The sequence below is a fragment of the Kitasatospora sp. NPDC023120 genome (assembly GCF_055560835.1).
Genome location: NZ_JBVHHY010000022.1, coordinates 56,831 through 111,413, shown reverse-complemented (window position 1 = coordinate 111,413; position 54,583 = coordinate 56,831). Strand labels below are relative to the sequence as shown.

The 54,583-nt window shown below is 74.5% G+C and carries 54 protein-coding genes and 3 pseudogenes (2 of these 57 cut by a window edge); 35 read left to right on the top strand and 22 right to left on the bottom strand.

Annotation, left to right across the window (positions count from 1 at the left end; translation table 11 throughout):
• Positions 1-1,961, top strand: partial view of an MMPL family transporter gene (locus ACZ3TI_RS29360; RefSeq protein ID WP_465731386.1) — the 3' portion only. It extends 136 nt beyond the left edge of the window; 1,961 of the gene's 2,097 nt are visible here — the last part of the coding sequence; its start codon lies beyond the left edge, outside the window; it ends in the stop codon at positions 1,959-1,961.
• A 98-nt stretch (positions 1,962-2,059) separates the two neighbouring features.
• Here ACZ3TI_RS29360 and ACZ3TI_RS29355 read toward each other — a convergent pair whose 3' ends face one another.
• Positions 2,060-2,275: a hypothetical protein gene (locus tag ACZ3TI_RS29355; RefSeq protein WP_465731384.1), complete on the bottom strand. Its 216-nt coding sequence runs from the start codon at positions 2,273-2,275 to the stop codon at positions 2,060-2,062.
• Between the two features lie 471 nt (positions 2,276-2,746).
• Here ACZ3TI_RS29355 and ACZ3TI_RS29350 point away from each other — a divergent pair, with 471 nt between their 5' ends.
• Positions 2,747-4,132 (top strand): amino acid permease, encoded by a 1,386-nt coding sequence (locus ACZ3TI_RS29350; protein ID WP_465731382.1) that lies wholly within the window; start codon positions 2,747-2,749, stop codon positions 4,130-4,132.
• A 221-nt stretch (positions 4,133-4,353) separates the two neighbouring features.
• Complete coding sequence (locus ACZ3TI_RS29345; protein ID WP_465731380.1) at positions 4,354-5,001, top strand: HNH endonuclease family protein; 648 nt, start codon at positions 4,354-4,356, stop codon at positions 4,999-5,001.
• Between the two features lie 220 nt (positions 5,002-5,221).
• Here ACZ3TI_RS29345 and ACZ3TI_RS29340 read toward each other — a convergent pair whose 3' ends face one another.
• Positions 5,222-5,572, bottom strand: a complete 351-nt coding sequence (locus tag ACZ3TI_RS29340) for an ArsR/SmtB family transcription factor (protein ID WP_465731483.1) — start codon at positions 5,570-5,572, stop codon at positions 5,222-5,224.
• A gap of 315 nt (positions 5,573-5,887) precedes the next feature.
• On the opposite strand from ACZ3TI_RS29340, the gene ACZ3TI_RS29335 reads away from it, so the two are divergent.
• From ACZ3TI_RS29335 to ACZ3TI_RS29310, 6 genes and pseudogenes are all read left to right on the top strand, one after another.
• Complete coding sequence (locus ACZ3TI_RS29335) at positions 5,888-6,076, top strand: YegP family protein (RefSeq protein WP_465731378.1); 189 nt, start codon at positions 5,888-5,890, stop codon at positions 6,074-6,076.
• 124 nt (positions 6,077-6,200) lie between these two features.
• Complete coding sequence (locus tag ACZ3TI_RS29330; RefSeq protein WP_465731376.1) at positions 6,201-7,481, top strand: glycosyltransferase family 4 protein; 1,281 nt, start codon at positions 6,201-6,203, stop codon at positions 7,479-7,481.
• Positions 7,478-8,611, top strand: a pseudogene (locus ACZ3TI_RS29325) (glycosyltransferase); the annotation flags it as partial. The gene ACZ3TI_RS29330 and the pseudogene ACZ3TI_RS29325, both read left to right, overlap by 4 nt.
• Before the next feature lie 99 nt (positions 8,612-8,710).
• Positions 8,711-9,595, top strand: coding sequence for an SGNH/GDSL hydrolase family protein (locus ACZ3TI_RS29320; protein WP_465731481.1), 885 nt, complete (start codon positions 8,711-8,713; stop codon positions 9,593-9,595).
• Positions 9,596-9,707: 112 nt separating this feature from the next.
• Positions 9,708-10,850, top strand: a complete 1,143-nt coding sequence (locus ACZ3TI_RS29315) for an NUDIX hydrolase (RefSeq protein WP_465731374.1) — start codon at positions 9,708-9,710, stop codon at positions 10,848-10,850.
• A gap of 78 nt (positions 10,851-10,928) precedes the next feature.
• A complete protein-coding gene (locus ACZ3TI_RS29310) occupies positions 10,929-11,369 on the top strand; it encodes a DUF6188 family protein (RefSeq protein ID WP_465731372.1) in 441 nt (146 codons plus the stop codon).
• 35 nt (positions 11,370-11,404) lie between these two features.
• Here the strand turns inward: ACZ3TI_RS29310 and ACZ3TI_RS29305 are convergent, their stop codons facing one another.
• The 6 genes from ACZ3TI_RS29305 to ACZ3TI_RS29280 all read right to left on the bottom strand — a co-directional run bounded on the left by ACZ3TI_RS29305 (position 11,405) and on the right by ACZ3TI_RS29280 (position 16,887).
• The gene (locus tag ACZ3TI_RS29305) at positions 11,405-11,779 is read right to left on the bottom strand and encodes a hypothetical protein (RefSeq protein ID WP_465731371.1); all 375 of its coding nucleotides are present in this window, start codon (positions 11,777-11,779) and stop codon (positions 11,405-11,407) included.
• A 67-nt stretch (positions 11,780-11,846) separates the two neighbouring features.
• Positions 11,847-12,242 carry a roadblock/LC7 domain-containing protein gene (locus ACZ3TI_RS29300; protein WP_465731370.1) on the bottom strand — a complete coding sequence of 132 codons (396 nt, stop codon included), beginning with the start codon at positions 12,240-12,242 and terminating at the stop codon, positions 11,847-11,849.
• Positions 12,243-12,324: 82 nt separating this feature from the next.
• Positions 12,325-13,413: a hypothetical protein gene (locus ACZ3TI_RS29295; RefSeq protein ID WP_465731368.1), complete on the bottom strand. Its 1,089-nt coding sequence runs from the start codon at positions 13,411-13,413 to the stop codon at positions 12,325-12,327.
• A gap of 145 nt (positions 13,414-13,558) precedes the next feature.
• On the bottom strand, positions 13,559-13,942 hold the full coding sequence (locus ACZ3TI_RS29290; RefSeq protein WP_465731366.1) for a hypothetical protein: 384 nt from the start codon (positions 13,940-13,942) through the stop codon (positions 13,559-13,561).
• 611 nt (positions 13,943-14,553) lie between these two features.
• Positions 14,554-15,561 carry an MsnO8 family LLM class oxidoreductase gene (locus ACZ3TI_RS29285; protein WP_465731479.1) on the bottom strand — a complete coding sequence of 336 codons (1,008 nt, stop codon included), beginning with the start codon at positions 15,559-15,561 and terminating at the stop codon, positions 14,554-14,556.
• A gap of 135 nt (positions 15,562-15,696) precedes the next feature.
• The gene (locus ACZ3TI_RS29280) at positions 15,697-16,887 is read right to left on the bottom strand and encodes a peptidoglycan-binding protein (RefSeq protein ID WP_465731364.1); all 1,191 of its coding nucleotides are present in this window, start codon (positions 16,885-16,887) and stop codon (positions 15,697-15,699) included.
• A gap of 358 nt (positions 16,888-17,245) precedes the next feature.
• On the opposite strand from ACZ3TI_RS29280, the gene ACZ3TI_RS29275 reads away from it, so the two are divergent.
• Both ACZ3TI_RS29275 and ACZ3TI_RS29270 read left to right on the top strand, forming a co-directional pair.
• Entirely contained in the window at positions 17,246-18,565 is a 1,320-nt protein-coding gene (locus tag ACZ3TI_RS29275) for a hypothetical protein (RefSeq protein WP_465731362.1), read from the top strand.
• Positions 18,566-18,732: 167 nt separating this feature from the next.
• A complete protein-coding gene (locus ACZ3TI_RS29270) occupies positions 18,733-19,827 on the top strand; it encodes a hypothetical protein (protein WP_465731360.1) in 1,095 nt (364 codons plus the stop codon).
• A 3-nt stretch (positions 19,828-19,830) separates the two neighbouring features.
• On the opposite strand, the gene ACZ3TI_RS29265 is transcribed toward ACZ3TI_RS29270, so the two are convergent.
• On the bottom strand, positions 19,831-20,478 hold the full coding sequence (locus tag ACZ3TI_RS29265; protein ID WP_465731357.1) for a response regulator transcription factor: 648 nt from the start codon (positions 20,476-20,478) through the stop codon (positions 19,831-19,833).
• Positions 20,463-21,722 (bottom strand): sensor histidine kinase, encoded by a 1,260-nt coding sequence (locus ACZ3TI_RS29260; protein ID WP_465731477.1) that lies wholly within the window; start codon positions 21,720-21,722, stop codon positions 20,463-20,465. The genes ACZ3TI_RS29265 and ACZ3TI_RS29260 overlap by 16 nt, the downstream gene beginning before the upstream one ends.
• 256 nt (positions 21,723-21,978) lie before the next feature.
• Here ACZ3TI_RS29260 and ACZ3TI_RS29255 point away from each other — a divergent pair.
• The 9 genes and pseudogenes from ACZ3TI_RS29255 to ACZ3TI_RS29215 all read left to right on the top strand — a co-directional run.
• Positions 21,979-23,577: pseudogene (locus tag ACZ3TI_RS29255) on the top strand (AMP-binding protein); the annotation flags it as partial.
• Positions 23,578-23,604: 27 nt separating this feature from the next.
• Positions 23,605-24,006, top strand: a complete 402-nt coding sequence (locus ACZ3TI_RS29250; protein WP_465731475.1) for an acyl-CoA thioesterase — start codon at positions 23,605-23,607, stop codon at positions 24,004-24,006.
• Positions 24,003-26,372, top strand: a complete 2,370-nt coding sequence (locus ACZ3TI_RS29245) for an oxidoreductase (protein ID WP_465731355.1) — start codon at positions 24,003-24,005, stop codon at positions 26,370-26,372. Before ACZ3TI_RS29250 ends, ACZ3TI_RS29245 begins: the two co-directional genes overlap by 4 nt.
• Before the next feature lie 9 nt (positions 26,373-26,381).
• Complete coding sequence (locus tag ACZ3TI_RS29240; RefSeq protein WP_465731353.1) at positions 26,382-27,350, top strand: carbon-nitrogen hydrolase family protein; 969 nt, start codon at positions 26,382-26,384, stop codon at positions 27,348-27,350.
• Positions 27,347-28,540: a cupin domain-containing protein gene (locus tag ACZ3TI_RS29235; protein ID WP_465731351.1), complete on the top strand. Its 1,194-nt coding sequence runs from the start codon at positions 27,347-27,349 to the stop codon at positions 28,538-28,540. Before ACZ3TI_RS29240 ends, ACZ3TI_RS29235 begins: the two co-directional genes overlap by 4 nt.
• Positions 28,541-28,569: 29 nt before the next feature.
• A complete protein-coding gene (locus ACZ3TI_RS29230) occupies positions 28,570-29,463 on the top strand; it encodes a fumarylacetoacetate hydrolase family protein (RefSeq protein ID WP_465731349.1) in 894 nt (297 codons plus the stop codon).
• A 55-nt stretch (positions 29,464-29,518) separates the two neighbouring features.
• Positions 29,519-30,277, top strand: a complete 759-nt coding sequence (locus ACZ3TI_RS29225; protein ID WP_465731347.1) for a maleate cis-trans isomerase family protein — start codon at positions 29,519-29,521, stop codon at positions 30,275-30,277.
• Between the two features lie 136 nt (positions 30,278-30,413).
• Positions 30,414-31,328 (top strand): PaaX family transcriptional regulator, encoded by a 915-nt coding sequence (locus tag ACZ3TI_RS29220; protein ID WP_465731345.1) that lies wholly within the window; start codon positions 30,414-30,416, stop codon positions 31,326-31,328.
• Positions 31,325-32,944, top strand: a complete 1,620-nt coding sequence (locus ACZ3TI_RS29215) for an amidohydrolase (RefSeq protein WP_465731343.1) — start codon at positions 31,325-31,327, stop codon at positions 32,942-32,944. Before ACZ3TI_RS29220 ends, ACZ3TI_RS29215 begins: the two co-directional genes overlap by 4 nt.
• 7 nt (positions 32,945-32,951) lie before the next feature.
• Here ACZ3TI_RS29215 and ACZ3TI_RS29210 read toward each other — a convergent pair whose 3' ends face one another.
• Both ACZ3TI_RS29210 and ACZ3TI_RS29205 read right to left on the bottom strand, forming a co-directional pair.
• Positions 32,952-33,470 (bottom strand): universal stress protein, encoded by a 519-nt coding sequence (locus ACZ3TI_RS29210; protein ID WP_465731341.1) that lies wholly within the window; start codon positions 33,468-33,470, stop codon positions 32,952-32,954.
• Between the two features lie 105 nt (positions 33,471-33,575).
• Positions 33,576-34,184, bottom strand: a complete 609-nt coding sequence (locus ACZ3TI_RS29205; protein WP_465731339.1) for a hypothetical protein — start codon at positions 34,182-34,184, stop codon at positions 33,576-33,578.
• 128 nt (positions 34,185-34,312) lie between these two features.
• Here ACZ3TI_RS29205 and ACZ3TI_RS29200 point away from each other — a divergent pair, with 128 nt between their 5' ends.
• From ACZ3TI_RS29200 to ACZ3TI_RS29190, 3 genes are all read left to right on the top strand, one after another.
• Complete coding sequence (locus ACZ3TI_RS29200) at positions 34,313-34,954, top strand: alpha-ketoglutarate-dependent dioxygenase AlkB (RefSeq protein WP_465731337.1); 642 nt, start codon at positions 34,313-34,315, stop codon at positions 34,952-34,954.
• A 104-nt stretch (positions 34,955-35,058) separates the two neighbouring features.
• Positions 35,059-35,946 carry a VOC family protein gene (locus ACZ3TI_RS29195; protein WP_465731335.1) on the top strand — a complete coding sequence of 296 codons (888 nt, stop codon included), beginning with the start codon at positions 35,059-35,061 and terminating at the stop codon, positions 35,944-35,946.
• Between the two features lies 1 nt (position 35,947).
• Entirely contained in the window at positions 35,948-36,286 is a 339-nt protein-coding gene (locus tag ACZ3TI_RS29190) for a TfoX/Sxy family protein (protein ID WP_465731333.1), read from the top strand.
• A 15-nt stretch (positions 36,287-36,301) separates the two neighbouring features.
• On the opposite strand, the gene ACZ3TI_RS29185 is transcribed toward ACZ3TI_RS29190, so the two are convergent.
• Positions 36,302-36,469, bottom strand: a complete 168-nt coding sequence (locus ACZ3TI_RS29185) for a hypothetical protein (protein WP_465731331.1) — start codon at positions 36,467-36,469, stop codon at positions 36,302-36,304.
• Between ACZ3TI_RS29185 and ACZ3TI_RS29180 the strand changes: the two genes are divergently transcribed.
• The gene (locus ACZ3TI_RS29180) at positions 36,407-36,931 is read left to right on the top strand and encodes an IclR family transcriptional regulator (RefSeq protein WP_465731473.1); all 525 of its coding nucleotides are present in this window, start codon (positions 36,407-36,409) and stop codon (positions 36,929-36,931) included. The genes ACZ3TI_RS29185 and ACZ3TI_RS29180 overlap by 63 nt on opposite strands.
• Positions 36,932-37,035: 104 nt before the next feature.
• Here ACZ3TI_RS29180 and ACZ3TI_RS29175 read toward each other — a convergent pair whose 3' ends face one another.
• The gene (locus ACZ3TI_RS29175; protein ID WP_465731329.1) at positions 37,036-37,521 is read right to left on the bottom strand and encodes an Lrp/AsnC family transcriptional regulator; all 486 of its coding nucleotides are present in this window, start codon (positions 37,519-37,521) and stop codon (positions 37,036-37,038) included.
• A 111-nt stretch (positions 37,522-37,632) separates the two neighbouring features.
• Here ACZ3TI_RS29175 and ACZ3TI_RS29170 point away from each other — a divergent pair, with 111 nt between their 5' ends.
• The 3 genes from ACZ3TI_RS29170 to ACZ3TI_RS29160 all read left to right on the top strand — a co-directional run bounded on the left by ACZ3TI_RS29170 (position 37,633) and on the right by ACZ3TI_RS29160 (position 40,321).
• Positions 37,633-38,541 (top strand): NAD-dependent epimerase/dehydratase family protein, encoded by a 909-nt coding sequence (locus tag ACZ3TI_RS29170; RefSeq protein ID WP_465731327.1) that lies wholly within the window; start codon positions 37,633-37,635, stop codon positions 38,539-38,541.
• Positions 38,538-39,431 carry an aldo/keto reductase gene (locus ACZ3TI_RS29165; RefSeq protein WP_465731325.1) on the top strand — a complete coding sequence of 298 codons (894 nt, stop codon included), beginning with the start codon at positions 38,538-38,540 and terminating at the stop codon, positions 39,429-39,431. Before ACZ3TI_RS29170 ends, ACZ3TI_RS29165 begins: the two co-directional genes overlap by 4 nt.
• A gap of 179 nt (positions 39,432-39,610) precedes the next feature.
• Positions 39,611-40,321 carry an alpha/beta hydrolase gene (locus tag ACZ3TI_RS29160; RefSeq protein ID WP_465731323.1) on the top strand — a complete coding sequence of 237 codons (711 nt, stop codon included), beginning with the start codon at positions 39,611-39,613 and terminating at the stop codon, positions 40,319-40,321.
• Positions 40,322-40,362: 41 nt separating this feature from the next.
• Here the strand turns inward: ACZ3TI_RS29160 and ACZ3TI_RS29155 are convergent, their stop codons facing one another.
• From ACZ3TI_RS29155 to ACZ3TI_RS29145, 3 genes are all read right to left on the bottom strand, one after another.
• Entirely contained in the window at positions 40,363-40,905 is a 543-nt protein-coding gene (locus ACZ3TI_RS29155) for a universal stress protein (RefSeq protein ID WP_465731321.1), read from the bottom strand.
• 172 nt (positions 40,906-41,077) lie between these two features.
• Positions 41,078-41,749 (bottom strand): TetR/AcrR family transcriptional regulator, encoded by a 672-nt coding sequence (locus ACZ3TI_RS29150; protein WP_465731319.1) that lies wholly within the window; start codon positions 41,747-41,749, stop codon positions 41,078-41,080.
• A 189-nt stretch (positions 41,750-41,938) separates the two neighbouring features.
• Entirely contained in the window at positions 41,939-42,271 is a 333-nt protein-coding gene (locus ACZ3TI_RS29145) for a ribonuclease domain-containing protein (protein ID WP_465731471.1), read from the bottom strand.
• A 320-nt stretch (positions 42,272-42,591) separates the two neighbouring features.
• Between ACZ3TI_RS29145 and ACZ3TI_RS29140 the strand changes: the two genes are divergently transcribed.
• Positions 42,592-44,172, top strand: coding sequence for a carboxyl transferase domain-containing protein (locus ACZ3TI_RS29140; protein ID WP_465731317.1), 1,581 nt, complete (start codon positions 42,592-42,594; stop codon positions 44,170-44,172).
• 488 nt (positions 44,173-44,660) lie between these two features.
• A complete protein-coding gene (locus ACZ3TI_RS29135) occupies positions 44,661-45,035 on the top strand; it encodes an aggregation-promoting factor C-terminal-like domain-containing protein (protein ID WP_465731314.1) in 375 nt (124 codons plus the stop codon).
• Between the two features lie 154 nt (positions 45,036-45,189).
• On the opposite strand, the gene ACZ3TI_RS29130 is transcribed toward ACZ3TI_RS29135, so the two are convergent.
• On the bottom strand, positions 45,190-45,648 hold the full coding sequence (locus tag ACZ3TI_RS29130) for an HD domain-containing protein (protein ID WP_465731312.1): 459 nt from the start codon (positions 45,646-45,648) through the stop codon (positions 45,190-45,192).
• 214 nt (positions 45,649-45,862) lie between these two features.
• Here ACZ3TI_RS29130 and ACZ3TI_RS29125 point away from each other — a divergent pair, with 214 nt between their 5' ends.
• Positions 45,863-46,789 carry an AEC family transporter gene (locus ACZ3TI_RS29125; protein WP_465731310.1) on the top strand — a complete coding sequence of 309 codons (927 nt, stop codon included), beginning with the start codon at positions 45,863-45,865 and terminating at the stop codon, positions 46,787-46,789.
• A 20-nt stretch (positions 46,790-46,809) separates the two neighbouring features.
• Here ACZ3TI_RS29125 and ACZ3TI_RS29120 read toward each other — a convergent pair whose 3' ends face one another.
• The gene (locus ACZ3TI_RS29120; RefSeq protein WP_465731469.1) at positions 46,810-47,253 is read right to left on the bottom strand and encodes a MarR family winged helix-turn-helix transcriptional regulator; all 444 of its coding nucleotides are present in this window, start codon (positions 47,251-47,253) and stop codon (positions 46,810-46,812) included.
• A gap of 162 nt (positions 47,254-47,415) precedes the next feature.
• Here ACZ3TI_RS29120 and ACZ3TI_RS29115 point away from each other — a divergent pair, with 162 nt between their 5' ends.
• A complete protein-coding gene (locus ACZ3TI_RS29115) occupies positions 47,416-48,276 on the top strand; it encodes an alpha/beta fold hydrolase (protein ID WP_465731308.1) in 861 nt (286 codons plus the stop codon).
• 678 nt (positions 48,277-48,954) lie between these two features.
• On the opposite strand, the gene ACZ3TI_RS29110 is transcribed toward ACZ3TI_RS29115, so the two are convergent.
• A complete protein-coding gene (locus ACZ3TI_RS29110) occupies positions 48,955-49,218 on the bottom strand; it encodes a dsRBD fold-containing protein (protein ID WP_350524766.1) in 264 nt (87 codons plus the stop codon).
• Positions 49,219-49,534: 316 nt separating this feature from the next.
• On the opposite strand from ACZ3TI_RS29110, the pseudogene ACZ3TI_RS29105 reads away from it, so the two are divergent.
• Positions 49,535-50,374: pseudogene (locus tag ACZ3TI_RS29105) on the top strand (DMT family transporter); the annotation flags it as partial.
• Positions 50,375-50,595: 221 nt separating this feature from the next.
• A complete protein-coding gene (locus tag ACZ3TI_RS29100; RefSeq protein WP_465731305.1) occupies positions 50,596-51,276 on the top strand; it encodes a DUF6629 family protein in 681 nt (226 codons plus the stop codon).
• A 33-nt stretch (positions 51,277-51,309) separates the two neighbouring features.
• Here ACZ3TI_RS29100 and ACZ3TI_RS29095 read toward each other — a convergent pair whose 3' ends face one another.
• Together ACZ3TI_RS29095 and ACZ3TI_RS29090 are read right to left on the bottom strand one after the other, a co-directional pair.
• On the bottom strand, positions 51,310-52,689 hold the full coding sequence (locus tag ACZ3TI_RS29095; RefSeq protein WP_465731303.1) for an MFS transporter: 1,380 nt from the start codon (positions 52,687-52,689) through the stop codon (positions 51,310-51,312).
• Positions 52,686-53,300, bottom strand: coding sequence for an ArsR/SmtB family transcription factor (locus ACZ3TI_RS29090; RefSeq protein ID WP_465731301.1), 615 nt, complete (start codon positions 53,298-53,300; stop codon positions 52,686-52,688). Before ACZ3TI_RS29090 ends, ACZ3TI_RS29095 begins: the two co-directional genes overlap by 4 nt.
• A 285-nt stretch (positions 53,301-53,585) precedes the next feature.
• Between ACZ3TI_RS29090 and ACZ3TI_RS29085 the strand changes: the two genes are divergently transcribed.
• A complete protein-coding gene (locus ACZ3TI_RS29085) occupies positions 53,586-54,341 on the top strand; it encodes a histidine kinase (RefSeq protein WP_465731299.1) in 756 nt (251 codons plus the stop codon).
• A gap of 219 nt (positions 54,342-54,560) precedes the next feature.
• Positions 54,561-54,583: the beginning of a DNA polymerase/3'-5' exonuclease PolX gene (gene polX, locus ACZ3TI_RS29080; RefSeq protein ID WP_465731297.1), read on the top strand. The gene runs 1,735 nt beyond the window's last position; the window shows 23 of its 1,758 coding nt (coding positions 1-23); its start codon is at positions 54,561-54,563; its stop codon lies off the right edge, out of view.

Sequence of the window (54,583 nt, the reverse complement as noted above, 5' to 3'; positions counted from 1 at the left end):
CGTCCAGCTGGCTGCCCGGCAACGCCGAGTCGACCCGGGTGCTCGACGAGCAGCGGGCCTTCCGACCGGTGGACACCGCCCAGGCCGTCGTGGTGTACCAGCGGACCGGCGGCATCACCCCCGCCGACCAGGCCGAGGCCACCCGTGAGGCCGCCGGGTTCGCCGCCGTGCCGCACGTCGTCGGGCCGGTGGTCGGCCCGGTGCTCTCCGCCGACGGCCAGGCGATGCAGACCATCGTGCCGATCGACATCGGCACCAACGGCTGGAAGGACCTGAAACCCGCCGTCGACCGGCTGCGCAGCACGGCCACCGCCAACAGCAACGGCATGACCACCCATGTGACCGGCCCCGGCGGGATCGCCGCCGACCAGGCCGAGGCCTTCGCGGGCATCGACAGCTCACTGCTCGCCGCCACCGTCAGCGTGGTGATCATCCTGCTGCTGCTCACCTACCGCAGCCCGGTGCTGTGGATCCTGCCGCTGGTCTCGGCGGCCGGCGCGCTGACCGTCTCCCAGGCGTTCATCTACCTCTTCGCCGAGCACGCCGGACTGACCGTCAACGCGCAGAGCGCCGGCATCCTGATCGTCCTGGTGCTCGGCGCGGGAACGGACTACGCCCTGCTGATCACCGCCCGCTACCGGGAGGAGCTGCGCCGCCACCGGGACCGGCACGAGGCGATGGCCTTCGCCCTGCACCGGGCCGGGCCCGCCATCCTCGCCTCCTCGGCGACGGTGATCGCGTCCATGCTCTGCCTGCTGATCGCCGAGATGAACTCCACCAGCGGCCTCGGCCCGGTCTGCGCGATCGGCGTGCTGGTCGCCCTCGTGGCCATGCTCACCCTACTGCCCGCGCTGCTGGTGATCGTCGGGCGCTGGGTGTTCTGGCCGGTCAAGCCCGGGTACGACACTCCGGAGCCGACCAGGACCGGCCGCTGGGCGCACATCGGGGCGTGGATCGGCCGGCGCCCGCGCAAGGTGTGGGCGGGGACGGCGCTGGCGCTCGCGGCCTGCTGCATCGGGCTGGTCTCGCTCGACGCGAACGGCCTCAGCACCGCCGGGAGCTTCACCGGCAAACCGGACTCGGTGGTCGGGCAGCAGGTGCTGCAGCAGCACTTCCCGGGCGGCACGGGCGCGCCGCTCACCGTCATCTCCACCGCCGCCGGCGCCCCCGCCGTCCAGGAGGCCGCCCGGACGACCACCGGGGTGGCCGCGACCACGCCACCGGTCGTCCACAACGGGCAGGCGATGTTCCAGGCCACCCTCACCGACCCGCCGGACAGCCAGGCCGCCAAGGACACCGTCGACCGGGTACGGACCGCCGTGCACGCCGTACCGGGCGCGGACGCCAAGGTCGGCGGCAGCACCGCCGTGGTGCTGGACGCGGGGCGCGCCGCCGGGAACGACAACCGGGCGATCATCCCGCTGGTCCTCGGCGTGGTGCTGCTGATCCTGGCCGTGCTGCTGCGGGCCGTCACCGCGCCGCTGGTGCTGATCGCGACCGTGGTGCTGTCGTACGCGGCGACGCTCGGGATCAGCGCGTTCTTCTTCGCGCACGTCTTCCACTTTGAGGGTCAGGACAACGCGTTCCCGCTGTTCGTCTTCGTCTTCCTGGTCGCGCTGGGGATCGACTACAACATCTTCCTGATGACCCGGGTGCGGGAGGAGTCCGCCCAGCACGGCACCCGGCAGGGGGCGCTGACCGGGCTGTCCGCCACCGGCGGGGTGATCACCTCGGCCGGGCTGATCCTGGCCAGCACCTTCGCCGTGCTCGGCACCCTGCCGATCGTGGGCTTCGCCGAGATCGGCTTCACGGTGGCCCTCGGCGTGCTGATCGACACCCTGGTGGTGCGCTCGGTCCTGGTCACCGCGCTCACCATGGACCTCGACCGGCACATGTGGTGGCCGGGGTGGCTGTCCCGTCGCGCCCCGGTCGCGGAGATGTCGCTGAGCAGACAGCCGTGACCGGCTGACGGCGGGCGGACAGCCTGAGCCGGACGGCGGGCGGACAGCCGTGAGCCCGGGGGCCGACGGACGGCCTCCGGGCTCGGGGTGGGGAGGGGTCAGCAGTCGCAGTCGCTCTCGCTGTGCTCGGAGAAGTTGAACCACTTGGCGTGCGGGCCGAACAGGCCGACGCCCGCCGAGCCGGACTCCAGCTTCAGGCCGGACGACTGACTCGGCGCGTGGCCATACGCCATCGCCGAGGTCGGGACCGCCGCCACGGCACCGGCCACGGCGACGATCACGGCGAGCTTGCGGATGTTCCCACGAAGCGACATCTGATGTCCTCTTGATTCGTCTCTGGTCCTCAACCCTCGCCCCCGAACGGTCAGTTCGACTGCGCGGCGGACTGGGGTGCGCCCCACCGGGGAGGCGCCGCGCCAAGGTTGGCACACGAACGCGCAGATCAGGGCGCACGCCACAACCGGACTGACGCATTCGCGTGAGGCAACTCCCCCGGCCGGACGAACGCCCCTCGGCCGGCCGGTCACGTGTGGAGCAGTCCGCCGGACGTCAGCCGGACGAGTGCCCGTCCGGCTGCCGTACGACCGTAAGACTTTCGGTGAGACACCCGGCGAACTGAACAAATCCCGTCGATTTGGTGCAGGGTGTCGCCCGGTCCGAGCATGAACGGTCGCTCCACACGCTCCACGCGCTCCGAGCGCGCTCTCTAACGAACGCGCTCCACCGAACGCGCGAGGGAGCAGGAGCAGGACCAGGAGCAGGACCACGAAAGGCGCACCACCCTCATGCAGACCAGCCCCGCCGCACCCCGGCAGGCGACCCGACCGAGCGGCCCGGAGACCCCGGCGCCGGACGGCCCGACGACACCGAAGACGACCGGCCGCTTCGGGCTGGCGACCGCCACCGCCCTGGTGATGGGCAACATCATCGGCGGCGGCATCTTCATGATCCCGGCCGCCGTGGCCCCGTACGGAACGGTCAGCCTGGTCGCCTTCGCGGTGCTCACCGTCGGCGCGATCGCGCTGGCCCTGGTCTTCGGGCAGCTGGCCCGGCGCAACCCGCGCACCGGCGGGCCGTACGTCTACGCCCGCGAGGCCTTCGGGGACTTCGCCGGCTTCCTGTCCGCCTGGTCGTACTGGATCACCACCTGGGTGAGCAATGCCGCGCTCGCCGTGGCCGCCGTCGGGTACCTCGACGTGCTGCTGCCCGTGGGGCACTCCACCGCGTTCAGCATCACCGCCGCGCTGGCCCTGCAGTGGCTGCCCGCGCTGGCGAACCTGGCCGGGACGCGGTACGTCGGGGCGGTCCAACTCGTCTCCACCGTCCTGAAGTTCGTCCCGCTGCTGCTGGTGTCGGTGGGCGGCCTGTTCTTCTTCGACCCGAAGAACCTCGGCCCCTTCGACGGGAACGGCCAGGGCTGGGCGGGCGGCATGACCGCCGCCGCGGCGATCCTGCTGTTCAGCTACCTGGGTGTGGAGTCCGCCGCGATGAGCGCGGGCAAGGTCCGCGACCCGGAGCGCAACGTCGGCCGGGCCAGCGTGCTGGGCACCACGGGTGCGGCGGTGGTCTACCTGCTGGGCACCGTCGCGGTCTTCGGCAGCGTCGCGCACGAGCGGCTCGTGCACTCCACCGCGCCCTTCTCGGACGCCGTGGACGCCATGTTCGGCGGCTCCTGGGGCGGCACGGCGATCGCCGTCGCCGCGCTGGTCTCGATGACCGGTGCCCTCAACGGCTGGACCCTGCTGGCCGCCCAGGCGCCGTACGCGGCCGCCAAGGACGGCCTCTTCCCGGCCGCCTTCGGGAAGGAGCGGCGCGGTGTGCCGGTCTTCGGCGTGGTGGTGAGCGTCGCCCTGGCCTCGGCGCTGACCGTCCTCAACTTCGCCAGCGGCGCGAAGGGCGCGTTCGACATCCTGGTGCTGGTCACCACCTTCACCGCCACCGTCCCGTACCTGCTCTCCACCGCCGCCCAGCTGTACTGGCTGGTCCGCGGCGCCGGCGACAAGGTGGACCGCGGCCGGCTGGTCCGCGACGCCGCCCTCGGCCTGGGCGCCTTCGCCTTCTCCCTGTGGCTCCTGGCCGGCGCCGGCTACGCCGCCGTCTACCAGGGCGTCCTGTTCCTGTTCGCGGGGATCCTGGTCTACGTCTGGATGGCGGGCCGCCGCCGCGACTGACCTCGCCCACGGCCGCCGCCGCAACCGGCCTGGCGGCGGCCGGTGCCTCGGCCCGATCGTGAACACCCGTGCAGGATGCCGGACTTGCCCCGTACGCGACCGGCAACTATCCGATATCCATGAGGATTTCACCTCCGGGGTCTACCCGCGTAGGTGACGACGTCGCCAGACTGGCGAACGCAATTCAGCAGCTCATCCGATGAGATGATGGAGCGTTCGCCATGGCCCCCACCGGATCCATACGCCGGTTCCTGTCCTGCCTTCCTGTCGCCGCCGCCCTCGCCGCCGCCACCGTGCTCGCGGCCGGCACCCCCGCCCAGGCCGCCCTGCCGACCCCGATCTCCGCGGCCACCGCCCGGACCTACCTCGCCGCGATGCCCGCCACCGCCGAGAGCCACGCGAGCACCTACGACCGGACGCTGTTCCCCACCTGGATCACCATCAGCGGCACCTGCGACACCCGCGAGTGGATCGTCAAGCGCGACGGCACCAACGTCGCCACCGACACCTCCTGCAAGGCCACCAGCGGCAGTTGGTACTCGCCGTACGACAACGCGACCACCACCTCCGCCTCCACCTTCGACGTCGACCACCTGGTGCCGCTCTCCGAGGCCTGGGCCTCCGGCGCCTGGTCCTGGACCACCGCCCAGCGCCAGGCCTTCGCCAACGACGTCACCCGCCCGCAGCTGATCCTGGTCTCCGCCAGCAGCAACCGCTCCAAGGGGGACAGCGACCCGGCCGAGTGGCTCCCCCAGCCCTCCTACCGCTGCACCTACGCCCGCGCCTGGGTGCAGGTGAAGCAGTACTACGGCCTCAGCGTCGACAGCGCCGAGAAGAGCGCACTCACGAGCATCCTCAACGGCTGCTGACCACCGCCCCTCTGACGGCGCCCCGCTCCGGCCCCTCCCCCGTGGGTCACGGCGCGGGGCGCGGCTCGTCGACCTGCCCACGCTCCGCGTCCTGCTCGCCGAAGCCGCCACCACCGGGCAGCGCCTGCACATCCGTCCCCGGCCCCGGACGGCGCACCCCGCCCCGAGCGCACCGGAGGAGCCCCGGTGACCACCCGGCTACGTCGTCCTGCTCTTCGCCCTACGCCCCGGTCGGGGCCGGGCCGGTGTCGCCGCGCAGCTCGTCCAGGAGTTCGGCGCGGTCGGTGAGCAGGGTGCCGAGGATCGAGCGGGCGACGGCCAGGAGCTCGGCGACCTCGGGCGTGGTGAGGCGGTAGAACACCGTGCCGCCCTCCCGGCGGGAGGACACCAGCCCGGTGCGGCGAAGGATCGCCAGCTGCTGGGACAGGTGCGCGGCCTCGATCCCCACCTCGGGCAGCAGCTCGGCGACGGCCTGCTCACGTTCGCTCAGCAGTTCCAGCACCCGGATCCGGGCGGGGTGGCCGAGCGTCCTGAAGAACTCGGCCTTGTGCGGGTACAGCGGCACGCTCACGACGGAGGGCTGCCGTGGGGTGGGTGCGGTCACCGGGCTCACCGTCCCCGTCCGGCGTGGGTCGTGCAGAACATCATCACGGCCGACTCCAGCAACCCGGGCAGCGGCAGATCATTTCGGTGTGAATCGCGGCGGCTCCATCGGAAGCGTGCCGCTGCCAGGGCGGCCCCTGCCGGAACCGACGCCGACGCGGGCCGCCCTGTCCACGCCCGGGGGAACTCGATGACCCGGATGCCCCGGCCGGCGGGCGGCACGACGAGGTTTTGCCTACGGTGCGGTGCAAGGGGGTCACACGAGCGAGAGGTGTCGACTGGCATGGCTGGGAAGTTCGAGCTGTACGTGGACGAGAGCGGGATGCACCGGTTCCGGCTCAAGGCGAGCAACGGGTCGGTCGTGGTGACCGGAGACCCGGAGGAGAGCAAGGACGACTGCCTGAAGAGCATCGAGTCGATCCGCAAGCTCGCGCCGTACGCCGAGCTCAAGGAGGCGGCCGGGTCGATGTGACGCCGGGGCGGCGAACAGCGGGCAGGACCGGACGCGGGTCGGTGGTGCAAATCGCCGACCCGCGTTCGCTTGTACGACAGATCCCTTTGGCCGGGTGCACGCCGGGCGCGGACAGAACAGCGGCATGCGTGTCGTCATCGTCACCGAGTCCTTTCCGCCCGAGGTCAACGGGGTCGCCCACAGCGTGCTGCGGACGGCCGAACACCTGATCCGCCGGGGCCACCGGCCCCTCGTCGTCACCCCCGCGCCGGCGCGGGGCGCGCAGTGCCCGCCGGAAACCTTCGGGAGTGCCGAGGCCGCGGAGATCCCCGTGGTGCGCATCCCGTCAGTGCCGCTGCCCGGGTACCCGCAGGTGCGGATCGCGCTGCCGAGCCGTCAGCTGACGGCAGCCGTCGCCGGGCACCGGCCGGACATCGTGCACCTGGCCAGTCCTTTCGTGCTCGGCGCGCGCGGGGTGCAGGTGGCGGCACGGCTCGGGGTGCCCGCCGTGGCCGTGTACCAGACGGACCTCGCCGGGTACGCGCACGCCTACCGGGCCGGGCGGGGGCTCGGGGAGGCCGCAGCGTGGCGCCGCATCCGCGCCGTGCACCGGGCGGCCGCCCGTACGCTGGCGCCGTCCACCCCGGCCGCGCAGGACCTGACCGCGCACGGGGTGCCCCGGGTACAGCTGTGGCCGCGCGGGGTGGACTCGGTGCGGTTCCACCCGCGGCACCGGGACGAGGCGCTGCACCGGGCGCTCGCACCGGGCGGGGAGGTGCTGGTCGGGTACGTGGGTCGGCTGGCGCCGGAGAAGCGGGTCGACCTGCTGGCGGCGGCCTCGGCACTTCCCGGGGTGCGGGTGGTGGTCATCGGGGACGGGCCCTCGGCGCCGGGGCTCAAGGCCTCGATGCCCGGCGCGGTGTTCCTCGGCCGCCGGACGGGTGAGGAACTGGCGCGCTGCTTCGCGACGCTGGACGTGTTCGTGCACACCGGCCCGCTGGAGACCTTCTGTCAGACCATCCAGGAGGCGATGGCGAGCGGGGTGCCGGTGATCGGCCCGGCGGCGGGCGGCCCGCTGGACCTGGTCGGGCACCACCGCACCGGGCTGCTGGTGCCGCCCCGGAACGGCGCGGCGGTCGCCCGGGCGGTGGCCGAGCTGGCCGCCGATCCGGCACGGCGGGCCGCCTACGGTCAGGCCGGGCGGGCGGACGTGACCGCGCGCAGCTGGGAGGCGGTCGGGGACCTGCTGCTGCGGCACTACGCCGAGGTGCTGGCGGAGCACCGGGGGGTGCCGGGGCAATCGCCGGTGCAGGTCGGCGCCGCGGCAGTCGGGGCCACGGCAGTCGGGGCCGCGGCGGTGGAGCGTGCGGTGGAGGACGCGGCGGTTACGGACGCCGATGCCATGCCGGAGGAGCTGTCGGCATGACCTCCGCATCGAACGGCGAGGCGCTGACCATCGTGCGGCTCGCCAACTTCGTCACCCCGGTCTCCGGCGGGCTGCGCACCGCGCTGCGGCACCTGGGCGCCGGGTACCGGGCGGCCGGGCACCGGCCGGTGCTGATCGTGCCCGGGGACCGGCGCTCCGAGGAGGACACCGAGCAGGGCCTGGTGGTGACGCTGCCCGGTCCGGTGCTGCCGGCCGGCGGCGGCTACCGGCTGCTCACCGACCGCCGGGCGGTCGCCGCCGAGCTGACCCGCTTCTCCCCCGACCGTCTGGAGGTGTCCGACCGCACCACGCTGCGCTGGACCGGCGGCTGGGCGCGGCGGCACGGGGTGCGCTCGGTGATGGTGTCGCACGAGAGCGCCACCGGAGTGCTGCGCACCCGGGGTGTGCCCGGGGCCCTGGCGAGCGCGACCGCCGACCGGCTCAACGCGGCGACCGCCCGGGCGTACGACTCGGTGCTGTGCACCACCGACTGGGCGGCCGCGGAGTTCCGGCGGATCGGCACGCCGAACCTGGTCCGAGCGCCGCTCGGGGTGGACCTGGAGGTGATGCGACCGCTGCCGCCCGCCGAACGGGTGGTCGAGCGGGCCCGGCACGCGCCCCCGGACGAGGTGCTGCTGGTGCTCTGCTCGCGGCTCTCGGCGGAGAAGCGGCCCGAGCGGGCGGTCGAGGCACTGGCCGCGCTGCGGGCGCGCCGGGTGCCCGCGGTCCTCGTGGTCGTCGGGACCGGTCCGCTGCGCGACCGGCTGGCGGACCGGGCCGTACGGCTGCGGCTCCCGGTGCGATTCCTCGGACACATGGGCGGACGCGAGGCGCTGGCCCGGCTGCTGGGCTGCGCGGACGTGGTGCTCGCGCCCGGCCCGGTGGAGACCTTCGGGCTGGCCGCGATGGAGGCGCTGGCCTGTGGGACCCCGGTCGCGGTCAGCCGCTCCTCCGCACTGCCCGGCCTGGTCGGGCCCGCCGGGGTGGCGGCGGCCGACACGGGCGCCGGATTCGCCACCGCGGTACTCCAGTTGCTGGACCGGCCGGAGGGCACCCGACGTGCCGCCGCCCGGGCGCAGGCGGAGCGGTACGGATGGCCCGCGGCGGTGGCGGCGTTCCTGGCCGCACACGGCGTGCACGGCAGGCACGACGGGCACGGCGAGCACGACCGGCGCAGCGAGCACGACCGGCGCGGGGTGCGGAACGGCGGCTCGGTGGAGGGGGTTGGGATGAGCGCGCTCGGCACCGGTCCTGACCGGGTGGTGGAAGAGCGGTCACCGGCGGGCGAGCTGACGCGGTTCGTCGCGCTCGGAGACTCGCTGACGGAAGGCGTCGGGGACGCGGCGGGCGAGGGGTGGCGCGGCTGGGCGGCCGTCCTCGCGCGCTCGCTGGCGCCCGGGGGGCGGCAGGTCGAGTTCACCAACCTGGCACACAGCGGGGCAATGACCAGCGATGTGACGATGCGTCAGCTTCCGGAGGCGCTGGCACTGCGGCCGCAGCTGGCGGCCGTGGTGGCGGGCGGCAACGACACCCTGCGGGCGGGCTTCGACATCCGGAGCGCCACCCTGGAACTGGACGCCACGATGGGTGAACTGTCCGGCCACGGCGCGGTGTTGCTGACCGCCTGCCTGCCCGACCCCGGTACCCTGCTCCGCCTCCCGGCGCCGCTCGCCCGCCCGCTGGCGCGGCGGATGCGGGCCGTCAACACCGTGGTGCACGCCCTCACCGAGCGCCACCGGGCGGTGCACCTGCACCTCGCCGAACTGCCGTGGCTCGAGGAACGGCGACTGCTGAGCGTGGACCGGCTGCACCCCAGCGCCGAGGGCCACCACCTGATCGCCCGCCGCTTCCACGAACTGCTCACCGAGGCCGGGCACCCGCTCGGCCCCGCGCCCACCGCCGCACCGGCCGAGCCCCCGCCGGGCCTGGCCGCCGACCTGTGGTGGATGGCCACCCGGGGCACCCGCTGGGTCGCCGCCCGCAGCACCGACCTGCTGCCCGGGCTGCTGGCGCTGGCCACGGCCGAGACGATCGCCCGCCTGCGCGGCGCGAGCGGGCGGCACGACGAGCAGATGGCCCGGACGGCGGCGCAGGCTCTGGCGTCCCTGGGGTAGCGGACGGGCGCGGCTTCACCCGGCGGTGGTGATCGGTGCGGCGGCCGGGTGGGAACCATGGGGGTGGCCCGGGCTGTCGTGGCCGGTGGAGAACATGGCGGAGGGAGCCGGGGTGGAGAGCGCTGACGCGGGTGGTCGGGGGATTCTGGCGGCGGCCGGGGTGCTGTTCCGGGACCGGGACGGGCGGCTGCTGGTGGTGCAGATTCCGTACGACCGGCGGCATCCGGTGGCGATCCCGGGCGGTGGATGGGAGCCGCAGGACCGGTCGCCGAGGGAGACCGCGGTACGGGAGATCGAGGAGGAGCTGGGGTTCACGCCCGGACTGGGGCCGCTGGCCTGCGTCGACTGGGCGATGTCGAACACCCGGCCGCCGATCGTCGCGTACCTGTACTGGGCGGAGCCGCTGACGGACGAGCAGGTGGCGGCGTTCCGGCCGGACGCCGCCGAGGTCGGGGCGTTCGCCTGGGCGACGACGGAGGAAGCCGGGCACGCGCTGCCGCCCAGGCTGTCCCGGCGGGTGACGGCCTGCCTTCGGGCGCCGCGCACGGCCGGTCCGCTGGAGCTGGAGGACAGTCGGCCGGTCGGGCACACGCTCGACCACCTGCCCGCTCACGGGCCCGTACCCGAGTACACCGGGCTGGCCGGCCTTCCCGCACCGGACGGCGTGTCCCCGTCCCCTGCCCCGCCCCCGTCTCTGTCCCCGCCCCTGTCGGAGCCGCCGATGGACCGGGACACCTACTACGCCACCCGGCCGCGGATCCGGGCGAAGGCGCGGGCCCTGTTCACCGACGCCGCCGGGCGGGTGCTGCTGGTGCGACTGCGGCCGTGGGACGGGCCGCGCGGTCAGGTGCCGTACTGGACGCTGCCGGGCGGCGGGGTCGAGGCCGACCGGGAGACGCCCCGGGCGGCGGCGGGCCGGGAGGTCCGGGAGGAACTGGGGTGGGAGGTCGAGCCCGGTGCACTGCTGGCGGTGGACTGGCAGCCCGGGGCGGCGGCCGATCCCGGGGCGGATCCGGCGACCGGACGGGACACCGCCGTGCTGGTGTACGTCTACGACGGCGGCACGGTGACGGACGGGATGCTCGCCTCGATCGCGCTCCAGGAGAAGGAGCTGGTGGAGTGGCGGCTCTGCGATCCGGGCGAGGCGCGGGCCCTGCTGACCGAGCCGTCCTGGGACCGTACCGCTGCCGCGCTGGCCGCCCGGGCGGGGGCGGGCGGGCCGGTCGAGCTGGTGCGCGGCCGGGCTGCCGGGTAGCGGACGGATCGCGGGAGAGACCGCCGGGTGGCAGGAGGGACAGGTGGCCTCAGGGCCCGGTTGGGTCAGACTGGGGGTATGCAGAACGCGATCGCGGAGGTGCTGACCGGCCGCCGGGTGGAGTCGGTCAGCGGGGGCGCGCGGCTGGACCTGCGGCTGGACGGCGAGGTGACCGTCCGGGTGGCGCACGAATTCAGCTTCGCGACGCCGTCCTTCACCACGCCGGAGGAGGTCGGGCACTTCTTCCCGGCACTGACCTTCCGGCCGAGCCCCACGCTGCTGGCGCTGGTCGGGCGGACCGTCGACGCCGCCCGGATCACCCTGGCCGGCGGTCTGGAGCTGGGCTTCGCCGGGGGCGGCGCACTCTCCGTCCCGCCGCACGCGCAGCTGGCGCCGTGGAGCGTGCTGACCGTCGGAGGTGCGGAGTGCTGCGCGGGGCTGCCGGGCGGTGAGGTCCGGTGGACGGGGCAGCCGGGCGCTCGGCCGATGACGCGGTGGGGGGAGCCCGGCGGGGCCTGAGCCGCCGCCGGGGACTCCTTCGACGCCCGGGGGCGTCAGACCTCCAGGTCCGCCTCGATCTTGGTGAGCTGGTGCCGGGCCATGGCCAGGTTCGCGCGGGTCTTGTCCAGCGCAAGGTAGAGGAACAGGCCCTTGCCGGTGCGGCCGGTCAGCGGGCGGATCAGGTGGTACTGGCTGGACAGGGTGATCAGGATGTCCTCGATCCCGTCCTGCAGGCCGAGCATGTCCATGGTGCGCATCTTGGCGCGGACCACGTCGGTGTTCCCGGCGGCGGCCACGTTGAGGTCCAGCCCGCCCGGGCCGTCGAGGGTGGCGAGCGCCATGCCGCTGTTGTAGTCCACCAGGGCGGCGCCGATGGCTCCCTCGATGGTGGTCATGGCCTGCTTGAGCCCGCCGGCTGCGTCGGTCATCTGGGTAACTCCCGTTCAATGGTTGGGTTGTGGGGTTCTGGGATGGTCAGGTGGTCGGTGGTTCGGGTCAGCCCGCGTCGCGCGATTCCTTGGGCAGGAGGGCCTCGTTGAGCAGCCCGGCGATGCGCCGGGCGCTGCGACGCGCCTCCAGGTGGAGGCGGCCCACGTTGACGTCCGGGTGCGCCAACAGGGTCAGCACGCAGCTGCCGCCGGCCGCGTAGGTGGCGACGTAGCCGTGCTCACCGCGCACCAGCGACTCCCGGAACTCGCCCTGTCCGGTGGTGTCGGCGAGCCGCTGGGCCAGCGAGAGCGAGGCCGCCGTCATCGCGGCCAGGCCGGAGGGTTCGGTCCCGTGGGTGTCGTGCGCGACCAGCAGGCCGTCCACGCTGGCCACCAGGCCGCCCGCGAGGTGCGGGACGCGGTGCTTGCAGGCACGCAGTTCGGCGAGCAGCTCGGTCTCCAAGGCGATCAGTTGTCTCCTTCCGACACGCTGCTTGAGCGCCCGCCTCATGGCCTGAACGGCGGGGTCGCGGGCGGGGACTGGGTCAAAGTCGGGCCTCCAGAAGGTCTCGGACCCGGGTCAGCAGCGCGATGTCCGGGTCGGGGACGGTCAGCGGGTGGGCCGCTGCCGGGGTGGGCTGGCGTTCGGGGCGGGCGGGGGTTCCGACGGCGGTCGGCGCGGGGGCGGGTGGTGCGGGGGCGGGTGGTGCGGGGGCGGGTGGTGCGGCGTAGGCGGCTGCGAGTCCGGCCTGCGGGACGCCGCGCAGGGTGGCACCGGGGATCCGGCGGTGCAGGCCGCCGGGCGGTCTCCCGGGGTCGACAGCACGAGCGACGGGCGACGGCGGGGTGGTCTGCGGTGGGGTGGACGGCTGGGCGATGGTCTGCGGTGCGGCGGGCGACTCCGCGGTGGGCCGCGGTGCGGCGGGCCCGGACGCGTCGAGCAGTCCGGCGGCCGCCAGACGGCGGACGTCCGCCGTGACACCGAAGCCCGAGCGGCCGAGCAGGCGGGCCAGGTCCGCCGGAGTTCTTCGGCCGTCGGCGTGGTCGAGCAGCTCGCGGCGACGGCGGCCGGGCGGACGGTGGGACGGCCGGCGGCTGTGCTCGACCGGGCGGACCGGCGCGGTGTCGAGCTGCGCCCAGGGCCAGATCCGGTCGAGGAGCCGGCGCCGTCGTTCGACCTCGCGGCACAGCCGGTCCGGGTCGACCGTCGCGACCGGTCCGAGCCAGTGCCGGGCGTCGGTCTCGAACCGCCAGAAACCGCCGCCCGAGTCGGCGAGCACGAAGAAGGCAGCGTCGAACAGGGTTCCCAGGTGGCCGAGTTCGAGTTCCCCCCGGGTGAGCAGCCTCCGTTCGACCAGCACCTCGCCGACCCGCGCCCGTGGGCCGTGGACATGGACCAGCTCGGCCCAGTCCTCGGGCGTGATCCGGCCGCAGCCGGTGAGCAGGTCGGCGAGACCGGGCGCACGGAGGGACTCGGCGCCGACCACCTCGCCGTCGACGAGGTGGAGGGTGCCGAGCGGTCCGTGCAGGGCACCGGTGGCACGGCGGGCGGCGAGCAGGGCGAGGGCTTCCCCCGGGGTCCTCGGCGCGGCGTACTCCGTGAGGGGCGGGACGGTGCCGGGGGCGGCGGTCACGCGGACCACCGCCGGGAGACGGCCCCGGGAACGGCGGACGAGCGGACGGCGGACGAGCGGACGGTGGCGAGGCGGGGCATACGGCGCAGCGGCGGCCGACATGCGACGGGCGGCGGCGGCGGACCGGGTGTCACAGACGTCGGGTTCACCCCAGCACCAGTTCCTCGGCCAGCGCCTGGAGGCGGAATCGGGCGACGGCGAGGTTGCCTTCCGTACGGTCCAGCCAGAGGTGCAGGACGAGCCGGCTGTCGAAGACGGTGTCGATGAAGCGGATCAGGTGGTAACTGCGGCCGGCGGTGACGATGATGTCCTCCAGCGGGGATCGCCGGTCCTCCGCCACCGTGAAGGTCTGGCTCTCAACAGCCGCCCGCACCAGGTCGGTTGCCTCGGCGGCGGAGGTCTCGTACTCACCCGTCGGGCATTCCCCGTGGCTGCCGAGGGCGAGCCCGCTGCTCCAGTCGACCAGGCTCGCGGCGCGGGCTCCGGCGATCGCCATCGCTCCGGAGAGGCATTCGTCGATACCCGGCACACCGGCTCCTTCGCGGGGTCTGGGTGGCCGGAGCGCTGCACGGCACCGGCCGAGCCGCCACAAGCAGTGGCAGGTTCGACACGGAAGGCTACTGCCGGATTCCATATGACGAACATTCCAATGGCATATTCACACCATAAGCAGCTAGTTTCAGCCAAGATATGACGAAGCGTCAGATCCGCCTGGCGGGCAAACCCGCTGGCCGACGGACCGTTCGGGAACGGCGCTCATCAGTCACCTGGAACGGGACCTTGGCCGATACCGGGCCGCGCCGGAGGGTTTCGCGCCGGGAAATGCGATAAGGGGACACATCCGCGAGAGCCGAACACCTGCGGCCCTGCGCGGGCCACGGGCGGCACGCATGACGAAGGGGCCCGTTCCGTTGGACGGAACGGGCCCCTTCGGGTGGAGCGCCAGGCCCGGGTTGCACGGACTCTCCCTACTGAAAGTAGGGCGTGCTCTGGTAGCACCGCTGACGCCTGCTCGAGAGATCTCCGTTTCGGAAGATCATTTCCTCTCGACGGGATGAACATTAGCAGGTCATCACCCCTGGCCGGAAATCGTGGGCCGGCAGCCGACGCCGCCCCGCCGCTCAGGGCCCGCCCCGCCGCTCAGGCCTGACCGACCGCCTCGGCGAGCAGGTGGTAGGAGTCGAGCAGCGCGGTGCGGTCGTAGGTGCTGGTGGTGACCAGGAACTCGTCCGCGCCGCTGCGCTCCACCAGCGCGGCCAGCTCGGCGGCGGCCTGTTCCGGGGTGCCGGCGATGTGTCCCCCGAGCGACTGCTCGTACGCCGCCCGCTCCCGCTCGGTCATCGACCGGGCGCTGACCTCGGAAGCGGGAACCAGTGGGGGGAACTCCCCGTGGGTGCGGGAGTACGCGGCGGACCAGGCCTCCGGGACGAGCAGCTCGCGGGCCCGCTCGGCGGTCTCGGCGACCGCGACCGTCCCCGAGACCACCACGTACGGCTCGGCGGCCTGCGCGGAGGGGCGGAAGCGGCTGCGGTAGCGGTCGATCGCCGCGAGCATCCGGTCCTCCCCGCGCGCGGCGGCGATGACCAGCGGCAGCCCGGCGTCGGCGGCCAGGTCGGCGCCCGCGCCGGTGGCCAGGACGAAGGCCGGGACGTGCAGCCCCTCGGCAGGTCGGGCGCGGACACCGCGGTGCACCTGCTGCGAGCCGTCGAAGTAGCCCAGCAGCTCGGACAGCTGGGCGCCGAAGTCGTCCGCCGCGTCCTTCTCCCGCCCGAGCGCGCGTCGGACACCGTCGGTGAACCCCACCGAGCGGCCGAGGCCCATGTCGATCCGGCCGGGGAACAGTGCCGCGAGAACCCCGAACTGCTCGGCCACCACCAGGGGTCGGTGGTTGGGCAGCATCACCCCGCCGGTGCCGACCCGGATCCGCGAGGTGGCCGCCGCCACCGCCGCGGCGAGCACGGTGGGTGCTGACCCGGCCACCCCCGGCACCCCGTGGTGCTCGGAGACCCAGAACCGGTGGTACCCGAGTCGCTCGGCCTCGCGGGCCAGGGCGACCGTGGCCCGCAGCGCCCGGGCCGGCTCCTCGCCCTGTCTGGTGCGGGAACGGTCGAGAACGGAGAGCCTGACGGCGGGCGCGGCGCTGGTCACGTGGATGGACAACGCACGCCCGCCGCGCCGGCATTCCCGCCGGTCAGGGGCTGGGGTGCTCCTCCCCGAGGAGCACCCCAGCCCGACGAGCACCCCAGCCCGACGAGCACCCCGGCCCGAGGGGGGACACGCCGCTCAGTCGGTCACCGCGAAGCCCCGGGCCGCACCCAGCCGGTGGAGCGAGGCCTGCCCGGGGATGCCGTCCGCCGCGCCCGCCTCGTACCCGCAGCGCCGCTGCCAGGCCGCGTACGCGGCCACCGTACGGCTGCCGAACGAGCCGTCCACCCAGCGCTGTTCAAGCAGCCCCTCGTCCACCAGGGCCTGCTCCACGATCGCCACCTCGGCGCCGTACGTCCGGTGCCCCTGTTCGGCGCCGGGGTCGGTCCGCGCGGCCGACGCCAGGTGGGAGACCGACACCGTCCGCTGCCCCGGGATGTAGCCGAGCAGCCGGTTGAGCGAGGCCTCGCCGGGGACGCCGTCCGCCGCCTGCCCGGAGTAGCCCAGACTCCCCTGGTAGTCCGCGTAGTTCTCGGTGTCCGCGTCCGTCCAGGTCGGCCCGGGTCCGGAGTGGTAATGGGAGCCGAAGCCGCGCGAGACGAGCGCCCGCCCGACGGCCGTCACCTGGTAGCCCTGGGCGCCGTAGCCGTACGGCAGGCCGTTGATGGAGACCTGGTAGCGGGCGGGCGCCGGGGGCACCGGGTGCTCCTGGGAGGGCGGGTCGGCCGGGGATCCGGAGCCGGCCGCGAGGTCGGGCCAGGAGCCGGGGTCGGTGTGGTCGTTGAACGGAACGTGGGCGTGCGCGTACCAGCCGCCGCGGGTCTCCCACACGGACTCGTCGCGATGGCCGGAGAAGTCGCTCGGCCGACCCATCGGCCACACGTCGGGGACGCCCCAGGAGGCGATCCAGGCGTGGATCCGGTCCCAGCCCGCGCAGGGCGTGTCGACCAGCCTCGGGTAGACCCGGCCCCGGTAGCGGCAGTAGGGGAAGAACACCGCCTCGATCTGGATCACCACACGCCCGGCCCGGTTGGTGCGGGTCGGGCTCTCGGTGGGGCTGAGCAGGCTCTTCGAGCGGGAGTCGGCCGGGAACAGCTGCGTCGTCCGGCCGCTGAACGGGTCCCAGACCAGGTGCGGCGCGTCGCCGGCGCCGCTGCCGGTGAAGTAGTTCACCAGGTCCTCGTAGGGGCACCAGTCCTGCGGCGCGGCGGCTGTCGCGTTGCGGTCCCAGGTGATGTGTGCAATGGCCTTCGGCGGGTACTGCTGGTCGGTCGGCGCGTGGTCGCCGAGGTCGTGGATCTCGGCACCGGGCAGCCACGGTTCGGGCATGTGCGGCCTCCTCCGAACGGCGTGAGGGCATCACTTCCGGTATCGGCAGGTCCGGCGTCCGGATTGACCCCGGCGGCGCAATGCGCGGCACCGAACCGCCCGCACTCGCCCGGCCGTTCGACCCCGCGAGGGGAATTCGCCCTCGCGTGCGAACGCTCGCGGACGTGGTGGCCGGACGGCGGGAGCAGCTCCTGGACGAGGCGCGGGAGGACACCGAGCGGTGGGCGGTGCCGATCGAGGCCGGTGGCCTGAGCCGGGCCGGGACCGAGCAGCGCCGGAGCGGTGCCGGAGCAGTGCCGGAGCGGCGCCCGCGGCTAATCGACGGCGGGCCCGGCCGGGTGGCGGGCACAATGCCCGGATGCCGTCGCTGCTGTACGCCGTCGCCCTGAACCCCGCGCTGCCGCCCGAGTTGCTCGGGCACCTGCTCGACGCCGCCGAAGCCGACGGGGAGCTGGCCCTCGCCCTCGCGGACCGCACGGACCTCCTTCCGGAGCAGGTCCGGCACCTCGCCGGACGCGACGACGAGACCGCCGTCCGGCTCGCCGACAGCGGCCTGCTGCGCGCGCGGGACGTGGATCCGGCCGCCCGGCCCCTCGTCGCGCTCGCCCTGCTGGACAAGGGGCGCGGGGATCCGGAGTGGGTCCACCTGCTGGCCCGGGACCCGGATCCGTACGTCCGGATGCGGCTCGCCTCCTGCCCCGGTCTGCCGGACGGCGCCGCCGACCTCCTCGCGGAGGACGAGCACCCCGACGTGGTCTCCGACCTCGGCCTCTACACCACCCGGCCGGACCTGCTGGCCCGTCTCGCCGCGCACCCGGAGGCCGAGGTACGGCGGTGGGTCGCGGCGAACGAGGGCGCGCCGCCGGACCTGCTGACGGCCCTGCTGGCCGACGGGGACGTCCGGGTCCGCCGGCAGGCGGCGGGCAACCCCGCGACGCCGGGTGCGGCAGCCGCCCGGCACCTCGACGACGAGCCGGTGGTCCGGCAGCAGCTCTCCGAGCACCCCGGACTGCCCGCGCGGGCCTACCACCGGCTCGCCGAGGACCCCACCCCCTGGGTCCGGGGCAACCTCGCCGAGAACCCGGGCATCGACCCGCCGCTGATGCACCGCCTCGCCACCGACGACGCGCACGACGTCCGGCGCCGGCTCGCCCACCACCCCGCGGTTCCGCTCGACCTGCTCGAACGGCTCGCCGTCGCCGTCCGGATCGGGCCCGCCCTGCTGCCCCGGATCGCCGCCGCGGACCCGACCGAACTCGCCCGGCTGGCAGGCTCGTCGGAGCCCCGGGTACGGATGCTCGTCGCCACGCGCCGCGACCTGCCCGCCACCGTACGGGACGCGCTCGCCGACGACGCGGACGCCGCCGTCGCCAAGTCGGTCGCCCCGCACCCCGGCCTCACGCCCGGCCGACTCACCGCCCTGCTCGACCGGTTCGGCGCCAAGGTCGCCACCGCCGTCGCCGCCAACCCGGACGCCCCGACCGCCCTGCTCGACCGCATCGCCGGCACCGATCCGGTGCCGGCCAGGGCCCTGCGTGCCATCGCGGCCCACCCCCACGCCGGCCCCGGGGCCCTCGCCCGCTGCCTGGCGTCCCCGGACGAGCGCACCGCCGAAGCCGCCGCGAGCAACCCGGCACTGCCCGCGGAGGTCATCGCCGCACTGGCCCGCAGCTCCTGAGCCTCCCCCGGCCCCACCGGCCCCACCCACCGCTCTCGCCCCACCCGCCCCGGCTCTTCGTCCGGGGGCGGTTGCAGTTGCGTCTCCGTTCCATGTCGGCGGGCGTACGAAGTACCGGCCGGTCCGGGATGGTGGAGGCAACGACTGGTCTGGCAAGGGGAGTTGCCATGGGGGACGGCAGCGGGATGGTTCCCGGCGTCGTACGGGCGCTGCTGGTGGACGGGCCGCACCGGGCGGTGGCGGACGTGGTGCGCGCGCGGCTGCGGATGGTGCCGGAGAGCGCGCGGGCGCTGGCGCTGGCCGAGGCGAGCCCGACGGACGCGCGGGCGCGGGAGCAGCTGTCCCTCGCGGTCGAGCACCTGCTCTCCTGCGACGAGGCCTTCGCCCGGTACCTGGCCACCACCGGGCTGGGGCAGGGGGCCGATCCGCGGACCGTCCACCTGCGGACCGAGCCTCGCACCGTCCAGCTGCGCACCGGCCCAGCCGCCCCGCCGCCTCCACCGAAGGGCCCGTCGACCGTCCAGCTGCGGGTCGCCCCGGCGGACGCCCGTGCGCGGGCCCTCGCGGCCCGACGGGGCTCCGTCGGGATCGTGGCGGTCCTCGTGCTGCTCCTGATCGTCGCCCTGGTCGCCGTCGGCATCCACCTGGGCTCGCGTCCGCTGCTGAAGCCGGGCGGGCCCGGTCTGGCGCACGCCGCGCAGCCACTGCGCGACCCGGCGCTGGTGCAGAGCGTGCTGCCCGACGCGCGGGCGCTGCCGGGCAGCGGCTGGCAGGTGCGGAGCGGGCCGGAGGCGGGCACCGGCACGGGCGGCGGGGTGCCGTGCCTGCTGCCGGACTCCTGCGACCGGCAACTCGCCTACGCCACGGTGAGGTTCAGCGCCGCGGACGTCCGGACCGTGGGGTTCGACGTGGTCTCCTTCGCGTCCCCCGAGGCGGCCGACCAGGCCTTCGACACCACGCTCGACCGGACCGCCGCACGGGACTCGGGGGCGTTGACCCTCCCCCGGATCGGCGACCAGAGCGCCGTCCGCACCCGCGGCTCCTCCTCGGCGGTGGCGCTGGTCCGGGTCGGCAGCGTGCTGGTCCTCGTGCACGACGACGGGCTGGGCGCCGCCGCCACCGCGCCCGGGCTCATCCGGTTCGCCCGGCTGCTCGCCGAACGCGCCCGACAGGCCCAGGACGGCCGCACCCCCGACGCCACCGCCCCCGCCGACTCCGGCCCCGACACCACCACCCCCGCCGTCTCCGGCCCGACCGGCTGACGGTCAGGGCTTGTTGAGATAGGCGAGGACCGCCAGCACCCGCCGGTTGCCGTTCTCGTCGTCGGTGAGCCCGAGCTTGCCGAACATCGAGGTGGTGTACTTGCTGATCGCGCTGTCGCTGAGGAACAGCCGTTGTGCGATGGCCTGGTTGGACAGCCCCTCCGCCATCAGACCGAGCACCTCCAGCTCGCGCTCGGTGAGCCGGTCGAGTCGCCGGTTCGAGGGGGCGGAGGAGACCAGTGCGGCGATGACCGCCGGGTCCATGGCCGTCCCGCCCTTGGCGACCCGCTCCAGGGCGTCCACGAACTGCTCGCCGTCGAACACGCTCTCCTTGAGGAAGTAGCCGATGCCGCCCGCGCCGTCGGCCAGCAGCTCGCGGGCGTACAGCTGTTCCACGTGCTGGGAGAGGATCAGCACCGGCAGCCCGGGCACCTCGCGGCGGGCGGCGAGGGCGGCCTGCAGGCCCTCGTCGGACTGCGTCGGCGGCATCCGGACGTCCACGACCGCGGCGTCCGGACGGTGCGTCAGCAGGGCGTCCAGGGTCTCGGGGCCGGTGGCCGCGGTGGCGACCACCTCGTGCCCGTAGGCCTCCAGGAGGTGGACCATGCCGTCCCGGAGCAGGTAGAGGTCCTCGGCTACAACGATTCGCATGGCACCATCATCGTCGCTCGGGTCGGTCCGCCCTCGGGGCTGGTGATCTCCAGGGTGCCGTCGAACACCGCGAGGCGGCGGCGCAGTCCCGCGAGTCCGCCCGCAGGGCTCATCACCGCTCCGCCGCGGCCGTCGTCCTCGACGTCCACGACGATGCCGGTCTCGCTGTGGCCGACGGCGATCCGCACGCTCGTCGCCCGGGCGTGCTTGGTGGCGTTGGTGAGCAGTTCGGCGACCCCGAAGTACACGGCCGACTCGATCGGCGGCTCCAGGCGGAACTGCCGGTCGGCGGTGACGGTCACGTCGAGCGGGCTGTTCAGGGCGAGCGCGTGGACGGCGTCGACCAGTCCGCGCTCGGTCAGCACCGGCGGGTTGATCCCCCGTACGAGGTCCCGCAGTTCGGACAGCGAACTGGCGGCGCCGGCCCGCGCCGCCCGCATCAGCGCCCTGGCCCGCTCCGGATCGGTCTCCATCAGCTTCTCGGCGGTGGCCAGGGAGAGCCCGAGGGCGACCAGGCCAGCCTGCGCACCGTCGTGCAGGTCGCGCTCGATGCGGCGGATCTCGGCGGCCTGGGCCACCGTCACGTCGGCGCGCTGGGCGGTGAGTTCGTCCACCCGCTCGGCCAGCCGCATGGCGCGCGAAGGCCCGAGGAAGCGGACCGCCACCCGCTCCAGCAGCCGCCAGGCGTACGGGGCGGAGGCGAGGGCCACGACCGCGGCGAGCGCCCCGACCAGGCGGGCGAGGGGCTGCGGCCCGGCGAGTCCGAGGACCGCCGCGGCCACCGCGGTCGGCGGGACGGCCGCGACCAGGCCCGCCGTGAACGGCGCGACGGTGGTGAACCGCAGGTCGCGCCAGGTGGCCGGGTCGCCCCACCAGGTCCGCCAGGCCTGGTCCATCACGGCGTCCCGGCGGCTGCGCTCGTAGGAGTGGCCGTTCCACCAGTAGCCGGTGGACATCCGGGTGACCGGCCCGGGCTCGCGGTAGCCGGCCGGGACGACCGTGCCGGTCCACCGCGCGACCAGGAAGCGCACCGCCCGGCAGACCGGGCGGGACAGGGCGAGCGTCCCGGTGCCCACCAGTACCACCGGCAGCAGCCACGACCACGGGTTCGCCGGCCCCCACGCGATCCCCAGCGCCACCGCGCCGGCCCACACCGCCGGGACCGGCAGGGTGACCACCGCCACCGCGCACGCCCGGACCAGCCCCACGCCGACGCGCTCCCCCCAGGAAGCCAGCCGTCCCATCATCCCCGCTCCTCGACCTCCGTCCGATGCCCCCACTCTGCACCAGGCGGAGCCCGCCGGGGCCCTGATCAGCGCAGGAGTGTGGCCAGCCCCACCCCTCCGTGCGCCCAGCCGCCCGGAGTCGGGGCAGCCCGCCGGCCGGGCCGGAGCGGGGCTCTACGGGACCCGTCCCCCGAATGCATGTATTGCTCCCTTGACTGGCGTCACGGACGCGCCATACTGGCCTCACTCCCGCTCGCACGACGAGGTGCCGCCCATGGAGCTCTCCAACTCGGCGCACGTGGACACGTTCTGCCGAGACCATCTCCCGCCCTTCGAGCAATGGCCCGAACTCCTCTTCGAACTCCCCGAGTTGGCTTACCCGGACCGACTGAACTGCGCGGCCGCCCTGCTCGACGACACCATCGACCGCCTCGGACCCGACCGCCGCTGCCTGCTCACCCCCACCGAGCAGTGGTCCTACGGCGAACTGCGCGACCGCGCCGACCGGATCGCCCGCCTGCTGACCGAGGACCTCGGCCTCGCCACCGGCAACCGGGTGCTGCTGCGCGGCCCCAACACCCCCTGGCTGGCCGCCTGTTGGCTCGGCGTACTGAAGGCCGGCGGGGTGGTCGTGACCACCATGCCCCTGCTGCGCGCCACCGAGCTGACCGGACTCCACGCCATCGCGCGGCCCGTCCTCGCCCTGTGCGACCACCGCTTCCTGGACGAGCTGCACCGGGCGCGGACCCCCGGCCTGCGGGTCCTCGCCTACGGCGGCGACGGACCGGAGGACCTCACCACCCGCTGCGCCGCCAAACCGCCCGGCTTCACCGCCGTCCCGACCGCGGCCGACGACGTCGCGCTGATCGCCTTCACCTCCGGCACCACCGGCCGCCCCAAGGCCACCCTGCACTTCCACCGCGACGTGCTCGCCAACGCCGACACCTTCTCCCGCCACCTGCTCCGCCCCACCCCCGACGACCTCTTCGCCGGCACCCCACCACTCGGCTTCACCTTCGGCCTCGGCGGCCTGCTGGTCTTCCCGCTGCGGGCCGGCGCCGCCAGCCTGCTGCTGGAGCAGGCCACGCCCGAGCAGCTGGCCGAGCGGGTACGGGAGCACCGGGTGAGCGTGCTGTTCACCGCGCCGACCGCCTACCGGGCGATCCTCGGCGCCGGTCTGGCCGACCGGCTGGCCGGGGTGCGCCGCTGCGTCTCGGCGGGCGAGCCGCTGCCCGCCGCCGTCTGGCAGGCCTTCCACGCGGCCACCGGGCAGCGGCTGATCGACGGCATCGGCGCCACCGAGCTGCTGCACGTGTTCATCTCCGCCGCCGACGAGGCCATCCGCCCCGGCTCCACCGGCAAGCCCGTCCCCGGCTACCGCGCCGCGATACTGGACGGGCAGGGCCGCCCGGTGCCGGACGGCGAACCCGGGCTGCTCGCCGTCAAGGGCCCGACCGGCTGCCGCTACCTGGACGACGAGCGCCAGCTGAGCTACGTCCGGGACGGCTGGAACCTCACCGGCGACACCTACGTCCGCGACTCGGACGGCTACTTCTGGTACCAGGCCCGCAACGACGACATGATCGTCTCGGCCGGCTACAACATCGCCGGTCCCGAGGTCGAGCAGGCGCTCGCCACCCACCCCGACGTGGCCGACTGCGCGGTGATCGGCGCGCCGGACGAGCGGCGCGGCAGCGTGGTCAAGGCGTACGTGGTGCTGCGCGCGGGCGCGCCGGCCGGGCCGGAGACGGCGCGCGCCCTCCAGGAGCACGTCAAGCGCACCATAGCGCCGTACAAGTACCCGCGGACGGTCGAGTTCGTCACCGAGCTGCCGCGCACCGCGACCGGCAAGCTGCACCGCGCCGAGCTGCGGCGGCGGGCCTCGCTCAGCCCCGCCAGCGTGGTGATCGAGCGCCGGGTCGAGTGGTCCGACACCGACGCCGCCGGGCACTACCACTTCTCCGCCGTGCAGCGCTGGGCCGAGGCGGCGGAGGCGGCACTGCTGCGCCGGCTCGGGCTGGCGGAGCTGTTCGGACGGATCCCCCGGGTGCACTTCGAGGCCGACTACCGCGAGCGGCTCTGGTTCGGCGACGTGGTCCGCACCGAGCTGCGGGTGGTCCGGGTCGGCGGCTCCTCGCTGCACTACGCCTTCGAGGTGCACGGCCCGCAGGGGCTGGCCGCGAGCGGGCGGATGTCGGTGGTGCACGCCGCGCCGCACACCAAGGGCGCCGAGCCCTGGCCCGCCCGGGTGCGCCGGGCGCTGACCGAGGCCGGGCCGCAGCAGCCGGAGGTGGTCGCGTGACCAGCGCCCCTGCCAACCAGGCCCGCCGGATCGCGGTGATCGGCGCCGGCCCCGGCGGGCTCTACTTCGCCGCCCTGGCCAAGCAGTCGGCTCCGGAGCGGGAGATCACCGTCTTCGAACGCGACGCCCGGGAGGACGAGTTCGGCTTCGGTGTGGTCTTCTCCGACGAGACCCTGGACGGCATCGCCCGCGCCGACCCGCAGGTGTTCGCCGCGATCAGCGCCGAGTTCGCCCGCTGGAGCGACATCGACATCCGCTACGCGGGGCAGGTCCGCACCAGCGGCGGCCACGGCTTCGCCGCCCTGGACCGCAACCGGCTGCGCGCCGTCCTGCAGCAGCGCTGCGCCGAGCTGGCGGTGGACGTGCGCTACCGCACGCCCGCCCCGCCCGTCGGGCGACTCGCCGCCGAGTACGACCTGGTGGTGGCCGCCGACGGCATCCGGTCCGGCACCCGGGCGGCGTACCCGGAGGCCTTCCGCCCCGAACTCGACGAGCGGCACTGCCGCTACATCTGGCTCGCCACCGACAAGGTCTTCGAGGCCTTCACCTTCATCGTCGAGCAGTACGACTTCGGCGTGCTGCAGGTGCACGCCTACCCGTACAGCGACACCCGCTCCACCTTCATCGTCGAGATCGCCGAGGACGCCTGGCGTCGGGCCGGCTTCGAGGCCTTCGCCGCACGGGAGTTCGCGCGCGGAGAGAGCGACGACGAGAGCGTGCGGCGGTGCGCGGAGCTGCTCGCCGGCCACCTGGAAGGCCACCGGCTGATCCCCAATGCCTCCCGCTGGATCCGCTTCACCACGGTGCGGAACGCGAGTTGGCGCCACCGCAACGTGGTGCTGCTCGGCGACGCCGCGCACTCCGCGCACTTCTCGATCGGCTCGGGCACCAAGCTGGCCCTGGAGGACGCCCTCGCCCTGGCCGCCACGCTGGGCGAACAGCCGACCCTGGACAGCGCGTTGGCGGCCTACGAGGCCGAGCGGCGCCCGGTGGTGGAGTCCACCCAGCGCGCCGCGCAGGCCAGTCTGGAGTGGTTCGAGACCGTCGAGCGGCGCACCGGCCAGGGCATCGACCAGTTCGCCTTCAACCTGCTCACCCGCAGCCGCCGGGTCACCTACGGCAACCTCCGGGCCCGCGACGCAGCGTTCGTGGACGCCGTGGACACCGCCTTCGGCGGTTCGCCCGGGGTGCCGCCGATGTTCCGGCCGCTGAAGCTGGGCGCGCTGGAGCTGTGCAACCGCGTCGTGGTCCCGCCGCTCGCGACCTTCACCTCCCCCGACGCGCTGCCCAGCGCCTTCGACCGGGCCCAGCTGACCGGGCACGCGCTCGGCGGCGCGGGGCTGGTCCTCGCCGGGATGACCGCCGTCAGCACCGAGGGCCGGACCACCGACCGGTGCCCGGGCCTGTGGACCGACCACCAGGAGGCTGCCTGGCGCGAACTCGTCCGGGCGGTGAGGGCGGTGAGCGACACCCCGCTCGGCATCCAACTCACCCACGCCGGACGCCGGGGCGCCACCACCGTGCCCGGGCCGGACGGCATCGGGCGCCCGCTCGCCGAGGGCTGGCCGCTGGCGGCCGCCTCGGCGATCCCCTGGGACGCCGACAGCCCGGTGCCGCACGAGGCCAACGAGTTCCAACTGGCCGCCGTCACGGCGGACTTCGCGGCTTCCGCCGAGCGCGCGGCGCGGGCCGGATTCGACGTGCTGGAGCTGCAGTTCGGCCACGGGCACCTGGTGTCCTCCTTCCTCTCCCCGCTGACCAACCACCGCACCGACCGCTACGGCGGCCCGCTCGCCCAGCGGCTGCGGCTGCCGCTGGAGGTGCTGACCGCGGTGCGCGCCGCCTGGCCCGCCGGCCGGCCGCTGCTGGTGCGGATCTCGGCGAGCGACTGGGCGCCCGGCGGCACCACCGAGGCCGAGGCCGTGGCGATCTGCCGCGCGCTCGCCGAGGCCGGGGCGGACGCGGTGGACGTCTCCACCGGCGAGGTCGTGGCGCACCAGCGGCCGCCGTACGGGCGCGGCTACCAGACGCCCTTCGCCGAGCTGGTCCGCGCCGCCACCGGCCTGCCGACCATCGCGGTCGGCGCGATCTCCGGGCCCGACGACGCCAACTCCGTCCTGCTGGCCGGGCGGGCCGACCTGGTCGCGGTCGGCCGGGCCCAGCTCCACGACCCGCTCTGGACCCTGCACGCGGCCGCCGAACAGGGCTACACCGGGCCGGGCGCCCGCTGGCCCGAGCCCTGGCGGGCGGGCAGCCGCAAGCCGCCGGGCCCCGACGCGGACCGGGTCGCCCCGCGGCTGCAGCTGCGGCGCGAGGCGCCCGCCCCCGTCCACCGCCGCTGGCTGCCGACCCCGCCCGAGGAGTGAGGAGACGCCATGGAGCTGCCCCGCTTCACCGCCGCCGCCGTACAGGCCGCCCCCGCCTACCTGGACCCGGCCGCCACCGTCGACAAGGCCGTCGCGCTGATCCAGGAGGCTGCCGGGCGCGGCGCCGAACTGGTGGTCTTCCCCGAGGTCTTCGTGGCGGGCTACCCGTACTGGAACTGGACGATGAACCCGGTGCAGGGCTCGCCCTGGTACGAGCGCCTCTACCGCGCCGCCGTGGACGTCCCCGGCCCGTACGTCGACACCCTGCGCGCCGCCGCCCGGCAGGCCGGAGTGGTCCTGGTGATCGGCGTCAACGAGCGCGGCCGGCACAGCCTCGGGGTGCTCTTCAACACCCTGCTGATCATCGACGCCGACGGTGAACTACTCAGCGCCCACCGCAAGTTGGTGCCGACCTGGGCCGAGAAGCTGACCTGGACCCAGGGCGACGGCAGCACCCTCAAGGTGCACCGCACCGCCGTCGGTCCGCTCGGCGCGCTCGCCTGCGGCGAGAACACCAACACCCTGGCCCGCTTCACCCTGCTGGCCCAGGGCGAACTCGTCCACGCCGCAAGCTACATCGCCCTGCCGGTGGCCCCCGAGGACTACGACATGGCGGAGGCGATCGCGGTGCGCGCGGCAGCGCACTGCTTCGAGGGCAAGCTGTTCACGGTGGTCTCCTGCTCCACCGTCTCGCCCGAGATCGCCGACCTGATCGCCGGCGAGGACCAGCAGGTCCGCAAGCAGCTCGCCCGTCCGCGCAGCGCGCTGTCCGGGATCTTCGGCCCGGACGGGCGCGCCGTCACCGAACCGCTGGTGGACGAGGAGGGCATCGTCTACGCCGAGATCGACCTCGGCCGCTGCATCCAGCCCAAGCAGATGCACGACATCGTCGGCCACTACAACCGCTTCGACGTCTTCCGACTGCACGTGAACGACCGCCCGCTACGACCCCTGGTGTTCCCCGAGGAGGAGTCATGACCAGGCAGGACGGCCCTACGCACGACCAGAACCACGACGAGAACCACGACGAGAGCCACGGCAAGGAGCGCGACAAGGACCACGACGACGACCGGATCGGCCGCGCCCGCGTCACCGACAGCCCCGAACTGCTCGCCTACTACCAGGAGTTGGCCAAACACGAGGCCGGTGCGCTGTGGACGGTGGCGAACGAGATCGAGCCCTGGTACCCGCAGCCGAAGTCCGTCCCGATGCTCTGGCGCTACGCGGAGCTGCGCCCGCTGGTGCGCAAGGCGCTGCCCCTCGTGAAGGCCGACGACGCCGGACGCCGGGTGGTGATGCTGGTCAACCCCGGCCGCCGCGAACTGAGCGCCGCCGTCGGCCTGCTGTACACCGGACTGCAGATCATGGGCCCCGGCGAGGCGATGACCGCGCACCGCCACCAGGCCTCCGCGCTGCGCTTCGTCCACGAGGGCAGCGGCGCCTGGACCATCGTGGACGGCCAGAAGCTCAAGGTCGGCCCGCGCGACTTCGCGATCACCCCCAACAACACCTGGCACGAGCACGGCAACGAGTCCGACGACGCCCCGGTGATCTGGCAGGACGGCCTGGACATCCCGCTGGTCAACACCCTCGACGCCAACTTCTACGAGGTCCACCCGGAGCTGTACCAGCGCCCCGGCCCGGTGGTGAACTCCTCGCTGCTCAGCTACGGCGGCAACCTGCTGCCGTACGGCGTCGAGAAGTGGAGCCGACCGTACTCGCCGCTGCTCGGCTGGCCCTGGGAACCCAGCTACCACGCGCTGTGCCGACTCGCCCGCGCGACCGAGGGATCGCCGTACGACGGCGTGATCATGGAGTACACCAACCCGGTCACCGGCGGTCCGGTGATGCCGACCATGGCCGCCCACCTGCAGCTGCTGCGCCCGGGCCAGGCCACCCGCGCCCACCGGCACACCGGCTCGGTGGTCTACACGGCGGCCAAGGGGCGCGGTGTCTCGGTGGTCGCCGGGCAGCGCTTCGAGTGGCAGCAGGGGGACATCTTCGTCGTCCCGTCCTGGGCCTGGCACGAGCACGCGAACCTCGACCAGGGCGAGGACGCCTGCCTGTTCTCCTTCAACGACTTCCCGGTGACGCACTCGCTCGGCCTGTACCGCGAGGAGGCCTACCCGGAGCACGACGGGCACCAGCCCGCCACGACCGCCCACTGACCAGCGCCCGAACCGGGAGAGCCACCACCATGCACCTGTTGACCTACTGCGCGGACGGGGACGACACCCCGCGCCTCGGCGCACTGATCGCCGGGGACCGGGTCGCCGACCTCACCGCCCTGGCCTACGCCGTCGGAGCCGAACTGCCGGGCGACCTCCTCGGGTTGATCCGCGCCGGGGAGCCGGCCCTGGCCACCGCGCGCCGGCTGACCGCCGGGACACCGCCCACGCGGCCACTCGCCGAGGTGTCGCTGCGCGCGCCACTGCGCCCCGGCAAGATCATCGGCATCGGCCTCAACTACGTGGAGCACGTGGCCGAGTCGCACCGCACCCTGGACACCGACCGCGAACTGCCGGACCGCCCGGTGCTGTTCGGCAAGCCGTCCACCGCCGTCATCGGCCCCGGCCAGCCGATCCGGCACAACGCGAACCTCACCAAGCAGCTCGACTGGGAGTGCGAACTCGCCGTGGTGATCGGCGAACCCGCCTTCCAGGTCGCCGAACGGGACGCCCTGCGGCACGTGTTCGGCTACAGCATCGTCAACGACATCAGCGCCCGCGACCAGCGCCGCTCCGGGCAGTGGTTCTTCTCCAAGGGCCAGGACAGCTACGCGCCGTTCGGCCCGGTCGTGGTGACCGCCGACGAGATCCCCGACCCGCAGCGGCTCGACCTCTCGCTGAAGGTCAACGGCGAGCTGCGGCAGGACTCCAACACCCGCCACATGCTGTTCGGCATCGCCAGGCTGATCGCCGACATCTCCTCCGGCGTCACCCTGGAGCCGGGCGACGTGATCTCCACCGGCTCCCCCTCGGGCGTCGGCGCCGGGATGGTACCGCCGCAGTTCCTGCAGCCCGGCGACCTGGTGGAGGCCACCATCGAGCGGATCGGCACGCTCGCCAACCCGGTGATCGACGCCCGCTGACGACCTGAGGATCGCCCCGCTGAAGACCGAAGCCCCCTGAAGGGAGCACCCGCTGATGCCGCCGTACCGGATCGGCCAGATCGTCCCCAGCTCCAACGTCACCATGGAGACCGAGGTCCCGGCCCTGCTGCGGGCCCGCGAGGCGGTCGCCCCCGAGCGCTTCACCTTCCACTCCAGCCGGATGCGGATGACCAGGGTCACCCCCGAGCAACTGCGCGCCATGGACGGCGAGTCCGACCGCTGTGCCGCCGAGCTCTCGGACGCCCGGGTGGACGTGATCGGCTACGCCTGCCTGGTCGCCGTGATGGCCACCGGCCCCGGTTACCACCGCGAGGCCGAGCAGCGGCTGCACCGGCGCACCGTCGAGAACGGTGCCGCCGCGCCCGTGGTGACCAGCGCCGGGGCCCTGGTCACCGGGCTGCGGACGCTCGGTGCCCGGAAGGTCGCGATGGTCGCCCCGTACCTGCGCCCGCTGGCCCGGACGGTGGTGGACTACCTCGCCGAGGAGGGCATCGAGGTGCTCGACCACGCCGCCCTGGAGATCGCCGACAACCTCGACGTGGCCGCCCACGACCCGGCCCGGCTGCCCGCGATCGCCCGCGGTCTCGCGCACGCCGAGGCGGACGCCGTGGTGCTCTCCGCGTGCGTGCAGATGCCGTCGCTGTCCGCCGTCGAGGAGGCCGAGCAGCAGCTGGGCAAGCCGGTGGTCTCGGCCGCGATCTGCACCGCGCACCAGCTGCTCCGCGCCCTCGGCCTGCCCGCCTTCGCACCCGGGGCCGGGCACCTGCTCTCCGGCGCCTACGCGGAGGCCTGAACCTCCGCGACCACCGCTATGATCGCCAGCGGTCACCGGGGCACCGGGTCGCCCGGTTGCCGTGCCGCCGACCACCCGGGCACCGGGTCACCGCGTCACCGGGTCACCGCCGATCGCCGGGGAGGAGCGCCCACGCATGTCGGAGAGCACGCCCCGGCCGAGTTCCCTGATCCACACCGTCTACGGCGAGTTCGTCCGCCGCCTCGGGGGCTGGATATCCATCGCCGACCTGATCGCCCTGATGGCCGAACTGGACGTCGACGGCCCGGCGGTCCGCTCGGCGATCTCCCGGCTGAAGAAAGCGGGCACCCTGCTCCAGGAACGCCGCGCGGGAACCGGCTACCGGCTCGCCCCGGCGATGGACCCGGTGTTCGAGGAGGGCGACCGCCGGATCTTCCACAGCCTGGAGCCCGCCGAGCTCGCCGACGGCTGGGTGGTGGCGGTCTTCTCAGTGCCCGAGTCCGAACGCGCCCACCGCCACCAGTTGCGCTCCCGGCTCAGCTGGCTCGGCTTCGGCAACGCCGCCCCCGGCGTCTGGCTGGCCCCCGCCCGGCTGCTGCCGGACGCCCGCCGGCTGCTGGAGCGCCTCGGACTGAGCGCCTACGTCCACCTCTTCCTCTCCGCCGAGTACGCCGGCTTCGCCGATCTCCGGACGGCGGTGGCGAGTTGGTGGGACCTCCCGGCGATCGAGGCGCAGTACGCGGCCTTCACCGACACCTGGCGCCCGGTGGCCGAAGAGCTGCGGCCGGACGGAGAACTGCGGACGGCCGAGGAGCCAGGGACGGCCGAGCAGCCCCGGACGGACCAGCCGTCGGAGCACCGGCCCCGGACCGACCCCGCCGAGGCGTTCCGCACCTACGTCCCGATGCTCACCCGGTGGCGCCGCCTGCCCTACCTGGACCCCGGGCTGCCCGCAGAACTGCTGCCCGCCGACTGGAACGCCGTCCCCGCCCGCGCGGTCTTCGCCGAGTTGCACGGGCTGCTCGCCGAACCCAGCCTGCGGTACGTCGAGAAGGTCACCGGTCTGTCCCACCCCCAGGAGCCGTCATGACCCCCCACCCCCACGCCGACCTGCTGATCCGTGCCGCCGCCGTGCACACCCTGGTGCCCGGCGAGCCGCCGCTGCGCGCTATCGCCGTCACCGACGGCCGGATCACCGCGCTCTCCCCCGCGCCCGACGGCCTGGACGCGCTGGTCGGACCGGCCACCGAGGTCCTGGACGCCCCGGGCGCGACCGTGCTGCCCGCCTTCGACGACACCCACACCCATCTGATCCTGGCCGCGCAGAGCGTCCACGGCGTGCCCGTCCACCGGGCCGGCGACCTCGCCGGATTCCTGGGGCTGATCCACGAGCGCGCCGCCCGTACGCCCGCCGGGGAGTGGATCCACACCACGGTGAACTGGCAGGAGGTGCTGCTCGCCGAGCAGCGGATGCCCACCATCGAGGAGCTGGACGGCGCCGCCCCCGAGCACCCGGTGCTGGTGCGCCGCGGCGCGTACAACATGGTGCTCAACTCGGCCGCGCTGCGGCTGGCCGGGATCACCGGGGCCACCGAGGCCCCGTCCGGCGGTGTGATCGAGCGCGACGGGCAGGGGCGGCTCACCGGTCGGCTGATCAACCGGGCGGTCGAGCTGGTCGAGCGGGTGCTGCCGCGTCCCACCCTCGCGGAGCGGATCGACGGGCTGCGCGCCGCGTCCGCGGACTACGCCGCCACCGGGATCGGCACCGTAAGGGACTGCCTCGTCCCGGTGGAGGACCTCGACGTGCTGGACGCGGCCCGGGCCGAGGGCGCGCTCGCCGTCCGGGTCCGGGCGCTGGTCTCCGGCTTCGCCGCCCGGACGACCGAGCAGGTGGACGCCCTGCTGGACCGGATGGACGCATGGCGGGCGGACGGCCGCGACGACGGCCGACTCCGACTGTGGGGCGTCAAGTTCGGCATCGACGGCGGCTTCGAGGCGGGCGCGCTGGAGGAGCCGTACCAGGGGCAGCCGTGCTACCACGGCCGGCTGCTCTGGGAGCCCGACGAGCTGCTCGCGGCGGTGGACCGGGTGGTCGAGCGCGGCTGGCGGGTGGGCGTGCACGCCTGGGGCGACCGCGGTCTGCGGGTGCTGCTGGACGTCTTCGAGCAGGTGCTCAAGCGCCGCCCGGGCCTGGCTCCCGGCACACTGGTGGTCGAGCACGGCGGCCTGGCCCGCCCCGACCAGCGGGCCCGGGCGATCGCGCTCGGCATCCCGGTGACCGTCCAGCACCCGCTGCTGCACGACGGCGCGCTCACCCAGCAGCAGGCCTGGGGCGAGGAGCGCACCGCCGCGCTCTTCCCGCTGCGCGAGTGGCTGGACGAGGGCGCGCTGCTCACCGGCGGCTCGGACTTCCCGGTCGGCCCGTACGGCGCGATGGTCTCGGTGTGGGGCATGACGACCCGGGGCACCACGGCCGGGGTGGTCGGCCCCGAGCACGCGATCGACCGGTCCGAGGCGGTCGCGCTGCACACCGTCAACGCGGCCCGGCTGACCGGCGAGAGCGCCGTCCGCGGAAGCCTGCGACCGGGGGCGTTCGCCGACCTCACGGTGTGGCCGATCGATCCGCTGGACTGCCCGGCGGACGCGCTGCGCGATCTGCTCCCCACCCGTACGGTGGTCAACGGCCGGACAGTGCACAGCTCCTGACGTTTCGTCAGGCCGCGACCAGCTCCCGCAGGTCGATGCCGCGGTTCAGCGCGCGCAGGTCGTCGTGCAGCGTGGACGGCGGGACGACGAGCACGCTGCAGCCCGCCTGGTCCAGGCAGCGGCGAGTGACCGAGCGCCGCGTCAGCCCGCGCAGCCGGGCCCGCACGCCGTCCTGCTCGCCGGTGCTGACCACCAGCAGGTCGCCCGGGCGGTCGGCCAGTTCGGTCAGCACCGCACTGGGCTCGCCGCGCACGACCAGCGGCCGCACCGGCACCCCGATCGGGAGCCCGCCGAAGGCCTGCTCCAGCGCGCGCTCCATCCGGGCGTCGGCGAGGTCCTGCCAGGCGCGGAGCAGCGGCGGGCACGGCCGCGCCCGGTAGTTGCGCTCGCCGCCGACCGGCATCCAGGCGAGCACCGGGACCAGGACGGCCCGCCGGACCCGGGCCTCCTCCGCCGCCCGGTGCAGGGCGGTCAGGCTGTGCAGTGAGCCGCTTACTCCGACGATGACGCGGGCGCCGTCCGACATGATCCTTCACTTTCCGATGTCAAGTTCCTGCAGTGTCTGCGATTATGCTGCCACACTTCAGCGTTGACCTACAAATCGAAGGCCTTAACTGAATATCGCCTTGCATCACTCGCCCACCTGAGGGCTTGCCCCGTCCGCCGGCCGGACCTCCTGGAGCAGCCCCCAGGTGAAGTCCGCCGTCCACGGCCGCACCCGCCCGGCACCGTCCGGGGCGTCGAAGTCCAGCCGGAACCGGGTCGGCGCGCTCTCCTCACGCGGCACGGCGGGCGGGAACGCGGCACCCACGTCGTCCACCACACAGCCCCACGGCACCAGGTCGGCGAGCGTGCGCAGCGCGGGCGGCGGTACGCCGGCCGCCCGCACCAGCCACTCGTTGAGCACCGGCGAGCCGATCTCCGCCGGGCTCAGCAGCACCTCGAACCGCAGCTCGGGCCAGAGCGGCAGCGCCCACTGCCGCGCGGTGCACGCGAGGTCCCCGATCCGCCGCGGCACACTCGTCTCGGCCGGCCCGAGCACGGCGGCGTACCGGGCGGCCCCGCGCGGGAACCGGGGCGCCCGGACCATCGCCTGCCAGCGCTTGTTCGCCTCCCGCATCGAGGCCCGGGTGGCCCCCAGCCGCCGCACCGCCTCCTCCACCAGTCCGGGCTGGAAGTCGGCCATCCGGCGCAGCAGCACCAGCTGGAACTCGGTCACGCCGAAGCCGTTGATCGCCATGACCGCAGGCTAGCGACCCCGGAACGGACACCACCCGACTCGCGCGACCACCACCCGAGGCAGGGGGCGAGCCAAACCACACCGAACTCATTCGAACGTTTGCTCGAACAAGGGCGTACGCTGACCCCATGCACGGCACCCTCCACCTCCAGCCCTCGCTGTTCGACGACGCGGAGCACGACGGCATCCGCCTCGGCCCGCTCGACGGCCTGCGCCGGCAGGTGCTCGGCGACGGAGCCTGGCTGGACGTGCTGCCGGGCTGGCTGCACGGCGCCGACGAGCTGTTCGAACAGTTGGCCGCGACGGTGCCCTGGCGGGCCGAGCGCCGCGAGATGTACGAGCGGATGGTCGACGTCCCCCGCCTGCTGGCTTCGTACCCGGCGGAGGCCGAGCCGCCGCACCCGGTGCTCGGACAGGCCCGCACCGCCCTGAGTCGGCACTACGCGGACGAGCTGGGCGAGCCGTTCCGCACCCTCGGCCTCTGCTACTACCGCGACGGCCGGGACAGCGTGGCCTGGCACGGCGACCGGATCGGGCGCGGCGCCCGCGAGGACACCATGGTGGCGATCCTCTCCGTCGGCGAGCCGCGCATCCTGGCGCTGCGGCCCCGGTTCGGCGGCGGGACGGTCGTCCGCCGGCCGCTCGGCCACGGGGACCTGGTGGTGATGGGCGGCAGCTGCCAGCGCACCTGGGAGCACGCGATCCCCAAGACCGCCCGCCCGGTGGGCCCGCGGATCAGCATCCAGTTCCGGCCGCACGGCGTTGCCTGAGCCCCTGCCCGGCCCCGTACCGGCCCCCGACCGGCCCCCGGTTGCCGCCCACCCGCCCGGCGCGGAGGCTGACGATTGGGACCGGTGGCACCGAGGAGGGCGGCATGCCGAAGGCGGGCAGGTACCGCGAGGGCGTCCCGTGCTGGGTCGTGCTCGCGACCACGGACGCCCCACGGGCGCAGCGCTTCTACGGCGCGCTGTTCGACTGGGACTTCGTCCCGACCGGGCCCGCCGAGGCCGTTGCCACCCGGTGCGGCGCCCAGGTCGCGGCCATCGGTCCGCCCGTGGACACCGCCCGGCCCGACGCCTGGACCACCCACCTCGCCTGCGCCGACCTGCGCCGTACCGCCGCACTCGTCCGCGCCGCGGACGGCCGGATCGTCCGCGAGCCGTACGAGGTGCCCGACCAGGGCCGGGCCGCGCTCGCCGTCGACCCACTCGGCGCGGCCTTCGGCCTCTGGCAGGCGGGCACCATCGACGGCGCCGGCCTGGTCGACGAGCCCGGCGCCCTCGCCTGGAACGAGCACCTCTCCCCCGACCCGGACGCCGCGCGCGCCTTCTACCACCGCGTCTTCGGCTACACCTACGGCCGGCCGCGGGCTGGCCACACCCTCGCCCGGGCCGCCGGCCACCCCGCCTGCAGCATCGGCCCGTCCGGCACCGGGCCATCGGCCACCGGCCCGTCCGGCATCGGCCCGTCCGGCACCGGCCCGTCCGCCGCGGACGCGAGCTGGCTGGCCCACTTCGGCACCGCCGACACCGACCGCGCGGCCGAGCGGCTGCGCGACCTCGGCGGCACCGTCCTCACCGGGCCCGAGCCGACGCCGTACGGCCGCGCCGCCCTCGTCCGGGACGACGCGGGCGCGGAGTTCGTCCTGGTCTCCGTCCCGCCCCACGAGGTCCCGTCGCACCAGGTCCCGACCCACGAGGTCTCCGCGCACGAGGTCCCGTCCCCGGAGTCCCCGCCCGACGAGTCCGCGGAGGCGGCCTGAGATGACCCGTACCCAGCCGGACCCCGAGCAACGATTCGCCGCCCTGACCCAGGAGCTGGGTGACCTCCCGGGTGTCACCGAGCCGACCCCCGGCCGCCGCTTCGGCTCCGCCGCCCTCAAGGCCGACGGCCACATCTTCGCGATGCTGTCCGACGGCCGCCTGGTCCTCAAGCTGCCGCGGACCCGGGTGGACGAACTGGTGGCGGCCGGTGCGGGCACCCGCTTCGACGCGGGCAAGGGCCGCCCGATGCGCGAGTGGCTCGCCCTCGACCCGGCCTCCTCGCTGTCCTGGTCCCGGCTGGCCCGCGAGGCCCACGCATTCGTCCACCGGAGCGGCTGACCGGGCACCGGCCGATCAGTCCTTCACCGCGCCCGCCAGCCCGGACACCAGCTTGCGCTGCACCGCGACGAAGAAGACCAGCACCGGAACCGTCATCAGCGTGGACGCCGCACCCTCGACCTGCGCAGCGTCGCCGCCGATTACCTGCGCCGCCTCCAGCGCGAGGCCGGCGAGACCGTGCACCTGACCGTCTGGCAGGCTCCGGGGATCGTCTACCTCGACAAGGTGGAGGACGAGACCAACGTCCGGATGGCCTCCCGGGTCGGCAGCCGGGCCCCCGCCTACTGCACCGCCACCGGAAAGGCGATCCTCGCCTGGCTGCCGGAGGAAGCCGTCACCGAGGTGGTCGCGGCCGGCCTGCGCCCGGTGACCGCCTGGACCATCTCCGACGAGACCCGGCTGCGCGCCGACCTCGCCCGGATCCGCACCCGCGGCCACTCCATCGACGACCGGGAGAACGAACCCGAGGTGCGCTGCGTCGCCGCGCCGATCTTCGACCACACCGGCGAGGTGACGGCGGCGCTCTCCGTCTCCGGGCTCACCTCTCGGATGACGGCGGCCCGGGTGCGCGCCCTCGGGCCGGTCGTGGCGCAGGTCGGACTGCGGATCTCGCGCGAGCTGGGCTCCGACCGGCAGCCGTCCTGACCCGCTGTCCGGTCCCCTGCTGTCCGGTCCCCTGCTGTCCGGACTCCTGCTGCCCGGTCCCCCGCCAACCGGTCCCCCGCGGTATCCGGTCCGTCCCCGGCTCGTCAGTCCGAAGGGAGGAGCACCCGCTGGTCCACCGGCGAGGAGAGGATCAACGAGGTCGTCGTCCGGCCGAGCACCGAGATCAGCTCGATCAGCTCCTCCAGGTGGGAGGTGTCCCGCGCGGCGACCTTGAACACCCAGCAGTCCTCGCCGATCACGTGGTGCACCTCCAGCACCTCCGGCCGGTGCAGCAGGTCCTGGCTGCGCAGGTACTTCACCGTCATCCGGGCGTGCGGCGAGACCCGGACGAAGGCCCGGATGCCGTACCCCAGCCGCTCGGGCGCGACCTGCGCCGCGTACCCGGTGATCGTGCCGTTCGCCTCCAGCCGGCGCACCCGCTCGCCGACCGCGGCCGGACTGAGGTTCACCCGCCGGCCCAGCTCGCTGAGCGTGATCCGTCCCTCGGACTGGAGCAGCTCCAGCAGCCGCAGATCGACCGCGTCCAGACCGCTGCCGGAACCGCTGCCGGAACCGCTCCGGGAGCCCACCGACGAATCGTCGGCCGAACCGCCGGACTGCCGTTGGTCTTTCGGTCGCAGCGCCTGAACTCCCACGATCACCCCTTCATCGAACCGCGCCGCACCATAACACTTATGAGCATGGAAAACGTGCTCGTCATCGGGGGAAACCGGTACTTCGGACGGCAGTTGGTCACCCGGCTACGCGACTCCGGAGCCCGGGTCAGTGTGCTCAACCGCGGCTCGGCGCCGCCCCCGCCGGGTGTCACACCGCTCGTCGCCGACCGCGCGGACGAAGCGGCGCTGACCGCCGCACTCGCCGGGCGCGACTTCGACACGGTGATCGACCAGGTCTGCTACACCCCGCGGCACGCCGAACTCGCCGTCCGCGCCTTCGCCGGACGGGCCGGCCGCTATCTGATGACCTCCACCATCGAGGTCTACGACACCGGCGAGCCGCACCCGGCGGGACACCCGCTCGCCGAATCCGCCGTCGACCCGGCCGAGTGGCCGGTGCGACTCGAACTCCCCTGGACAGAGGCAGAGTTCGTCGAGTCCTCGTACGGCGAGGGCAAGCGGCAGGCGGAGGCGGTGTTCACCCGCAGCGGGGCGTTCCCGTTCGTCTCCGTCCGGCTCGGGCACGTCCTCGGCGCCGCCGACTTCACCGGGCGGCTGGCCCACTACGCCGAGCGGATCGAGTCGGGCGCACCCGTCCTGGTGCACCCGGAGAACCTGCCCTCCTCCTACACCCACGAGACCGAGGCCGCCGCCTTCCTGGCGTGGGCCGCGGGCGAGCAGTTCACCGGCCCGGTCAACCTCTCCTCGCACGGCGAACTGTCCGCCACCGACCTCTGCGACCTGCTCGCCGCCGGCCGCCCGTACCGCACCACCGCGCCCGAGCCCGGGCAGCAGGCCTCCCCGTTCTCCTTCGACCGCTACTACGGCATGGACAACTCCCGGGCCCAGCGGCTCGGCCACCCCCTCTCGCACACCCGCGACTGGCTGCCCGGCCTGCTCGCCGCCACCCGTGGACAGGAGCTCCCCGCATGACCACCAGCAGCACGACCACGCGACTCCTCGGCACCGTCGCCACCAGCGCCATCGGCCTCGGCGCGATGCCGCTCTCCGTCGAGGGCCGTCCGGACGAGGCCCGCGCCATCGCCACCGTCCACGCCGCCCTCGACGCGGGCATCACCCTGATCGACACCGCCGACTCCTACCACTGGCACGCCGACGAGTACGGCCACAACGAGGAACTGATCGCCCGGGCCCTCGCCGCCTACGGGCCGGACGCCGACCGCGTCCTGGTCGCCACCAAGGGCGGCCGCGGCCGCCCCGGCGACGGCTCCTGGACCGTCAACGGTGACCCGGCCCACCTCAAGCACGCGTGCGAAGGCTCGCTGCGCCGCCTCGGCGTCGAGGCGATCGGCCTCTACCAGCAGCACCACCCGGACCGGACCGTCCCGTACGCCGACTCGCTCGGCGCGATCCGGGAGCTCTACGAGGAGGGCAAGATCCGCGCGGCCGGCATCTCCAACGTCGACGTCACGCAGGTCCGGCTGGCCCGCGAGATCCTCGGCGACGCCCTGGTCTCGGTGCAGAACGAGTACTCCCCCGCCGTCCGCAAGCACCAGCCGGTGCTCGATCTGTGCACCGAACTGGGCCTGGCGTTCCTCCCCTGGAGCCCGCTCGGCGGCATCGGCCGCTCCGACGAACTCGGCGGGGCCGGCGAGGAATTCGCGGCGATCGCCGCCGAACGCGAAGTCAGCCCGCAGCGCGTCGCCCTCGCCTGGCTCCTCGCCACCTCCCCGGTGACCATCCCGATCCCGGGCGCCAGCCGCCCCGAGACCATCCGCGACTCCGCCACCGCGGGGGAACTGGCGCTCAGCGAGGAAGAACTGGTCCGTCTCGGAAACGCGAACGGGGCCCGGCACCTGTGAAAGGCACCGAACCCCGTCCGACAATCGGAGCGCCAGGCCCGGATCGCACGGACTCTTCCTACTGAAAGTAGGACGTGCTCTGGTAGCACCACTGACGCCTGGCGAGAGATCGTCTCCCTCGCGACAGGAAGTACAGTAGCAGCTCGATGATCAGTCACCGAATCGGAGGCGAACCCCGCATGACGAGCGCTCCATCCGAGGTCGTTCCGTACGCGGACGGGCGGCTGTTGGATGTTCACCGGCCGACCGCCGGCACCGACGGGCCGGCGCCCGTCGTGCTGCTCTGGCACGGCAGCGGGCCGGACGAGCGGGATGTACTGCGGCCGTTGGCCCGGGAGGCCGCCGGGCTCGGGCTGCTGGTGCTCGTCCCGGACTTCGACTCCGCGCGGGAGGACCGCGGCGCCGCCGAGCTGCTCGCCTCCCTCACCCGGGCCCGCCGCATCGCCGCCGACTTCGGCGGGGACCCGGACCGCTTCGTGCTGGCCGGGTGGTCGATGGGCGGTCGGGAGGCGATCGCCGTGGCCACCCACCCGGACACCCCGGCCGAACTCCGACCCACCGCCGCCGTCGGGATCGCCTCGCACTACGCCGACCCGGCCGTCACCACCGGCGACGCCCCGCTCGACCACCTGTCCGCGGGCCCGTCGCCCGTGCCGCTCTGGCTGGTGCACGGCACGGCGGACGACATCGTGGACGTCGAGCACACCCGCAAGCTGAGCGCCGCGGTACCCACCGCCGCACTGCTCGAACTCCCCACCGACCACGCGGGCGTGGTGATGACCGTCTACAGCCCCGAGGCCCGACGCTGCGTCCCCGCCACCGACGCCGACACCCTGGCGGCCGGCCGCCGCACCGCCGCCGTCCTCGCCGAGGCCGCCGGGCTCTCGTAGCGGCACCGGCCGTCGGGAGGCCATCGCCCCTGGGCCCCCGGTCAGTTCCCTGCGGCCGGTGCCCGCAGCCCCTGTCCGCGCTCGAGAGTCTCCAGGTCCCGCTGCAGCGGCGGGTGCGGGACCGCCAGCACCGGGCAGGTCGCGTGCCGGACGCAGTAGGCGGTGACGGACGGGTGCACCAGCCGGGCGAGGCGGCCGCGTTCGCGTCCGGCGCCGAGGACGAGCAGGTCGCCGGGGCGGTCGGCACATCGCACCAGGGTGTGCCCGGTGTCGCCGCGGACGGCCTGGCAGCGCAGCCGGACGCCCGCGTACCGGCCGGCGAAGGCCTCGTCCAGGGCCTGCCGCAGTCGGGCCACGGCGGCGTCGCGTCCGGCGGTGATCACCGGCGGGCAGGGGGTGCGACGGTAGCCGAGTTCGTCGCCGGGCGGGATCCAGCAGAGGACCGCGAGCACCTCGGCGTCCGTACGGCGGGCTTCGGCGACGGCGTGGTGGAGGGCGGCGAGGCTGCCGAGCGAGCCGCTGACGCCGACCACGATCCGGCCTTCGCGCGCGCTGCTCCGCACGCGGTCCACGTCGTCCACCATGTCGTGGCCCCTGCCCTTCCCGCTGGAGTGCCTCTCCCGCCGGAGCGCCCGACCACGCTCCCGCCGCACCCCAGCGAAGCGCCCCGCGACTGTACGACCACCGGCCGTTGACGAGACCCTGACGCGGCACCCGGCGTTCCGTACGCGTCCCTGATACCGGGGGCCGCGTCCCTCAGGCCTCCGGGGGCTCCGCCTCCCAGAGGTCGGCGAACATCCGGTCCAGGTGCTCCTCGCCGATCGGCGGGACCGGCAGCGGGTGGGTGGCCCGGGCGCGGAAGCCGTCCAGGAGCAGGGCGAGGTAGCGGCGCCAGAGGTCGGGGCGCAGCTCGGTGGCGGCGGGCAGGGCGCGGCAGAGGGGGCCGAGCAGGAACAGCAGGTCCATGGTGACCACGTCGCGGCGCATGGCGCCCTGGTCCTGGGCGCGGGCGATGAGGGTGCCGACGGTGGTGGCGTGCTGCCGGCTGATCTCGATCATGCCGGGGATGGTCGGGATGCCCTGGGTGACGAGGTCGTTGATGCCCCGGTCGGCGGCGACGAGTTCGAAGATCCGCTCGAAGTACCGCTCGAGGCCGGTCCAGGCGTCCGCTGCGGCGAGTGCCTCCTCCCCCGCCGTGGCCAGGCCGGCGCCGGCGTCGGCGAACACCTCGCCGATCAGCGCCTCGCGGGTCGGGAAGTGCCGGTAGAGGGTGGCGTTGCCGACGCCGGCTTCCTTGGCGATCTGGTCCAGCGGCACGTCCAGGCCGTGCCGGGAGAACATGTCGCGGGCGGCGGCGAGCAGCAGGTCGCGGTTGCGCTGCGCGTCTCGCCGGAGCCGTCCCGGGGGGTTCGCGCTGCTCGGTGCCATGCACCCGACCCTAGCAAGCGGGCGGAAGGGCAGCGGCGCGCGAGCCAACTGCCCCTCGGAGTCGTCGAGTCCGGGGCGCAGGTCCAGGACGCGGGCCCAGGACGCAGCGCGGGCCGACGGCGGTACGGGGGCGGTACGGGGGCGGCCCCGGCGGGGAAGTGCGCCGGGGCCGCCGTGGTGCGGGGCCGGTCAGCAGCCCTGGTCGACGAGGTAGAACGTGGCGTAGTGGTCGCCGGTGTAGTAGTCCTCCTGGTAGCCCTGGCCGGTCACGATCCGGCGGGCGCCGCGGGTCGGGGAGCCCGGGGTGACGACCGTGTACTCGTGGTAGTACCCGTAGTACTCGGTCGGCAGGACGTGCTCTCTGTTCTGGAAGACCACGCCGTCCTGGGAGTAGGGGAACGGCCCGTCGGAGGCGATCAGGTCCAGGGTGTCGGTGGCCTCCGACGGCAGGTCGGAGAGGCAGACCGAGCCGCTCACGGTGGCGTGCGCCTCGGTGGCGACGGCGAGCGGCGCGAGGGTCATCAGGGCGACGGCGGTGACGGCGGCAGCGCGGGACTTCCACGCGCGTAGAGTGCGAGTCATGCCCCCAGTGTGGCGAGACACCGTCAACTCCGGAAGCCCTCCACCGAAGTATTAACCGGCGAGTAACTCCCCTTTATCTGCGGGGACTTGACCCGTATTCCCACCTCCGACCGGCTCACCCCCAGGCCGCCTACGAACCATCCGCACGGCACAAGGGTCGACCGCCGTCGACCCACGCCCCGGGCTCTCCCCGCCCGGACCGCGCCGCATAGAGTGACGGATCACGGCGGGCCGGAACGATCTCTGACGGGGTGGACGACATGGCTGCGAACGGGAACACCACGCCCACGGCGCGGACGGCACTCACCGCACACCAGCTGATCGGGCTGCTGGTCGACCCCGGCAGCTTCCACAGCTGGGACGAGCCGCCGGCTGCCCAGCCTCCCGTCCCCGCTCCTTCCACTCCCCTCACCGACCCCGCTCCTCCCACCGACCCCGGCTACCGCGCCTCGCTCGACCGGGCCCGCGAGCGGACCGGCCTGGACGAGGCCGTCCTCACCGGCCTCGGACTGATCGACGGACGGCCGGTCGCCCTGGTCGCGTCCGAGTTCGGCTTCCTCGGCGGCTCGATCGGCGTGGCGACCGCCGAGCGGATCACCCGGGCCGTCGAGCGCGCCACCGCCGAGCGGCTGCCGCTGCTCGCCCTGCCGGTCTCCGGCGGCACCCGGATGCAGGAGGGCTCCGCCGCCTTCCTCTGCATGCTGCGCGTCACCGCCGCGGTCCAGGCCCACCGCGCGGCCGGCCTCCCCTACCTCACCTATCTGCGCAACCCCACCATGGGCGGGGTCTTCGCCTCCTGGGGCACGCTCGGACAGCTGGTCCTCGCCGAGCCGGGTGCCCGGCTCGGCTTCCTCGGCCCGCGCGTGTACGAGGAACTGCGCGGCGTGGAGCTGCCTCCGGACGTCCAGCGGGCCGAGATGCTGGCCGCGCACGGACTGGTGGACGCCGTGGTACCGCCGCAGGAGCTGCGCGAGCTGGTCCGCCGCACGCTCGCCGTCCTCGCCACGACGCCGCCACCCCCTTCGACGGACACCCTCGCCACGCCCGTCCCGCTTGCAGAGGACACCCCCGAGCACCCCGACGCCTGGGACGCCGTGCGCCGCACCCGCCGCCCGGACCGCCCGGGCACCCGCGAGTTCCTGCGGCACGCCGCCGAGGAGCTGGTGCTGCTGGACGCCCCCGGCGGGCGCGGCGGTGCGCTGGTCCGCGCACTGGCCGTCCTCGGCGGCCGGCCCGTCCTGGTCGTCGGCCAGCAGCGGCAGACCGCCGAGCACGAGCGCCCCTTCACCGCCGCCGACCTGCGGGCGGTGCGCCGCACCGCGCGCCTGGCCGAGCAGCTCGGGCTGCCGCTGGTCACCGTGGTGGACACGGCCGGGGCCGAGCTGTCCGCCGAGGCCGAACGGGACGGCATCGCGGTGGAGATCGCGCACTGCCTGACCACCCTCCTGGCGCTGCGCACCCCCGTCCTCGCGGTGCTGCTCGGCCAGGGCTCGGGCGGCGGCGCGCTCGCCTTGCTCCCGGCCGACCGGGTGCTCGCCGCGAGCCACGCCTGGCTGGCGCCGCTGCCGCCGGAGGGCGCCTCGGCGATCGTCCACCGGGACGGCGAGCACGCGGCCGAGCTGGCCCGGGCGCAGGGCATCGGGGCGCACGACCTGGCGGAGGTCGGACTGGTGGACGAGGTGGTCCCGGAGCTGCCGGACGCCGCCGACGAGCCCGAGGCCTTCTGCACCCGGCTCGGCCTGGCCGTCGGCGCGGCGCTCGGCGCCCTCGCGGCGACGCCCGACGCGGACCGGCTCGCGGCCCGGGCCGCCCGCCACCGGCGACTGGGCGATCTGCGGTAGCCGTCCACCTCCGGGGGTGTGGCGCCGGTCTCAGTGCAGGGCTGATCGTCTGCACCCAAAGTGTTTCCCCCGGGGCCCCGGGTGACGGCTCCGTGGGCCCGCACGGTGAGTGCGCTCACACGGAATCAGCGACCACGACGGGCCGTAGTAGACGCTGCCGGGCTGTCCTATGGCACCCCACATCTCCCACATACGCGCAGGTCAGAGCCGGTCGACGCACGTGGCGCGACCGGCCCTTCGAATCCACGGCAACCCGCCTCCATACGACTGTCGGTCGTAACGAGGGGGTCTTGGCGACCGCCGATCCGGTCTGGCAACAATGGCTCTCGTCGCCAGCCGCACCGGCTCCTGTCCCGCCGGTGAACGGCTTACCGCCGAGTCACGCCCCGTGACCGTTTCGGCCCCTGTCCGGCCGTGGTCCTGGGCGGGGCGTGACCCGGCCCAACCTGATTGAGGTCTTGTTCTTCATGCCCGCTTTCAAGCTCCGTATGCGTACTTCGGCCGCGATTCTCGCCGGCGCCGCCGGTCTGACCGCCCTGGGCGCCGGTGTCCTGCCCGCCACCGCCAACGCCGCCACCCTCTCGCCGCAGGCGATCGCCGCCCAGATCGTCCCGGCGAACCAGCTGGCCTCGTTCAGCCAGATCATCTCCCACGAGTCGAGCTGGAACGTCACCGCGACCAACCCGAGCTCCGGCGCGTACGGCCTGGCCCAGGCGCTGCCGGGCTCCAAGATGGCCTCGGCCGGCGCCGACTGGAAGACCAACCCCAAGACCCAGATCAAGTGGGCGCTGGGCTACATGAACTCCCGCTACGGCAGCCCGAACGCCGCCTGGGCCTTCTGGCAGACCCACCACTGGTACTAAGCCGGCCCCATCGGCTCACCGATCCCCTCCCGCCCCCTGACCACTCCCCCTCACCCCGGGGGTCGGACAGGGACCACCGGGGTGCCCGAGAGGGCCCGGACCCGCGCGATCCGCGTGGCCCGGGCCCTCTCGTGGTTTCCCCCTCCAGCCCGTCCTACAGCTCGTCGGTCAACCCCAGCAGGTCGCGCATCCGCGCGTACTTGGCGACCAACCGCTCGGCGGTCGCCCGGTCCAGCGAGGCCAGCCGGGCCGGGTCGGAGTTGTGGGCCAGGTCGGCGCGCTTGACCAGCAGGGCGCCGGGCGTGGCCAGGATGCGCGCGGTGTACTCCTCGAGCGGCTCCTCCGGACGCCGGGTGAGCGCGTCCACGATCGCCTTGGTCTCTGCCGGCAGCGCGGCCGCGGCCAGCCACTCCCGGCTCAACCGGTCGTCCTCGACGGTGTCGTGCAGCCAGCCGGCCGCGATCTGCGCCTCGCTGCCGCCGCGCGCGGCCGTCCCGTGCGCCACCGCCGCGATGTGCTCGCCGTACGGGTGGCCGTTCTTGTCCACCTGCCCCCGGTGGGCGCCGCGCGCGATCGTCTCCACGTCGGACAGGCTCAGGTACTCGTTCGCCACCCGCTCACCCCTCGGCTCGTTCGTCCGCTCGTCCGTCGGCTCGCCCCCTGGGCTCGCCCTCGGCTCATGGTAGGCCCGTGATCGACGGGTCGACGGCCACTGGTTTACTGCCCCGGGGGTTCACGGCTCGGAGGGTCCACCGGCCCGGAGTCGACGCCCCCGGCGGGAGACCCCCACCGCACCCGGCAGAGACGTCCGAGCGATCCGAGGAACCATGCCATCCCTGCATCCGCTGCTGTCCGCCTTCGCCCCGATCTGGGCGCTGACCGGGACCGGTTACGTCGTCGGCCGTACCAGGCTGCTCGGGCCGCAGGCCGAGACGGTGCTGAACCGCTTCGTCTTCCACGTGGCGATGCCGGCCGCGCTGTTCCTGATGATCTCCCGCACCTCGCTGGGGAAGTTCGCCAACCCGTCGATGCTCGCCTTCGCCGCCGGCACCGCCGTCGCGACCGGTCTCGGGCTGCTCGCCGGGCGCCTGCTCTTCCGGCGCAAGCCCGGCGAACTGGCCATCGGCTCGATGGCCTCGGGGTACGTCAACTCCGCCAACCTGGGCATACCGGTGACCATGCAGGTCATCGGAGACGCCTCCTTCGTGGCTCCCGTGGTGCTGTTCCAGATCCTGCTGGTCACCCCCGCCGCCCTCGCTGTGCTGGACGGCGGCGCGGCCGGCCGCCGGGCCCTGCTCACCCTGCCGGTGCGCAACCCGATCCTGCTCGCCACCGCGCTCGGCGCCGTCGTCTCCGCGACCGGGGCGCACCTGCCCGCCGAGCTGAACCGCTCCTGCGAGCTGCTCGGCGGGGCGGGAGTGCCGACCGCCCTGGTCGCCCTCGGCATCTCGCTGCACAACCGTCCACCGGCGGACGGCCGTTCGCGCCGCGCCGAGGTCGGGCTGATCGTCGCGCTCAAGACCCTGGTCCAGCCGCTCGTCGCGCTCGCCGTGGCCGGCCCGCTGCTCCACCTGCCCGCGCACCAGCTCCTCACCGTCGTCCTGTTCTCCGCGCTGCCGACCGCGCAGAACGTGTACACCTACGCCCGCGAGTACGCGCAGGGCACGGTGCTCGCCCGGGACGCGGTGCTCTGGTCGACGCTGGTGTCGATGGCGACGCTCTCGGTGATCAGCTGGACCCTCGGGCCGTCCTAGGCCCTCGCCCGCTCCGGTCGCTACTGCCGCTCCTGTTGCCTGGCGGCGGCGACCACCTCGGTCATGGCCTCCAGGAAGCGCCGGGCCGCGCCCAGCTCCGCGGGCTCGAACCGCCCCATCGCCGCGAGCAGATCGCCGATCAACCCGCCGAAGAAGCCCTGCCCCAGCTCCATCGCCCGTTCCTCCACCAGCAGCCGCACCCTGCGCCGGTCCTGCGGGTCGCGCTCGCGGCGGATCAGCCCGAGCCGCTCCAGCCGGTCCACCAGGCCGGTCGTCCCCGCCGAGTTCAGGTGCAGCGCCTCCCCCAGCCGACCCGGGGTGACCATCTCCCCGGCCCGGGCGGCGTCCAGCAGATGGATCAGCGCCCGCAGATCGGTCGGGTGCAGACCGCTGCGGGACGCGAACTCCGCCCCGAACAGGTCGAGTTCGACCGTCAGGCCGCGCAGCAGGTGGACCAGCCGCATCGGCTCCTCAAACTCGGACACCCCGTCGTCCTTCCTCGAGCACGCCCGTGCGACTATTCTCTCGTCCAACGAGATAATCACTGGGCGAGATACTTGCCAGGCGAGATACTTGCTGAGCGAGTGTTTCTGCACGCCATCACACCACACCCGCGGAGGCCCGTCATGTCCGCCCGCATCGCACCCTTCCTCGCCGCCTACGACGCCCTGCTCGCCCGCTGGCCCGTCCCGGTCGAGGCGCTCACCGTCCGCACCGCCCACGGCACCACCCGGATCAACGCCTGCGGCCCGCAGGACGGACGCCCGCTCGTCCTCCTCCACGGCGGCGGCGCCACCTCCACCATGTGGTTCGCCAACGCCGCCGCCTGGGCCGAGGCCGGGCACCGCGTCCTCGCCGTCGACCTCATCGGCGACCCCGGGCGCAGCGTCCACGACGGCACCGCACTCGACGGCGTCCCCGGACTGCTCGGCTGGCTGGACGCCGTCCTCGACGAACTCGGCGTCCCCGAAGCCGACTTCTGCGGCCACTCGTACGGCGGCTGGATCGCCCTGGAGTACACCCTGCACGCCCCCGCCCGAGTCGGCCGACTCGCCCTGCTCGACCCCACCCAGTGCTTCGCCGGCTACCGCCCCGGCTACCTGCTGCGCGCGCTCCCGCTCTTCCTCCCCCGCCGCACCCCGGCCCGCGCCCGCGCCTTCCTCGACTGGGAGAGCGGCGGCGGCGCCCACCTCGACCCCGACTGGCGGGAGCTCTACGCCCTCGGCTACGCCGACTTCCCCGCCTCCCGCGTGATCACCGGCCCCCGCCCGGCCGCCGCCCGCCTCCACGCCATCGACACCCCCGTCCTCACCCTCCTCGCCGCCGGGAGCCGCACCCACGATGCAGCGCAGGTTGCCGAAACCGCCCGCCGTGCCCTCCCGGCCGCCGAGGTCGCGATCCTCCCGAACGCCACGCACCACAACCTGCCCATGGCGGCCGCACCCGAGGTGAACCGGCGCCTCGTCGGCTTCCTGGCCCAGGGCTGACGGCCTGCCCGGCTCGGGTCGTACGGGGAGGGGCACGGGCGGTGACCGTAGCGTTGCCGGATGACCTCGAGTAGCCGGGCGGGTCGCAGCTGAGTGCGGCTCATGCGATGGCGTCGGCGGTGGTGTTCGCGATCCCGGTGCTCAAGTCGGCGTGGACCCTCGGGGGCGGGGACGCCGCGCGGGACGCGCTGCCGGCCATGGGGCCGGCGAACCGGGTCGACGTCGTCATCGGCATGTTCTTCGCCGAACCGGTCCGGCCCACAACGCGCCCGCGTGGTCGAGCTGGACCGCCAGGCCCCTGGCGTCGTCGCCCGGGACATCCCGCCCACGAGGTGGTCAGCGGCACCGGCTGCGCCGTCGACCCCGACGACGTCCTCCGCGGCCCCCTGGTGGCGCAGCCAGGGACTGTTCACGGTTCGGGTCGGCGGCGCGAGTTGCCCTTCGGCATAGGCCTGTTGAAGGCGCTTTCACAGCCGAGGAAGCCGGGCACGACACAACTCGCCGCCCGTGCGCGGCAGTACGGCGCCGCGTTGCTCCCCGACGCGGGGGTCCCGACGCCGCGGCCCCGGGCGGCGCGCTCGCGACCGTGTGATCGCGCCGCCCGGGACCGTGGCCGTGGCTGTCGGCCGTGGCTCTCGGCTGTCGGCTGTCGGCCGTCGCCGCCGGTGGATCGGTTGGTCAGTAGATCAGGTACCCGGGGCGGTGCCCTTCGTCGTCGATCTCCCCGGTGGCCTGGGCCCGCAGCTTGCGGGACAGCTCCTCCAGGGCGCGGGAGGCCGCGACCTCCTCGCCGATCCTGGCGAGCGGACGGTCGTCGGCGCTCTTCACGGCCTCACCGTGCGCGCTCAGGCCCGGCGCCCTCGCGCCGGTCAGCCTGGCGTCGCACGCCGTGTGCACGCCGTCCTCGTCGAATGTCAGCTCCACGTCCCACTGGTTGTGCATGCCACACCTCCTGGCGCCGGCCCCCGTAGCGCCCGTCCGGACCGGCAACGGACGGTGACCCGTGGCGGCCGCTCACACCAGCGTGCGCCTGCCCCGCCCGTAGCGGCAAGCGCGGCGGACGGCACCGGGCGCCGCAGCGCGGTTACGCACCCTCGGCCGGCGGCGACACCGGCCCGCAACGGCCGCCCGTATGCCCGCGCGTCACCTCCGATCGGCCCGCCCGCCGCCCCGGCGGTACGCTGACGGAAGCGGCCGCGACCGCCGAGCCACCCAGGAACCGTCGGCGCGGCGGGCACGACAACCTGGTGGTCCCTCCGTGGTGGTCTTCCTCCTCGCCCTCAGCGCGGCCTGCTGTCTGGGACTCGGCTTCGTCCTCCAGCAGCACGCGGCACAGCGAGCCCCGCGTGCCGACCTGCTGCACTGGCGGCTGCTGCTGGACCTGATGCGGATGCCCGAGTGGCTGCTCGGGACCGGGTTCATGGTCAGCGGGCTGATCCTCTCCGCGCTCGCGCTCAACAAGGGCGAGGTGTCCCTGGTCGAGCCGCTGCTGGCCACCAACCTGCTGTTCGCCATGGCGCTTGCCCGGGTGCTGACCCGTCAGACCCTGGGCCGCTCCGGCTGGGCCGGGGTGTTGCTGCTCGGCCTCGGGGTGACCGCCTTCATCGTGGCCGGGAGACCGACGGGCGGCGGGGCGCCCGCCGGGGAGCTGCGGCACTGGCTGGTGGTCGGTACGGTGGTCGGGCTGGTCGTGCTCCTGGTCGCACTGGCACGGAAGCTGCCGCTGTTCGAGGAGGCGACCCTGCTGGCGCTGGCCGCCGGGCTGCTCTACGGCCTCCAGGACGCGCTCACCCGGACCACCACCCTGCGCCTCGACCACGAGGGGCTGTCGCCGGTGCTGCGCAGCTGGCAGCCGTACGCGGTGGTGGCGGCGGGCGTGGTCGGACTGCTGCTGGTGCAGAGCGCCTTCGAGGCCGCGCCGCTGCGGATGTCGCTGCCGGCGCTGACCGCCGCCCAGCCGCTGGCCGGGATCGCCTGCGCGGTCGGCTTCCTCGGTGACCGGCTACAGGTCACGCCGAGCGCGCTGGCCTGGCAGTCGGCCGGCATGCTGGCGATCGTGACCGGGGTGATCGTGATCGGCCGCCACCCGGCGATGCCCGGCACCGTCCGCGACACCCTGGAGAGCATCGGGGCGGGACCTGAGGACGAGTCCGGGGTCGGCAGCGAATCCGGCGGCGAGGACCAGCCCGAGGACGAAGCCGAGGCCGGGGGCGAGGACAGGGGCGAGGACAGGCCCGACGGAAGACCCGGCGGCAAAGCCGGCGGCAGGCCCGAGGACGGACCCGACGGCGGTTCCGGGAAGCCCGGCTAGGGACCCCGATGTGCTGGAGCGCCCAGGCGGACGCCGTGGTCGGCGGGGTGGTCGCGACCGTCGGCGTGGCGTGCCTGGTCCGCGCCCACCGGGCCGGCCGACCGCAGCGGTTGCCGCTCGCCGCACTCCCGCTGGTGCTGGGTCTGCACCAGCTGATCGAGGCGCTGGTCTGGCTCGGTACGGACGGTGAGCTGCCTGCCGCGCTCGCCGGGGCGGCCCGCACCGCCTGGGCGGTGATCGCCCTCCCGCTGCTGCCCGTCCTGGTCCCGGCCGGGGTGTGGTGTGCGGCGACCCGACCGCGTCGGCGTGCGCTCGCCGGGCTCACCCTGCTGGGCGTGGCCGTCGCCGTTCCGCTCTCCGCTGCCGTCGTCTCCCACCCGGTGGCGGCCACCGCGCGCGGCCACACCCTCGGGTATGCCATCGGCATCCCGCACCCTGCCCTCCTCCTGACCGGTTACCTCCTGGCCACTGTCGGCTCCCTCCTCGCCGGCGGCGACCGGCTGCTCCGCCGCCTCGGCCTCGTCACCGCCATCGGCGCCCTGGTGTGCGCCCTGCTCTGGCGTCTCGCCTTCATCTCCACCTGGTGCGCCCTCGCTGCCCTGGCCAGCCTCCTGCTCCTCCACTGGGCGGGCCATCCGCCCACCCCGGCAGTACCCGAAGCCACCGAGCCCACCAGCGCGATCCGGTAGACGGCCGCGATCGGCCGCCCCGCCGGACGATCCCTACGAGTGCACCGCAGCCGGCTCCCGCTCGGCGTCCGCCGACTGCTGCCCGACGGGCGAGCTGTCGACGCTGCCCGCACGCCCCCGGAGGCGGTCCATCTCGCGCCACTCGGGCCGCAGTCCGGCCAGCGTCGTGGTGGCGAAGTAGAGGGCTCCGGCCGCGATCAGGCTGGGTATCAGGCCGACCAGGGCGACCGACGCGCCCGCAACGAGGCCGCCGAGGGGGATACCGGCCCAGGCGAGGGAGTCGCCGAGAGCGTGCACGCGGCCCAGCAGGTGGCGGGGCACCCGCTCGAAGAGCACCGCACCGAGGATCGGGTTGAGGAAGCCGGAGCCGAAGCCGCCGATCACGAAGACCGTGAGCACCAGCCACATCGGCGCGCCGAGGGCGAGCACCAGGAAGCGGGGCGCGCCGCACAGCAGGAAGCCGACGAAGAAGACCGTCCGGCGGGGCAGGCGGGAGGCGACGGCCGCCGCGATCAGGCTGCCGACGACCGCTGCGGCGCCCATGACACCGGCGGCCAGGCCGATGGCGGCCGGCCCGTTCCCGGACTCCCGCGCCCAGACCGGGACGAGGACGGTCGTGAAACCGGCGTCGAGCAGATTGGTGATGCCGACCATCACGATCACGGCGAGCAGCAGCGGCTCGGAGCGCAGGAAGGCGAAGCCCTCGCGGAACATCCGCCAGTAGCCGCCGCCCGGCTCGTCCCCCGAAGCCGCCCCGGACGGCGCGGACGGCCCCGACGACCCCGCACCCGCACCTGGCACCGCCGGGCGCCCCATGCCGGGTGGCAGCGCGAGCGCGATGATCAGCGACCCGAGCGCGAAGGTGGCCGCGTTGACCCCCAGACCGGCCAGCGGGCCCATCAACGCGACCAGCCCGCCGCCGACCGCCGGACCGATGGTGGAGGCCAGCCGCTCGGTGACCCCCGACAGCCCGGTCGCGCGCTCCAGCGGCACCCGGGCGTGGTCGGCGGCCTCCGGCACCATGACCGACTTGGCCAAGTCCCCCGGACCGCGCATCGCGCCGATCACCGCGACCATCACCAGCAGCACCCAGAACGGGAGCAGCCCCTGCGCGTGCAACAGCGGCACCAGCCCGGCCGCGGTGGCGCTGACCGCGTCCGTCGTCCAGGACACCACGCGCGGCCCCAACCGGTCGACCACCGGCCCGGTCAGCGCCTTGACCAGCACGTACGGCGCCAACTCGGCGAAGGCGACCAGGCCCGTCATGGTGGCGCTGCCGGTGGTGGCCAGGACGAACCAGGGCAGGGCGATCGCCGAGACGCGCGTCCCGGTGACGGAGACGACCGTGGCGGCCAGCACCCCGACCAGCGGCCGGAAGGTGCGCGCGGACGGGGTGACGACGGCGGTGGTCATGCGGTTCCCCCCTCGGTTGTGGTGCTCGGGTCGGGCAGGACGTGGACGATCACCGAGACCTGCTCGGCGCCCTCCGGGACCGGCCCGTCGGCGTCGATCCGGCGGTAGCGCCCGACGACCTCGGACAGCTCGCCGGCCAGCCGCTCGGCCTCGGCGGGCGTGAGCTGCAGGACGAGGTCGCTGAGGTCCGTCACCCGGCGCCACTCCCGCGGCATGGTCTCCAAGGCGTCCAGCGCGCGCTGACCGGTCAGGGTGTGCGCGGCCAGGACGGACCGCAGGAAGCCGACGGCCGTGTCCGGTTCCTCGTCCGCCATGTCGTCCCCCGTCCAGACGGTGAGCTGGTGGGCCGAACGCCACCAGCGCTCCCGGGCGTTGCCGCGCTCCCGGTCCTCCTCGACGAAGCCCGCGGCGGCGAGCTGGCGCAGGTGGTAGCTGGTGGCTCCGGAGTTGAGCCCCAGCTGCGCGGCGAGCCGCGTCGCCGTGGACGGGCCGTGCCTGCGCAGCAGTCCGACCAGCTGCATGCGCACGGGGTGCGCCATCGCCTTCATGCCCTTGGCGGTGATGGCGATGTGCGGGTCGTCGCTGTGCTTCCAGCCCTGGTCTTCGGTCATGGCAGGAGCCTAGAACCGCAAAGAGACGTTTGCAAAGGGTTTTTTGCGAAGAGTTCTCTGCGGTTCCCCGGAGCCCGCCCCGAGGGTCCGACCGCCCGGTCCGCCCCGCCGGTCGGCGGGTGTACGACCGGCCGCTCGGCGGGGGCCCGGTCCGGCTTCGCGTCCCGGAGCGGGATTGTCACCCGGGCGGGCGAGGCGCAGGCTGGCAGGAGGGCCCGCGAGCGGCCCGCCCCGGTCGGTCGCGGAACGGATGACGGCCGCCGGTGAGGCACGAGGGGCAGGGCGATGACACGCGGGAGGCTCTGGGGCTACGTCGCGTCGGGGGCCCGGGCGCTCGCGGCGTTCGGCGGCGGCGCGGGTGGCACCGTGCGCAGGGGCGGCAACGGGCGCGCGGGCGGGCAGGTCGCCGTCGAGGGCGAGGAGGCCTTCGGGCCGTTCCACTCCGGCACCATGGCCGCGCCCCGGGCGCTCACCCGCGCGGAGCTGGACCGGCTGCGGTGGACCGGTCGGCAGACCGGCTGCGAGCCCATGGCCCGGCACGTCCAGGTCGCCGACGTGGTGTGCCGGGTGGTGCGCGGCGGCGGCCGCTCGGCGGCCGTCACGGTCCGGCTGGCACCCGGGCTGCCGGTGGTGGCCGGGGACGCCCGACGGCTGGAGGCCGCCCTCGCCGGGCTGGTCGACCACGCGATCCGGCGCAGCCCGCTGGGCGGCCGGGTGCTGATCCGCGCCGAGGTGACAGGCGGCGCGTCCGCCTGGCGGTCGGCCGGACGGGCGGCCGCGGCCCGGGGCCGGGACGGCGGCCGCGACGGCACCCGGGAGGCCGGCCGGGGCCGCGGCAGGGTGGAGATCCGGATCTCGGACCGGGCCGCCTACGAGCTGCCCGAGGCACGCGAGTGGCTGCTCGCGGGCCTGCGGCCGGACGGCCCGGTGGGGCCGGCCCTGCACAGCCTGGTGCTGGCGGCGGGCGGCCGGCTCGCGGTCGAGACCACGCCCGGCGGCGGGCTGACCGTGGTCCTGCTGCTGACCGTCGCCCACGACTGACGGAACCCGCCCGCCCCCGGCGGAACGCCCCGGAAGGGCCACACCCGGCGCCCCCCCGGCGGAGCGCCCCGGAAGGTCACACCCCGGCGGCCCCCCGGCGGAACGCCCCGGAAGGGTCACACCCCGGCGGAGCCCTCAGCGGAACACCCCCGGTGGACCTCCCCCGAGGGCTGCCGGGCACACCCGGCGAACCCGCCCCACCCCACCTAGACTTGCCCCATGCCCCGGCTCAACGACCAGGT

Bases quoted from the DNA above. Each gene is read 5' to 3' on its own strand.
- ACZ3TI_RS29355 (WP_465731384.1), bottom strand. From the start codon at position 2,275: ATGTCGCTTCGTGGGAACATCCGCAAGCTCGCCGTGATCGTCGCCGTG.
- ACZ3TI_RS29350 (WP_465731382.1), top strand. From the start codon at position 2,747: ATGCAGACCAGCCCCGCCGCACCCCGGCAGGCGACCCGACCGAGCGGC.
- ACZ3TI_RS29345 (WP_465731380.1), top strand. From the start codon at position 4,354: ATGGCCCCCACCGGATCCATACGCCGGTTCCTGTCCTGCCTTCCTGTC.
- ACZ3TI_RS29335 (WP_465731378.1), top strand. From the start codon at position 5,888: ATGGCTGGGAAGTTCGAGCTGTACGTGGACGAGAGCGGGATGCACCGG.
- ACZ3TI_RS29330 (WP_465731376.1), top strand. From the start codon at position 6,201: ATGCGTGTCGTCATCGTCACCGAGTCCTTTCCGCCCGAGGTCAACGGG.
- ACZ3TI_RS29320 (WP_465731481.1), top strand. From the start codon at position 8,711: ATGAGCGCGCTCGGCACCGGTCCTGACCGGGTGGTGGAAGAGCGGTCA.
- ACZ3TI_RS29310 (WP_465731372.1), top strand. From the start codon at position 10,929: ATGCAGAACGCGATCGCGGAGGTGCTGACCGGCCGCCGGGTGGAGTCG.
- ACZ3TI_RS29305 (WP_465731371.1), bottom strand. From the start codon at position 11,779: ATGACCGACGCAGCCGGCGGGCTCAAGCAGGCCATGACCACCATCGAG.
- ACZ3TI_RS29280 (WP_465731364.1), bottom strand. From the start codon at position 16,887: ATGCCCGAACCGTGGCTGCCCGGTGCCGAGATCCACGACCTCGGCGAC.
- ACZ3TI_RS29275 (WP_465731362.1), top strand. From the start codon at position 17,246: ATGCCGTCGCTGCTGTACGCCGTCGCCCTGAACCCCGCGCTGCCGCCC.
- ACZ3TI_RS29270 (WP_465731360.1), top strand. From the start codon at position 18,733: ATGGGGGACGGCAGCGGGATGGTTCCCGGCGTCGTACGGGCGCTGCTG.
- ACZ3TI_RS29265 (WP_465731357.1), bottom strand. From the start codon at position 20,478: ATGCGAATCGTTGTAGCCGAGGACCTCTACCTGCTCCGGGACGGCATG.
- ACZ3TI_RS29260 (WP_465731477.1), bottom strand. From the start codon at position 21,722: ATGGGACGGCTGGCTTCCTGGGGGGAGCGCGTCGGCGTGGGGCTGGTC.
- ACZ3TI_RS29240 (WP_465731353.1), top strand. From the start codon at position 26,382: ATGGAGCTGCCCCGCTTCACCGCCGCCGCCGTACAGGCCGCCCCCGCC.
- ACZ3TI_RS29235 (WP_465731351.1), top strand. From the start codon at position 27,347: ATGACCAGGCAGGACGGCCCTACGCACGACCAGAACCACGACGAGAAC.
- ACZ3TI_RS29230 (WP_465731349.1), top strand. From the start codon at position 28,570: ATGCACCTGTTGACCTACTGCGCGGACGGGGACGACACCCCGCGCCTC.
- ACZ3TI_RS29225 (WP_465731347.1), top strand. From the start codon at position 29,519: ATGCCGCCGTACCGGATCGGCCAGATCGTCCCCAGCTCCAACGTCACC.
- ACZ3TI_RS29220 (WP_465731345.1), top strand. From the start codon at position 30,414: ATGTCGGAGAGCACGCCCCGGCCGAGTTCCCTGATCCACACCGTCTAC.
- ACZ3TI_RS29215 (WP_465731343.1), top strand. From the start codon at position 31,325: ATGACCCCCCACCCCCACGCCGACCTGCTGATCCGTGCCGCCGCCGTG.
- ACZ3TI_RS29210 (WP_465731341.1), bottom strand. From the start codon at position 33,470: ATGTCGGACGGCGCCCGCGTCATCGTCGGAGTAAGCGGCTCACTGCAC.
- ACZ3TI_RS29205 (WP_465731339.1), bottom strand. From the start codon at position 34,184: ATGGCGATCAACGGCTTCGGCGTGACCGAGTTCCAGCTGGTGCTGCTG.
- ACZ3TI_RS29200 (WP_465731337.1), top strand. From the start codon at position 34,313: ATGCACGGCACCCTCCACCTCCAGCCCTCGCTGTTCGACGACGCGGAG.
- ACZ3TI_RS29195 (WP_465731335.1), top strand. From the start codon at position 35,059: ATGCCGAAGGCGGGCAGGTACCGCGAGGGCGTCCCGTGCTGGGTCGTG.
- ACZ3TI_RS29190 (WP_465731333.1), top strand. From the start codon at position 35,948: ATGACCCGTACCCAGCCGGACCCCGAGCAACGATTCGCCGCCCTGACC.
- ACZ3TI_RS29170 (WP_465731327.1), top strand. From the start codon at position 37,633: ATGGAAAACGTGCTCGTCATCGGGGGAAACCGGTACTTCGGACGGCAG.
- ACZ3TI_RS29165 (WP_465731325.1), top strand. From the start codon at position 38,538: ATGACCACCAGCAGCACGACCACGCGACTCCTCGGCACCGTCGCCACC.
- ACZ3TI_RS29160 (WP_465731323.1), top strand. From the start codon at position 39,611: ATGACGAGCGCTCCATCCGAGGTCGTTCCGTACGCGGACGGGCGGCTG.
- ACZ3TI_RS29155 (WP_465731321.1), bottom strand. From the start codon at position 40,905: ATGGTGGACGACGTGGACCGCGTGCGGAGCAGCGCGCGCGAAGGCCGG.
- ACZ3TI_RS29150 (WP_465731319.1), bottom strand. From the start codon at position 41,749: ATGGCACCGAGCAGCGCGAACCCCCCGGGACGGCTCCGGCGAGACGCG.
- ACZ3TI_RS29145 (WP_465731471.1), bottom strand. From the start codon at position 42,271: ATGACCCTCGCGCCGCTCGCCGTCGCCACCGAGGCGCACGCCACCGTG.
- ACZ3TI_RS29140 (WP_465731317.1), top strand. From the start codon at position 42,592: ATGGCTGCGAACGGGAACACCACGCCCACGGCGCGGACGGCACTCACC.
- ACZ3TI_RS29135 (WP_465731314.1), top strand. From the start codon at position 44,661: ATGCGTACTTCGGCCGCGATTCTCGCCGGCGCCGCCGGTCTGACCGCC.
- ACZ3TI_RS29125 (WP_465731310.1), top strand. From the start codon at position 45,863: ATGCCATCCCTGCATCCGCTGCTGTCCGCCTTCGCCCCGATCTGGGCG.
- ACZ3TI_RS29120 (WP_465731469.1), bottom strand. From the start codon at position 47,253: ATGCGGCTGGTCCACCTGCTGCGCGGCCTGACGGTCGAACTCGACCTG.
- ACZ3TI_RS29115 (WP_465731308.1), top strand. From the start codon at position 47,416: ATGTCCGCCCGCATCGCACCCTTCCTCGCCGCCTACGACGCCCTGCTC.
- ACZ3TI_RS29110 (WP_350524766.1), bottom strand. From the start codon at position 49,218: ATGCACAACCAGTGGGACGTGGAGCTGACATTCGACGAGGACGGCGTG.
- ACZ3TI_RS29100 (WP_465731305.1), top strand. From the start codon at position 50,596: ATGTGCTGGAGCGCCCAGGCGGACGCCGTGGTCGGCGGGGTGGTCGCG.
- ACZ3TI_RS29095 (WP_465731303.1), bottom strand. From the start codon at position 52,689: ATGACCACCGCCGTCGTCACCCCGTCCGCGCGCACCTTCCGGCCGCTG.
- ACZ3TI_RS29090 (WP_465731301.1), bottom strand. From the start codon at position 53,300: ATGACCGAAGACCAGGGCTGGAAGCACAGCGACGACCCGCACATCGCC.
- ACZ3TI_RS29085 (WP_465731299.1), top strand. From the start codon at position 53,586: ATGACACGCGGGAGGCTCTGGGGCTACGTCGCGTCGGGGGCCCGGGCG.